Genomic DNA, 57,671 nt, shown 5'->3' with positions numbered 1-57,671 from the left:
TATGACTTTACAAACCAGTTTACTTCCAACATCAAAGAGACCGGAGTTTGGTTATCCGGCTTCTATGGCTCAGGTAAGTCATACTTTGGCAAAATGCTTGGTTACATCATCGACAATCAAATAATCAATGGCACTCCTGCACGTGAGCGTTTCATCCCGCGTTTAAAGGGTGTTAGCGATGCGGGTCTTATTGAAAATGCTATTCGTAACCTAGCCGCAATAAACAGTCGCGTAGTATTTCTTGATGTCGCTAAGCAAAACACCGAGCGAGGATTAGCATTCACTTTATTTGCCAACCTACTTAAGAACCTTGGTTTTCGTGATGATATATACGGCTATATGGAGTTCGATCTTCTTCTCGATGGCAAGTATGAAGAATTTAAAGCGATAGCGCAGAAGCTTGAGTCTAAAGATTGGGACGAACTCAAAAAAAGTAATCGCCACGTTGCCAGAGTCATGCGAAAAGCGTTTGCAGAAATGGGCTATAGCGAATCTGACTATGAAGACACCAAAAATGTATACAGTGCGGCTATAGATGATTTCTCAGCCAGTAAATTTAAAGTCGAATTAGAAAAATACCTTACGTTTAACAATGACGAAACCCTAGTTTTTGTTTTTGATGAAGCCAGTGAAGCTATTAGCCAAAAGAAGTTTACATTATTAGACCTTGAAGGCATCAGTGAATCACTGTCTAGCATAAGCAATAAAGTTTGGACCATTGCGATTGCGCAAGAAAAGCTCGACGACGTTATTAATAACGCCAACGTAAGCCGTAGTAGTTTAACTAAAGTTACCGATCGATTTAAAACCAAAATCCACCTTGAGTCTACGGAAGTAGATGTCATCATTCGTAGCCGCTTACTTCAGAAAACAGAGCAAGCAAAACAGGACTTGTTAGACTACTACCAAAAAAACGAAGGGCTTATCAGTGATGCGACCAATCTGAAGTCATCGTTCCCAACCAAAACCGAGTCAGCAGAAGACTTTGCTATTTACTACCCGTTCCATAAATACCAATTCGATATATTGCAGAAGTTTTTGTTTAGCTCAAATGCGCTAGTAGCAACTCAAATCGCAGCTCGCGGAATGATCATTACCACGTTTGATATACTGCGCAAGCAAATGCGAGACAAGGAACTTTATAGTTTCACACCTGGTTTTGCGATCTGTAATGAAGCTCAAACTGCCCCACCAGTTGGGTTGGTCAACAAGTACGATACCAGCCGAAAAATATTAAAAGAACATAACAGCAGCATAGACGGCGAGAAGCTTTTAAAGACAATGCACCTCTTGTCAGATTCTGAAGTTGTAGCGCCAACGGTAGAAAACATCACCAAGAGTTACATTTCAGATATCACCAACTATTACACGGTAAAACCTGTTATTGAGGAGGCACTAAAACTGCTGTTAGAAGCTAAAGTGCTATTACTTTCAAACAACAACTACAAAATCACATCTGATCTTGAAGGCAAAATGCTCGAAGAGATGAAAGATTTTGATGTTGAATTATTCAGCAAAAAGCGTGAGTTAATTAAGCACCTAAAGGATTACAAAACTTTTAGTGCAGTTGCTTCCTATAATGATGGCAGTGACGCGTTCAAATTTAGCGTGTTATCTGATCAAGATGATGAGTTGGCACCAGCGGGTAGCAAAAACTTAAAAATAACAGCGTATAGCTTATTTAATATAAGCGATGACCGTCAGGATTTCATCGAACAGCTTAAACTAGATACACAGTACCAAAAAAATGAAGTCACCTTAGTACCAGATACCTCAAGCTTTGTCGAAATTGATAAATTGATCGGTGAAGTTATGCGTTATGGCTATATGGAAGGAAAGTATGAAAGTGACAAAGACCAGTTAAAGCGCCAGATCATTAGAGAATTTGAAGTAATAAGAGAAGAGAAACAACGCACTTTGAGAGAGCTAATTCAAGACGCATATCACAATGCATCCCTGATCTACATGTTCGACGAGCATCTGTTGAACGTTGATACATTTAAGGGAACCATTGCCGACAACCAGCGAAAAATGGTGAAAAACATCTACACCAAGCGGTTATCAAGTCAACTTTCTGATAGCCTGGTCTCGAAGATTTTTAGCACACATAAAGAAAGTCTGAATAAGTTATTTACCGCTAATGATTTTGCATTCTTCGACGGACACGGCAATTTTACCGGCGATCACCTTAAAATAGTTGAAGAGATAAACGCTAAGATAAAGTCGCGCTATATGGATGGTAAATCTCTAGAAACAGACTTATCAGGCGCGCCATGGGGCTATAGCTACGGAACATTAGTAACGACTCTTGCAGTACTGTTCCGTGCCGGTCGACTATCGGTTAAGTTTAACGGCGACACCTATTTTTCTCATGAGCAAAAAGCGGTTCACGATGCCTTTACGAATACCACCAAGTTTAAATCTGCGTCGTTCAAATCGATTACTGCAACGCTAACCGCTGTGCAGAAGAACCAGGCAGTACAACTACTGATGGAACTCGAAACACAGGACCATATCGGCAAAAAGGTAGATTGGAATACAAACGATTTTGACTTGGCTGACAGTATTCGTTTGATGGCTGAACATTTTATCAGTGCTATTACCAACCTGAGTGATACTGATCAAGATTTTGAAGAACTATTCCCCAAAGTGGCAGGTTTAAAACAAGACTTGCAAGGTTTCGCGGGTAAAGTTACCGAGAGTAACTATATCGAAAAGGTTGAGTATCTACTTAATAACAGCGATACGTTCAGCGATGCGGTTCAAGCCATATTAAAAGCTCAGAAATTCATTAAAAAGAACTTTCCAAAAGTTAAAGAATTTAAGCGCTTTATTGACGATGTTCGAAGCGAGCTGATAAAAGCTGATCGCAGTGACAATAACATTGATGAAGCCTATGAAGAATTCGAGCGCTTATTCAAACAGGATATGGTGAAAAACTTTGCCAATCTCGAGCACCAAGTACAAGTTGTAAAAGATGCCTATTACAAGTTAGTTAAGACAGCATCTATAGGTATGAGTCACGAATACAAGATCCTGAACGGCAAAATCGAGGCTTCTTTACGTGAACTGAAGAACTACCCCGTCGCGCCGAACCGATTAAATCAGCAAAAGCTTGATGCCTTAAAAGCCTACGCAGAAAAACGAGTAGTTGGTGAACCAGTACTTGCGTTCAGCATTAGTTGCTCAAATAGTGGTTTTTCTCTCTCCGATATTTTGAATTACACAGCTCAAGCACCGCTAAAAGATAGCGAGCTGCTTATCGTGCAAAGTAGTTTTATCACAGAAGAGCCACAGCCCGAGCCTGTACCCACACCGCAGCCTACACCTAATCGTGGTCCCGCTGGAGGCGAGCCTGCACCGGACCAGACTCCAGTTCCAACACCAGCACCGAAACAACCCCGCAAAGTTGCTTTTAAAGTTTCTAGTAAGGTGATGACAGTGCAAGAGTATAAAACCTTGCTGACTACGCAGCTAACGGCGCTTGCTGCGGCCAAGCCCGATGAAGAAATCGAACTAACTATAGATATTAATAGCGAAGGACTGTAAGCCCATGAAATTAGCTGACCACGTAGACCATTTAAGAGAGCTGATTGAAGCCGCCTTCGATAAGCAATTTGCTAGACTGGGTTTTAGTAAGACCAAGCAAATGGACGCCATCCAGGTAGAAAAACTACCAGAGGAAGTTAAAGCTAAGCGTGAGCGCTTCGCCGTGATGCTGGAGAACCATATCGGTGAAACCGGTGGTTATGAAAGTGCCCGAGAAAAGCTACTGGATGAATTAACCTTTACGTTATTCAACCGCCTTGCCGCCATAAAGGTGATGGAGGCAGCCAGCTTATTTCCGCCCATCTTAACAAAGCAAAAGGAGCATGGTGATCGTTCATTTGGCCATAAAGCCTGGTTAGAAATGAATCCGCACATGCGTGATGAAGAGCTGGAAGGTATTCGCGATTATTTAAAATCAGCGTTTGACGAACTTGGTCAAACGTTGCCGCTATATAGCAAAGCCTACCCTTATGCGCTTTTACCTGATGCCATAAGTTTAAACGATATTATTGACGCCTTTAATGTGGTTGATACTGACGCGCAAGCTAACGAATCATCAGAAGAGACCATCTGGCAAAGTGATGATGTTCTAGGTTGGATGTACGAAAGCTACAACAACAAGAAAAAGGCAAAGTTCAAAGACGAGCAAAAAAATAACAAAGCAAAAACCGAATACAACAAGGTATCACTGCAATCACAGGTGTATACGCCGCGCTGGGTGGTACAATTCTTGGTCGAAAACTCTCTGGGTAAAATATACCTCGAGATGTACCCGCACTCTGAGATAAAACAGCGCTTTAAAATTGCCAATGCACCAACAACACAAATACGATCACCTAAGCCTTTACATGAAGTGCGCACTATTGATCCAGCTTGCGGATCGGGTAACTTTTTGTTGTATGCCTTTGACTTCTATTACAAGCTTTATCTCGACCAAATTGAAAACTATGGTGCAGACTATGATGAAAAAGACATCCCTAAACTCATCATTGAAAATAACCTGCATGGCATAGACTTAGACGATCGTGCTATCCAGTTAGCACAGCTTGGCTTATTTATCAAAGCCAAGAAAAAGCGCCGTACAGTCGGCGAGCTGCATTTCAAGGTGGTATCGTCCGATTTCTATCTGCCTGAGTATGCAGAAGTGAAGCATATCTTCGAAAAAGGCAATTTGGTTTCGGCTCACCAGCAAGAGTTTATTGAGAAAGTATGGTCTGATCTAATGCAAGCCTATAAGTTTGGCTCGCTGATTCATATTGATAAAGAGTTAAAAGAACAGCTATCTCAAGTAAAAGAACGTGCGCTTGGTGAAACGTTTGATTCGACACAAAAGTTAAAAAGGAAAATTGTTGAAGGGGATCTCTTTGCAGCGGCAGATTATGCCGAGCACCAAGAATTCGCAGAAAACTTCTTTGCAAACTTGTTTGCAGCGGTGGAGCAGTATGCTCGAACAGAACGCAATACTTTCTTAAGCGGAAAAACGCGAGATGCGATTACATTCTTAGAGCTGTTAACCACTGAATATGATCTGGCGACTGCTAATCCGCCGTACACTGATAGTGCGGACTTTGGGCCAGACCTAAAAGAATTCATCGAAGACAACTATAAAAAACCATACAAATTCAACACCAACTTGTACGCCACATTTATCAAGCGTTGTTACGAACTTACAGGAAAGGATGGCAAGGTAGCCATGGTTCATCCGCCAACATTTATGTATATCAAGACATTCGAAGATGTCCGAAAATATATGATTGAGAAAACGAGCATCGATCTATTCGTGGAGTGGGGCTATTTGGGAATGTTTCATCAGTCAGCTCGAGTTGATGCCGCGATGTATGTCCTTGATAAAAATAAACAAGAGAAAGACTCAACCTTTATCAAGTTGAACCACATTTATGAAGGCAAACGTTATAACGCTTTTGTTGAGGCATATGATAATTTGATCGATGGTGTAGCTTACCAAAATAATTACACCATCCCGCAATCTAAACTAAAAATTATCAAATCATGGCCGTTTATCTATTGGATTTCTGATGAGTTTAGGGGAAAGTTTGAGCATAGTAGCTTCGATGATACAGCGATGGTTGTTTCAGGGGTAAAAACTGGTGATAACGATAGATTGTTAAGATTCTGGTGGGAAGTTGACCCGTCTGATATTTCAGTTGCCTATTTGGAAGACAAGAAAACATGGGTACCATACTCAAAAGGTGGCGACTTCAATAAATGGTTTGGTAATATTTGGTTGTGTGTTAATTATAAAAATGACGGACAGGAAATAAAGAAGAGCAAAAACTATAATCTTTTACTGCCAAGTAAATCTTTTAAAAAAGGAATTACATATTCTGCTACATCAACCAAAGGGGTTTCTTTCAGGCTTTTAGAAGAGCATTGTCTCTTTGATATGAAAGGTTCTTCAATTATTTTCTCCGACTCAACTAAAACAGAATATGCTCTTGCTTTATTAAATTCGAAACTTAGCTCATACATTGCTAACTGTTTAAATGGGACAGTAGAAACGCAAGTTGGCGATATAAAGCGCATACCTTATGCGGAAAAAAATAAAAATAAGATAGAGAAGCTGTCAACTGACAGCATCAATATTAAGAAGCATCTACAAAAATATTCGCTGGTTGAGTATTTATTTAAAGCTAGTCCATTCGATATTTACGCAAGAGACTTAGATTATAAAAAATCAATATTTTCCTATCTAATCTATGAAAATCACTTGTTAGCACAGGTTCTAATCAACGAAGCTATCATGAATGAGTTGATCTTTCAGGTTTATAATCTAACAGAGCACGACAAACTTATGGTGCTGGCAAAAGAAGGTCAAAGTATAGGAGGTCTTCCTGTTTCGAACGAAGCGAGAGATGCCTATCTGGCGGAAGAGGCTACCATAGAGTTTCCTATGGATGCGATTCGAGATTTTGTATGGTCACTTCAAACCAGAGAGTTTTCTGACGAAGAGCGAGAGTTGGTTGAAAGCGAATTCTTAAACCTTTACCAGGACAATAACGATCTGGAAGCGTTTTGTATTCGACATCAGATCAACCCAATAAATGTTTGTTATTGGTTTAAGCAGAGCAATAAAATTCCTCTTCAGCGGATGCGTAAGCTGGCTATGGAGTTTCTTGCAAACATGATACGCGAAATTCTAACTGAAGATGAAGATGGAATCATTCCGCTGGTGCCTAATGCTGGAGAGAAAGTCCTGCTTGATCGCATCGAAGAAAAATTTTTAGAAAAAGGCTTTAGTTCTGCTCAATATTCGAGCTTTGACACGGTAATTGGTCGTCCCATACATGAATACCTGAACAGAAGTTTTTTTGCGGAACTATCCAATCACTTGAATATGTTCCCGAACCTACCAAAAACCCCATTTATCTGGCATTTAACCAGTGGCCCAGAGCAAGGCTTCGATTGCTATATCATCATCTACAAATGGAGTCGCGATAACTTGCTGCGATTGCGTTCTGTTTATATCGAAAACCGTGAACGCGCTTTGCAAAACCGCCAGAGTGATATTGCTGGCAATGAAAGCGCGGAAGCGCAAAACGAGAAAGATCGTATCTTTAAGCAATTGAAAGAAATCGACGCCTTTAAAAAGAAAATCGACGAACTATTGGCTGAAGGTTACAACCCGATTCTTGATGATGGTGTAGGCAAAAATATTGCGCCTTTACAGAAAAAGAAAATGCTGGCTTATGACGTATTGAATGCAGGCCAGCTAAAAAAATACTTGAACGCGGATTGGTAAGGATGCCCGACTATGATTGATACTTGGTTTAAAGAGGATTTAGCGCGCATCTTGGAACAGCACCCTGTAGCCGTGTTTATTGATGAAAGCGGCGAGGCGGAGTTTCTAATAAAGGGCCTGAAAGGACACTGTGAGGTGTACCTCACCAATGGCGAACTCGACGAGCTGGAAGCGAAATATCGCATTGAAAAAGCCCTGCAAGAGCATCCTAAATCTGAGCACAAGTACGTTATCTATACGCAAATCAGCAAAGAAGACCTAACCTTTGCACGTGAGTACTGTGAGACCAATGGTTGCATCGAAATTCGTTATTTGCAGAACTACATCAAAGATAAAGTTCACCGGACCTTAAACTTAAATATTAACTTGCCGAAAGACGAGTTGATCGCTGCTGCAAAAGTGAGTGTGGGTAAAGACCGTACCTACTGGATGGACTTAAGCCACAAAGGGGCCTCTGAAATCTTTGATTTAGACAAGGAACTGCTGCCCTTTGTTCATGACCCCGAAAACTATGTCACTGAAAAATACGATTCACAGCTGCGTGAAACCTTTTACCGCAAGGTTAATGAGCTGCTAGGCCAAGAATATATCGATAAACCTGCATCTACCCTGGCGTCTGAAGTTGTATCTGCGATGTTAAAGGGCTTGGCGGATAATGACTGTGATAAAACGTTGTTATCGGTTTACAACAGTTGGCTTGATTCGGTGAGTTATCGCAATTCATTTGGCTCATACCTCGCCAAACATAAGTTGGATTCAGCGTTTATTAACAGCAGTGCTATCTGGCAGATCAATCCCGACCACCCATTTAGGCCGGTGGATGAAGCTTGGTTAAAGGAATTAGGCAATAAACTGGCTAATAAATCTTTGGCTAAAGTAGAGTCAGCACAACTAGTTGCTAGGCTGAAACAACGCCATCAAAGCAAACAGGCACAAGCGCTGGGCATTGTGTTTTGGAACGACATTATTACTTTGCTCGACTTTGATCCGAAGGATATGTCCTATTTAAGCAGCTTTGCTGAATGTGTTGAGTTTTACAAAAAGCACTTCTGCCCGCTCGATACCGCCATACGCAATCTGTATACCGAATTTATGCAGCAGCGTGATGCCTTAGAGCCATTCCAAGAACTGTATAAAGAATACGTTGCGCTGTTTTTAGATAAGTGGTTTCAGTATTTTGATCAGTATCAAGAAGATCAGACAGGTATCTTACAATCTATCATTGACCGTGATATCAAAAATGCCAATAGCAAAATAGCCGTGATTGTAGGCGATGGCGTAGCCTATGAGATTGCAGAGCAAGTAGCCATCAAGGTGAAACAACTAGGCAGTCATAGCGAATTGACACGCAAACACATTCTCGCCGATTGCCCCTCTGAAACTGAAAACAACATGAGCCATATTTACATGGCTAATGGTGTGGTTGAGGCAGTTCAAAACAAACGAGAAAGGTATTTCACTTCACAAAACCCAGGCACCATTATCGATTACATTCGCTTAGATGAAGTAAGTGATGAAGCCCTTACTGGACAAGTGCTTATTTGTACCTATAAAGATATCGATGACATGGGCGACAAGCTCAATCATAAGGCACTTAAATACTTCCCTGAGTCGATTGATTTTTTTGCTGAAAAGATTAATCAATTGCTCAAAATCGGTTATGCAAAAGTGTATCTAATCACCGATCATGGCTTCGTATTAACAGGCTTGTTAAGTGAGGCTGATAAAATTACAGACAAGCCCTCTGGCGTGAACTATATAGACGAACGCTTTATTTGGACTGCCGATAAGCAAGAAAACTTTACTCCTAAGTTTATAGAGGTTGCAAAGGCTTATAAAGACTATAACTACCTGTACTTTGCTAGAAACATGAACCCGTTTAAAACACCTGGCACCTATGGTTTTGCCCATGGCGGTTTAGCACCACAGGAACTGGTTACGCCTTATTTTTGCTGGGAACAAAAAAGTGATGTTATGGGGGAGTTACCAGTATCCATTGCCAACAAACATTGCTTAGCTAGCGTAACTGGCGAGCTGTATCAGCTAAAACTCCAAGCTGAATCCGGTGAAGGAAATATGTTTACGCTGGACCGCAAAGTGATGCTGCTGTTTTTTGCTAACAAAGCTCAAATAAACAAGAGTGATGTAATTGCAGTGCAGAGTAATAGTGAAGTCATTAAAGAGTACACATTCGACGGCCATGATGAAATCGAAGTGCAGCTAGTGGATGCAATAACCAAACAGCAACTCGACAGAGTAAAGATTAAAAAGAACAATGACCGAGATCTTGGCGGACTATTTTAAAGCTCGGTTATTTTAAAGAATTCTTGAGAGGAACAGGCAATGGCCGAATTGAATGAGTTGGATAATAAGCTGCTGGAGCATTTCAGAGGCTACGTTGTAAGAAAGGATCTTGTGCGGTCTGTAAAAGTTGGTGCCAACGTTCCCGTTTTTGTATTGGAATATTTAATCGCTAATTCTTGTTCTACCGATGACGAAGAAAAGATTCGCAAAGGGATGGAAAACGTTAAGAAGATTCTTAGCGAACACTATGTAAACCCTGAAGAGAGCTCACTGATTCACTCGAAAATTCGTGAAAAAGGCCGTTATAAAATCATTGATAAGATTTCAGTAGAGCTGGATTCTAAGAAGGATATTTACTGGGCCAAGCTGCAAAATAGCAATATCATTAACGGCAATATCCGTGATGGCTTAGTGAAAGAGCATGAGAAAATGCTGATGGGGGGTATTTGGGCTATTATTGATGTGGAGTATGACCCCGACATCAAAATTGGTCAGCACATTTACCCTTTTGTGGTAACCAACATTAAACCTATTCAGCTTTCATCGTTTGATAACAGCAAAATAATCAACAAGCGTAAAGAATTCAGCAAGAGTGAGTGGCTGGATATTTTGCTTAGAAGTTGTGGTTATGAACCCAGTGCTGAAGGCGTAAGCGACCGTATCAAGATGTTGTTATTAGCGCGCTTGTTACCAATGGTCGAAAGTAATTTCAACTTTATCGAACTCGGACCGCGCTCTACCGGCAAGTCATTTGTTTACAAAGAGTTAACTCCCTACGCCGTGTTAATCTCTGGAGGGCAAGGTACAGTTGCCAAGCTCTTCGTTCACGGTTCAACGGGCAAAGTCGGTGCAGTTGGTCAATGGGATGCTATCTGCTTTGATGAAGCGACAGATAAGATCTTTAAGGATCGTGAAGCTGTACCGTTAATGAAAGATTATATGGAATCGGGTTCGTTTTCTCGCGCAGGCGCTGGAGGGGAAATTACCGGTGTCGCATCGATCATCCTCAACGGGAATATCAACCAACCAGTAGAAACTGTGTTGCAGACCTCTCACTTGTTCAGCCCTTTATCAGATGAAGTGAATAACGATACTGCTTTTCTAGACCGTATTCATTTTTACCTACCTGGTTGGGAGATGATTAAGTTTGCCCCACAGCATTTCACCTCAAGCTTTGGTTTCAGTACCGATTACTTCTCAGAAACATTAAAGTCATTTCGACGAGTGACTTATACTGACGCTTTAGAGAACTTTTTCTCTTTGGGGTCACATTTAAAACAGCGTGATACCAAACCGGTTAAAAAAACTGTTTCAGGCCTTATTAAGCTACTTCACCCTGACGGCGAATATACCAAAGAAGATATACGTGAATACTTAGAGATTGCTCTTGAAATGAGACGCCGTGTTAAAGAGCAGCTCAAGCGCATTGGTGGTATGGAATTCTGGGATACCAATTTCTCTTACATTGATAAAGATACTCAGGAAGAACATTTTGTTGGATTACCAGAGGAGAAAGGCTCTCACCTGATAGAAAACACACCTTTACCACCAGGTGTTTGTTATACCAGCACTAGCGACGGGGATAATGTCGCGCTAGTACGTATTGAAGCGGTGATTACCTCTGGTTCAGGTAAGCTCAATATTTCTGGTGTAAGTAATACTAGTGTGAAGGAAAATATCAAGAATACTTTCCAGTATATTAAGGCCAATGAGAAAACAATTCTCAGTGAACAGCATTCACTTAAGAATTTCGATATCACGATTCAAGTGAGCAACATGCTTGGCGCTTCGATATCAACAGGAATTGGCTCAGCGGTTTATATCGCCATCGTGTCTGCACTTTACAAGAAGAACCTTAAGGCAGGCCTTGCAGTGTTGGGCAATATATCCGTTGGCGGTGCAATTGAAAGGTCCATTAACTTTGCAGACAAGATAACAATGCTGTCTGAAAACGGAGCCAAGTCAGTTGTAGTGCCTATGGATAACTTAACCGAATTGGCGAATATTCCAGCAACGGTATTGGGTAATACAGATGTGCCATTTTATCAGAACAATCAAATGCTGATGCAAAAGGCTATTCTACTTGACTGATTATAAGCATGGCTGGGGGGGTAATTGTCAATTGTGAATAGTAAAGGGTTATACGTGAGGTGAAGCAATCACCTCAAAACCTTTACATTATTCAATATTTTTTGTCAGAACTTGAATAATGGATATGGTATATACTTACTTTAATTCATTTAAGCTTAGCGAAATAGCTTCTTGTTTAAAACGCCCAAAAATATTAACGATTTGTTCGTAAGAGCGGGTTAAAAAATGTGGTTCATTTTGGTCTGTAAGATATGGGCTAACAAGTACTCCATCATGAGTTTCTGGGTCGGTTATGTGAATTTCAGGTTTTAGATGTTTAGCTTTTTTTTCACCTAAAATAACTGCATCTGAAGTAATTACTGTTACATCATTTTCAACAGGTGGTTTCATCTTATCAAACTTAACAACATCCGCCTCAAAAGGGATATCTTGCTTAACGCGATAAGCGTATTCTAAGAGCTTCGGCTGTGCAGGCATATACATAATAGCATTTTGACTTTTAGAGGGAGTAATTCTAAGAATTCGACCTAAAATTTGTCTAAAGTGCATTTCTGTTTTTATATTTGTTAAATGGCAGCATACTTGAAGTCTTGGAATGTTTGTACCTTCGCTGATCATACCTACCGAAACAATCCATTTGCAGGAGCTGTGTCTGAATCGTTGAATAATTTCAGTGGGTTCACTTTCCCGATAAGTAACAACAGCAAATTCATCGTTAAGGTGCGTTTTGAGTATGTTTGCGATGTTTTTTGCATGTTCAACTGAGCTGGCAACAATTAAACCGGCAGCGCTAGGAGAGGATAAACGAATATTGTTTAATTTTTTTTGTGCCGATGAAAGTATGTATTTAATAACCGCTTCATTTTCTATGACGCTTTGGTAGGGCACTGCAGATTCAGATAATAAGCTTTTGAAGCTATTAAATGTTTTAGTTTCCTCACCTTCAACAATAGAAATGTTGTTATTATCAACGGCGACAATTTGAGGTAATCTGCAAACACCGTCTTTAATCGCCTCAGTAAGGCCGTAGATATAATCACAAGAAATTTTATTGCTAGGATATAAGTAGTTTGAAAGAACAATTGGCGCAGTGTCAGACCGCCAAGGAGTTCCTGTTAGCGCCAATGTATAAGTAGCTTTGTCTTTAATGTTTCGTATTATTTTTTCACCCCAAGCGTTAGCATTTTCGATGTTTGAGCCTGCACAATGATGAATTTCATCAAAAATAACAAACACACGAAAGCGAGTAAATAATTGCCAAAAGGTTTTATCTAAGTGTTGCAAGCTTTGATAAGTAAGTGAGCGCCCTTTAGCGCCCAAAAGCCCGTCAAAACGCTCTTTGGTTATTAATTGTAGGCTGTCACAAAAATCATTTGCGACGATAGATGCTGGAGAAAAACATATAACTAAATCAATATGTTTGCTCACTAACATCTGGTTTGCTAACTCAGAGGCCATAATGGTTTTCCCCGCTCCTGGGGTAGCCAAAGCTAAAAAATGTTTTTGCCCATCTAGGTACTTATTGAGTGCCAGGTTTATACATTCAGATTGCCAAACTCTTAACTTCATGTGCTTTGCTGTTTCTCTTGGTTAATTAAGCTTTCTATGGCTTTAATTTTTCCTAAAGTTTTAGTGTTATTATCTCTAGCTTCGTTGTACTTATATTGAATTTCAGTGACTAATTCTGGGAATTCATCATAGAGTTCCTTATAAGCTTCCGTTTCTCCGAGGTTTAACAATAACTCGGCTTTATAATGATTTAATTTAGTCGTTAAAGATTGTTTAATGTCATTACAAAGAGTTACTTGCTGAGAGCTATCAGCGATGTACTCTATTAGTTTTTGAACATCAAATAGCTCAGTTTTAACAAAGCGGGTGCCTTTTTTATTACTAGATGATCTCTTCCTTAACCACCCTTTATTAACAAGCTTTAGAAGCTCAGCGTACAACTTCCGTCGAATTATTACAGGGTCTAAAAAAGGATCTTTACTGATAGCGATATAAGCAGATCTTACATCACTTGTTGTAAAGTTATTAAAGTTGGGAGCTTTAATTATTTGAACTACCAAATTGTCTATTTTCAAAAGAAATTCCAAGCTACGTTAATCAAAGAACCAATTGCTCCGAAAGCGGAGCAATTCTAGGCCTTTTATTTGTGACAATCAAGCTCCGCTATCGGAGCAGGCTAGTTCATGAATATTATTGGTAAGAACGTGAGAGTAATACGGGAGAAGCTTGGCTGGACCCAAGAACAACTAGTGGCTAAGTGTAATCTTAATGATTGGCAAATTAGCCGAAGCACTTTAGCTAAAGTTGAGGCTAATGTTAGAAGGGTGACTGATATTGAAGTTCTTAAATTGTCGATAGCACTTAATGTTCCTATTAGTGATTTATTTGATACATCGCATGATTGTGATCAACGAAGTGGGTTATGAAATTGAGTTCAGTGATTACTTTACTTTGAGTAAATTAGTCAGTAAGTTTCAATCTTTATTGTCTTCAATTTATAGATTTCAGTTTAAATAGTTCAATAAGTTTCAATCTTTAATGTCATAATTTACGTTAATCCAAACTGCTTAATAAGAGTTTTGAATGAGAAAAGTTTTAAACTTTATTGTCTTGCGACAATAAAAAAGACGCGAAAGCGTCTTTTTTTTGCCAGTAACTAAATGCGATTTAAATCACTAACCCCTACTTAATAAGCGTTAAATACGCTAAAATTGCAGGCTAATTTTTAGTAATGAGCCCACACCTTTATGACCTCAGCCACAAGCCCTAGCACTTTTAACGAACTTGGCCTTATTCCAGAGCTATTAGCTCGTTTAACCGACTTGGAATATACCCAACCTACTCCAATTCAAGCTAAGGCTATACCTAGTGTGCTTGCAGGCAGTGACTTAATTGCTGGGGCAAATACAGGCTCAGGTAAAACAGCAACGTTTGCGCTGCCAATGCTACAAAAAATGTTCCTTGAACAAGGTAGTAAAAGCGCAGCCAGCAAAGGTAACTTTGTAACGGGGCTTATTTTAGTACCTACTCGTGAGCTTGCTACTCAAGTAGCCGATAGCGTTAAATCGTATTCTGCTAACTTTAATGGCGCAATTAAAACGATTGCTGTGTTTGGTGGTGTATCGGTTAATACACAAATGCAGGCACTTCGTGGTGGCGCTGATATTATAGTGGCAACACCAGGGCGCTTACTCGATTTAATCTCAAGCAATGCTATTAAGCTCGATAAACTAAATACACTCGTGCTTGATGAAGCCGACCGTATGCTAAGCCTTGGCTTTACCGAAGAGCTTGCTGAGTTATTAGCGTTAATGCCTGCTAAAAAACAAACTATGTTATTTTCAGCAACTTTCCCAGAGCAAGTTAAGCTATTAACACAAGATTTATTAAACGACCCTGTTGAAATACAAGTTCAAAGCAAAGACGAAAGCACTTTAGTACAGCGTGTATTTAGCGTTAATAAAGGCGAGAAAACCACTGTTTTAGCGCATTTAATTAAAACCCATAAATGGCGCCAAGCACTGATTTTTGTTAATGCTAAAAAAGATTGTGAACACTTAGCGCAAAAGCTTGAAAAGCGCGGTGTTAATGCACAAGTTTTTCATGGCGATAAAGGCCAAAGTGAACGTACCCGCGTAATAGAAAAGTTTAAAGCAGGCGAAATTGAAGTGCTAATAGCAACTGATATTGCAGCACGTGGTTTAGATATTGAAAAGCTGCCAGTGGTTATTAACTTTAATCTACCACGCAGCCCTGCTGATTATATGCACCGTATTGGCCGCAGCGGCCGTGCAGGTGAAGTGGGTTTAGCGCTTTCATTAGTTGATTATGAAGATTTACATCACTTTAAAATAATTGAGAAGAAAAACAAACTACGTCTTGAGCGCGAGCAAGTGGCAGGCTTTGCAGTGAACCAAGCGAATGTTGATGCCGCACAGGCGCTTAAAAACGAAAAGCCAATGGCAAAACCCGAAGGCACGGGCAAGAAAAAGAACAAAAAAGCAGATCTTGAAGACGATGTTTGGGCTGGTTGGCGAGGTAAATCTAAGTAACCGGAGTTCAAGTTAAGTAATTAGAGTAAACATTGATCTAAAAAGCCGACGTTACGTCGGCTTCTTTGTGCTGCATCAGTATTTTATTTATAAAATACGTCTACAGTACCTTTTACTTTTATAAGTAATGGTTGGCCACGACGATCTAGCGCTTTAGGTGCGGCAACTTTGATCCAGCTTTCGCTGATGCAGTATTCTTCAACGTCAAAACGCTCTTTGCCGTTCAGAGTTACACCAATTTCATGTTCGAATACTTCTTCTACATAAAACTTGCTGCGTGGATTAATCGAAAGTTGGTCTGGTAACTCTGGTTTATTTGTATCAGTCATAATTGTGATCTGCATTGAATAGATAGTGCGCTATTGTAGGCAATACAGGTGTTATGCTCAAGCACGACAACAATAAATGCTAATAAAGTTAGCTATTAAATTTCACAGTTAAGCGCGGCGGTTTAAATTAATAACTAACAGTGCAGCTTGACTGCAATTAATGAAACGTTAAACTAGCCAGTGAAAAGCTCATTTTACGTTGGCGTAAGTCAATACTTTTTAAGGTCACATTCACACGCTCACCAATAGTAAATTTTTGTTTGCTGTTGCTCCACTGTTGTTTGGCAGCATTAAATACAAACTCACCTTGGCTGAAGCTACTCACCGCTACTAAACCCTCAACGCCTGTGCAGTCTAGCTCAACAAAAAAGCCAGCGCTTGATACACCACTAATAGTGGCGGTAAATGTATCGCCAAGGTATTTTTCCATATAGCTACATTTTAAGGCGCTTTCTACTTCACGGCTAATATCGTTGGCTTTGCGCGATTGTGCTGAGCAATGCAAGCTTAATGTTTCTATACTTTCAAGGTTATAAGGGTATGCCTTTTTAGCTAACTTGCTAACGCTAGACGCTTTATTAGCAAACACATTTAAGAAGCTTATCGCCCGCTGTAAACCATTTTGCTGCTTAGCCTGAATTTTGGCGCGAATTGCACGATGGGTTACTAAATCTGCATAGCGACGAATTGGCGAGGTAAAGTGAGCGTAAGCATTGTATGCTAGGCCAAAGTGACCTTGGTTATTAGCCGAGTATTCGGCTTGCGATTGTGAGCGCAGTAATAAAGTACGGATCACGCTGGCATCGCTGCGCTGACTAATGTTATTTAGTAGTTTATTGTAATCGGCTGGCGTTGGCTTATCACCGCCGCCAAGCTGCAGTCTTTTTTCGGCCAGTAGCGCCCGTAGCGTTTGTAGCTTTTTCTGTTGTGGCCCTGCATGTACTCTAAATAATCCGGGGATTTGGTGTTTATCTAAAAACTGTGCGGTACACACGTTAGCGCACAGCATAAATTCTTCAATCATGCGGTGTGCGTCATTGCGCTCTATTGGCTCAATACTGGTAATTTTTTGATTTTTATTCAGATTAAGCTTGAGCTCTTGCGTATCAAAGTCAATAGCGCCGCGAAGTTTGCGCGCTGCGCTTAAATCTAAATAAAGATAATGCAAATTTTTAATCAGTGGCGACACATCAGCATTCAATTCGGCTAATTGTTTAGCTGAGCTAGAATGGGGTTTAGCAATGACAGCATGTGCTTGTGTGTAGGTTAGCCTTGCATGTGAGTGGATCAGCCCCTCTGTAAAATTAGCTTGAGTCACTTGACCATCTTGGCTAATGGTCATATCACACACTAATACCAGGCGATCTTCATGTGGGTTTAACGAGCACAGGCCATTTGATAATGCTTCTGGCAGCATAGGAACAACTTGTCCCGGGCAATAAATAGAGGTGGCGCGTTGTTGCGCTTCTATATCTAACACATCATTGGGTTTTACATAATGCGACACATCGGCAATAGCGACCAGTAAACGCCAGTTTCCTTGCTCTGTTCTTTCGCAGTATACGGCGTCGTCAAAATCTTTTGCGTCTTCGCCATCAATAGTAACAAACGGAAACAAGCGGTAATCTACACGCGCTAATTTATCTTGCTCGGTTACTTCATTACCAAGTGAACTTGCTTGTGCTAGTAAATCCTTGCTCCAGCTATCTGCAACACCATGACGACGCAGCGCAAGCTTTGTTTCCATACCTGCAGAGTGAGGCAGACCAAGTACTTCGGTTATTTGCACTTGAGTTGCATGGCGAAAAGTAGGGTACTGGGTAATTTTAGTGTTTACATACTGGCCCACACTGGTGTTTGCTAATTGGCACTGCGCTACTTGCACTTTTTGTGGGCATTTTGTGTTATCGGCTACTAGCACGTAGTCTGTGCCTTGGCGCTTTAATATACCGGCTAAATGGGTGGTTTTATGCTCAATAATTTTTATTAATTTATTGTTTGAGCGTTTATGACTAGCGGCTTCTTGTAGTATTTGTACTATATCGCCTTCAAATACGTGAGCTAACTGGTTCTTAGCGATAAATAAATCTTTTTCGCTGGCGCTATAATTAACGAAACCAAAGCCATCTGCATGTAGGGTAATTACACCACTCACAAGTAAGGCTTGATCAATAACTTGGTAACCTTTGTGTTGGCTAAACATAAGTTGGCCATCGCGTTCCATGGCGCGTAAACGCCTTCTGAGGGCTTCTTTTTGCTCAGCATTTTTTAGCTCTAAGGCATGCGCGATTTGTTCACGGTTAAGGTTTTTTTTCATTTTGCCAAAAAGGCTTAAAATAAATTCACGACCCGGGATCGGGTTGTCATAAATTGGTGATGATAATGGTGCGGTTGGGTTCAAATTCATAAAACTCTCTTAAATTCGCCCAGCGCTTTTACTGTGTATCTACAAACTAGGAATATAAAAGACTTAAGATTGATAAAGATAAGGTGGAATAAAGCATAAGGCGAGACTGACTCGAACAGTGAGTCGAAAATAAATTAAGCTGCATAGTACATACTCAATTTTAAATGTTTAGTAATACCAATTACTTAATGTAAGTGGTAAAAAATTAGCTCACAGACAAATTAATTATATGTGAGCTGTTAATACACTAAAGCGTATTATTTAACAGTGTTTATATACAAACAATGTTTTCGGCTTGTGGGCCTTTTTGACCTTGAGTAACAGTAAACTGTACACGTTGGCCTTCAGCTAAAGTTTTGAAACCGTCGCCAGAGATTGCACTGAAATGTGCAAACACGTCTGCGCCAGATTCTTGCTCGATAAAGCCAAAACCTTTTGCTTCGTTAAACCATTTTACTGAACCAGTAGTTGTAGTAGACATAATATGTATCCTAAAAAATTAATATAAGTGTGCCTGAAAAGAGGCGATTGAGCCGGAAAAAATAGTTAACTTGAGGATAACGCGTAGGATTATTACTAAAACAACTCGGTACTAACAAATAAAACAGAACTTCTTTCAAACTAGTATTCTAAATGGGTTATTGCTAACCCATTAAATTGTTATGCAATTAGATGCAAACAATGTTTTCGGCTTGTGGGCCTTTTTGACCTTGAGTAACAGTAAACTGTACACGTTGGCCTTCAGCTAAAGTTTTGAAACCGTCGCTAACAATAGCACTGAAATGTGCAAACACGTCTGCGCCAGATTCTTGCTCGATAAAGCCAAAACCTTTTGCTTCGTTAAACCATTTTACTGAACCAGTAGTTGTATTAGACATAATATGTATCCTAAAAAATTAATATAAGTGTGCCTGAAAAGAGGCGATTGAGCCGGAAAAAATAGTTAACTTGAGGATAACGCGTAGGATTATTACTAAAACAACTCGGTACTAACAAATAAAACAGAACTTCTTTCAAACTAGTATTCTAAATGGGTTATTGCTAACCCATTAAATTGTTATGCAATTAGATGCAAACAATGTTTTCGGCTTGTGGGCCTTTTTGACCTTGAGTAACAGTAAACTGTACACGTTGGCCTTCAGCTAAAGTTTTGAAACCGTCGCCTGAAATTGCACTGAAATGTGCAAACACGTCTGCGCCAGATTCTTGCTCGATAAAGCCAAAACCTTTTGCTTCGTTAAAAAATTTTACTGTACCAGTTGTAGTATTAGACATAATAGTATCCTAAGAATTAATAAAAGTGTGCCTTAAAATAGGCAATTTAACAGGGAGAAAACAAGCATATAACTGAGGATAACGCGCAGGATTATTACTAATAACAACGTGGTACTTACAAATAAGCTGGGTTTTCAATCAACCCGATGCAGGCATGTTAGAGTAAGTTAAAACATGTAGCAAGCTTTATATAATTAAAAGTTATATAAAACGGCATGATTATTTTATATCCTTTTGTAAATTAAGGGTTTTATTTTTTAACTTTGTTTTGCATTTTTGATGTGTTTTGATTTTATAGTAGTTACATTCATAAATTTAGTCATTTAACTTTCATAAAAATTACCTTTATTAGTCATATCTATTTTTTATAGTGCAGCGGTTGATCTTTTTGTGGTCACACATTTTTTAAAAAATAATCACTAAATAATGGGAATTATGGATGAAAATTAAAAAAGTTGCTGCGGCAATAGCGCTAACATTTGCGTTTAACGCAGCTAGTTATGCCAATGTATTACCGCAAAGCCAAAAAGACAGCAGTTGGTATAGTGCTGCGCAAACAAAATTAACAACAAAAACTACCCAAGCGCAGAGTGTTAAAGCCACCAAAGCTAAAAACGTAATTTTATTTGTTGGTGATGGTATGGGGGTATCAACGCTAACCGCCGCACGTATTTTACAAGGACAACGCAATAACCAATCGGGGGAAGAGGGTTACTTAAGCTTTGAGACATTTCCGTATTCCGCACAAGTTAAAACCTATAACGTAGATGCACAAACTCCCGATTCTGCGGGCACTATGACCGCGATGATCTCGGGTGTAAAAACCGATGTTGGCGTAATAGGTGTTGACGAAAATATAGAGCGTGGGGTGTGTTCAACAGTTGCGGGCAACGAGTTACTAACAGCAACAGAGCTGGCAGAAATTAAAGGCCTAGCAACTGGGGTTATTTCAACAGCGCGAATTACCCATGCAACGCCTGCAGCAACGTATGCTAAATCGGCCGATCGTAACTGGGAAGACATTTCAGACATGCCAGAGGATGCAATTGCAGCTGGCTGTGAAGATATTGCCTCGCAACTAATTAACTTTGAAAAAAACCTAGAGGCGCGTTTTGTTGGTACTGATATAGATGGCCTTGATGTTGTTATGGGCGGCGGACGTCGGCACTTTTTACCCAAAAACGTAGCAGCTAATTCAACAGACGCAGTAAGCGCAATAGAAGGGGATCGTACCGATAATCGTAATTTGATTAGTGAATGGCAAGCGCAATACCCTACTGCAACGTATGTTATGGACCAAACCGGCTTTGATAATATTGCCGATGACGCTACTAAAGTATTTGGCTTATTTAACGAATCCCACATGCAATACGAAGCAGACCGCGCAAACGATATTGCTGGCGAGCCTTCACTTACCGATATGACTACTAAAGCAATTGAAGTGCTGGGCAAAAACGACAAAGGCTTTTTCTTAACCGTTGAATCGGGTCGTATTGATCACGCGCACCATGCGGGCAATGCCTATAATGCACTTAACGACACAATAGAGTTGGCCAAAGCGGTACAAGCTGCGGTTGATAACACCAATCCAGAAGAAACCCTCATTTTAGTCACTGCCGATCACAGTCATGTATTTACTATTGCGGGCTATCCCAAACGCGGCAACCCTATTTTAGGTCAAGTTGTGGCCGTGGGCGAAACAGCCCCCAGCCTAGCTGCCGATAACAAGCCCTATACCACAGTTGGTTACGCCAATGGTTTAGGGTTTAGAAACTTAGGTGATGAAACAGATGCCGATGCAAGCTATGCAAGTGCTGCTGTGGCAGGGCGCGTTGAGTTACAAGGGATTGATACAACAACCCCTGGTTTTCATCAAGAAACAACAGTGCCATTGGCCTCGGAAACACACGCAGGTGAAGACATTTCATTGCATGCAACAGGCCCCGGTGCTCAGCTTGCACAAGGCGTAATTGAGCAAAATGTAGTGTTTCATATAATTAATCAAGCTCTTGAACTAACTCAGCAATAATGGCGGCTAACATGAAAAAATTAACGGTACTTTCTTTAGCAGTAACTCTTGCACTAACGGGTTGCTCAAGTGACAGCGATAAAAACCAAAATAGTATATTAACTGTCAATAACGTAATTGCTGTCGGGTCTGAGCAATGTGTTAACGGCGGAGTAACAACACAAACAGGCGAAGATACCAACGGTAATGGAATATTAGAAAGCAGTGAGGCTACATCAAGTAACTTAGTATGTAATGCACCAGCTACGTCGCTTAGCAGCGAGCAGTTAGCATCGCTTACTAGTAATGCTTGGTTTAGCGATGCACAAACCAAGTTAGCAACCACAAAAACAGCAAATGCGAGCATAGTGACTGAGTCAGGCAAGGCTAAAAATATTATTTTATTTGTTGGCGATGGTATGGGAATTTCGACAATAACTGCAGCGCGTATTTTAGCCGGGCAGTTAGAAGGTGAAATGGGTGAGGAGCATCAATTAAGCTTTGAAACTATGCCGTATTCAGGTTTTGTAAAAACCTATAACGTAGATGCACAAACGCCCGATTCGGCCGGCACTATGACCGCAATGGCCTCAGGGGTTAAAACCGATGTGGGTGTTATTGGTATTGATGAAGCGGTTGAGCGTGGTAATTGTGTGTCGGGCAAAGGACATGAGCTAGTTACCTCACTAGAGCTTGCTGAAATTGCGGGTAAAGCGACCGGTATTATTTCAACTGCCCGCATTACTCATGCAACACCTGCGGCTATGTACGCAAAATCGGCCGATCGTAACTGGGAAGATATTTCTGATATGCCCGCGAGCGAGTCAGCTAATTGTGAAGATATTGCATCGCAACTGGTTAACTTTGAAGCCAACCTAAAAGCGCGCTTTAATGGTGTTGATGTAGATGGCATTGATGTTGTTATGGGTGGCGGGCGTCGTCATTTTTTACCAAAAGATGCTGCGTTTAATTCAGCCGATGCAGTAAGTGCAGTTGAAGGGGATCGTACTGATAATCGTAATTTAATTAGTGAATGGCAAGGGCAATATCCAAATGGTACTTACGTAATGGATCAAACCGGTTTTGATGCAATTAGCGATGATGCTACTAAAGTATTTGGGCTGTTTAACGAATCTCACATGCAGTACGAAGCAGACCGCGCAAATGATATTGCTGGCGAGCCTTCGCTTTCACAAATGACCGAAAAAGCCATAAATGTACTGGGCAAAAACGACAAAGGGTTTTTCTTAACCGTTGAGTCGGGTCGTATTGATCACGCGCACCATGCGGGTAATGCATATAACGCTTTAAACGACACCATTGAATTGGCAAAAGCAGTACAAGTTGCCATGAATAACACCAATCCAGAGGAAACGCTTATTGTTGTAACAGCCGATCACAGCCATGTATTTACCATTGCGGGTTACCCTAAACGCGGTAATCCTATTTTAGGTAAAGTGGTGGGCGTAGGCGAAACAACGCCAAGCCTAGCGGCCGATGATATGCCATATACAACGCTAGGTTATACCAATGGTGGTGGTTTTAGAAACCTCGGTAGCGAAACAGATGCTGACGTAGGTTATAACTTTGCACCAGTAACAGGGCGGGTTGATTTAACCAATGTTGATACTACTACCCCTGGTTTTCATCAAGAAGCGCTGGTACCAATGAGCTCAGAAACACACGCAGGTGAAGATGTTGGCGTATATGCTATAGGCCCTGGTGCGCACTTAGTGACAGGCACTAATGAGCAAAGCTTTTTATTTCATGTAATGGACTTTGCCGCAGATTTAGTTAAAACAGCAAACGACAAAGTGGCGCAGTAGTAAGTTTATAAATTGTGTGTGCAAAACAACTCGTACTCTGTGCGGGTTGTTTTTATATTATATTTTGCCATAAAACAGCCATTATTTTTAGCTATGTTAAAAGCATAAATTAGAGCCATTTAAAAAGAGTACCCAATGAAAAAAGCATTATTAATGATGACCGTATTATTCAGTAGCAGCGCTTTTTCCCAGCAATGCAATGTTAACCCAGCGCTATTAAAAGCAACTTACACTGTAACCAACAATAAAAATAACGAGCCAACAACTCAAGCGCTAACCCTGTGGCGAAACCAGCAACAAGTAGCGCATCAAAACGAAATAACGACCGAACTGTGGCAGCATTTAACTAATAAGCAAATACGGCCAATTCGTTACTTTAATGCTCAGCAGCGGGGTATTGAATACCAACCGTCAGAAGTACGTGGAGTACAAAACTGGAGTGCAAAAAACCAGCTGGTGGATGCGCATTTAATAGCAAAAATGACGTTAGTAAATACTCAGGGTACAGGTTGTGATGAAGTAAAAAACTATGTGTTAAACGAAGCTGAAACTGAGTATAAGCTGGCTTTATTTACACAGTCAAAGTTGGTTAAAACATTTAGTGTCAGCAGTAAAAAAAGCCAAGTAAGCACCTTACTCAGCCTTAATAATGTAAGCAGTAACGAGCAAGCGATAGTTGCTCAGTTTGCTAAATGGGATAACTTTCAAACTACTGACTATGCCGATATAGGCGACAACGAAAACGATCCCTTTTTAGCTAAAATGATTAACCTTGGTTTTATTGAGCATAGCGCCACTGGCTTTTATAACCAGCAGGGGCAAGCTATCCAAGGTGAGCATTATCATTAGATTTTTTTGGCTTGGCAGCGTCCTCTGTTAAGCCCGCAATATAGTCGTTGTCGTCGCAGGTATTTAAATCTTCTTGTGCTTGTTTGTCTTGTTGTAGTACTTGTTTTAAATCTTCCATACGCTGGCGTACAGCTACACCGTAGCTAATATCGTCGCCCCATAATTTTGCTAACTGTAATACACTGGCGCGGTCGTGATCTCTAAATAGCTTACCAGCTCGCTCGGCATCGGGTTTATTGTTACCTAATAACTCGAGCGCTTTAACTGCAAGGCTGATGGCAGAATCAACAGTTTCACGATTAAAGGCATCTACTTTTAAACTAAGTAATTGATAAGCGTGACGACGGTCGATAGCACGTGCAACAATTTTTAACTGCGGGTAGTTTTTTTGCGCAAGCTTAATAATTTCTAATGTTTTATCGGGGTTATCTATAGCCACTACCAGCATTTGCGCTGTTTTTGCGCCTGCGGCTTCAAGTAACTCCTGACGCCCAGCATCACCATAAAATACCGTTTTACCAAAGCGGCGTAATAATTCAATTTGCGTAGGGCTATGATCAAGTACTGTTATTTCGTAACCCTGGGCATGCAGTAAACGCCCCATTACTTGGCCAAAGCGACCGTAGCCCGCAATAATGACATGTTTAGCGCTGCTAATATGCTCGGGTTTATCAAATTCAGGCTTTACGCTGCTATCGCGTTTTTGCAGTTGCTCGTAAAACATTAATAATAAAGGGGCTATTAACATAGAAATAGCCACCACTAAGGTTGTTAATGCGGTTTGTTCGGGCGTTAAAATGCTTAGCGTACTAGTTACACTTAATAATACAAAAGCAAATTCGCCTCCTTGTGCCAAAGCCAGTGTAAATAATAGTTGCTGCTTTTTATTTATTTTAAAGGTAAAAGCCAGCGCAAATAAAATACAGGCTTTAATTACTATCAATAAAACAACTAAGCTAATCACAGTGCTAAATTGATTAAAAAACAGTTCAAAGTTAATCGACGCGCCCACAGTAATAAAAAATAGCCCTAATAGCAGACCTTTAAAAGGCTCTATGTCGGCCTCTAACTCGTGCCTAAATTCACTTTCGGCAAGTACTACGCCAGCTAAAAAGGTACCCAGCGCAGGTGATAAGCCAATACTTTGCATAACCAATGCAATGGCAACCACTAAAAAAAGCGCAAAAATGGTAAATATTTCACGTATATGTGTTTGCGCTATATATCTAAAAATGGGGGCCGATATATATTTACCGCAAGCAATAATGGCGGCAATAACAGCAATCGATGCACCTACTTGTTGCCAAACCGGCCAGTTGGCAATAATTGAATCACTAACCTCGGCGTTGCCACTCAGTGGTGCAAATGCGAGTAAGGGTAATAACGCTAAAATAGGAATAATAGCGATATCTTGAAATAGCAGTACAGAAAAAGCATTTTGCCCAGCTTCTTGTTTTAGCCAGCCTTTTTCTTCTAGGCTTTGCAGTACAATAGCGGTAGAGGAAAGCGCCAGCATTAAACCAATGGCAAGGGCTGTTTGCCAATGCATGGCAAACAGCCAATAACAAGATGCAAAAATAACGGCTGCGGTTAACACTACTTGTAAACCACCTAACCCTAAAATTGAGTGGCGTAATGTCCATAAACGTGAAGGTTGCAGCTCTAAACCAACTAAAAATAGCATCATTACTACGCCAAATTCGGCAAAGTGCATTACATCGGTTTGATCGCCAACCATAGCTAAGGCATAAGGGCCAATAAGTATGCCTGCGATTAAATAACCCAGCACCGATCCGAGTCCTACTCGTTTGGCAATAGGCACAGCTACAATTGCTGCCGCTAAGTAAATTAAAGCTATTTCTAACACGTGTTTTTCCTAGGTGAGTTTTTAAACCCAAGTGGTTTGCGTATAAATAGAATGACTGACACGCTTATAAAATACAATAATTTAAGTGGCTAAAAATGCTGTTTTTTTTAAAATTTTACAGCCTTCAAAGTATTATTAACGCTGACATACCCTAGCTCTGCTTTAATCATAATGAGATTTTTTTCAGGATTAACGCGAATGTTACTTAGATCAATCGTTAAGCAGCAAAAAAAGGATGCGTAATGCATCCTTTATAACTTTCAACTTTTAGCTAGCACTTTTATTAAAAGCGGTAAGTAATATTACCGTATAAAAAGCGGCCATCTAAACTGTATGGCACGTAGGGGGTGTACGGGAATATTTGACCAAAGTTAGAGTAACCAATGTTATCTACAGTTGCTTGTGGGTACTGATCAAAAAGGTTGTTAGCGCCTACGGCAAATTTCCATTCATCGTTAGGGCTATAAGCCACTTCAAGATCGGTTATCCATTTTGCATCTAGGTATTCATCTCGGTCGCTGCTTGTAGAAATATCAGCAACTTCGCCATAACGCGTGGCACGCAGTGTAGTTTGCCATTCGTTAAAGCTCCAAACAGCCGATAAGTTTAGTTTGCTATCTGGTGTGCCTTCTTCAAAACGGCCCACTTCACGCCGAGCAAATACAACATAGTCATCACCTAACGAATTGAGTTCTTCAGGGTTGTCGTCTATATGGGTGACTTTAGTGTCGTTAAAGTTAACCGCTGCGTTTAAGCGTACGTCGCCTAGGTTATCTAGTTCCAGTAAATAAGTTGCAACTATGTCTACACCTTGCGTACGTGAGTCTATTGCATTGGTAAAGTAGCGTACGCTTTCGGTGTTTAGCTCACCAGCGTTTGCTAAAATTTGCGCAACTGCTGCACCGGCTAGGTTTTCAGAGAGTACAATCCGGTCATCAATATCAATACGATATGCATCAACCGTTAGGCTAAAATTACCTTGAGTGTAGACAAAGCCAGCGGTTAAGTTTACAGAGTCTTCAGCGTCTAGTTTTTTAGCGCCTAATGCTTGTGCTGCTGGAGAGTCACTTGGAAATAAACCTACTTCAAACGCTTGGTTGTTTTCAAGTATGGTTGATATTTGACGATACGAGCTTTGTGCTAGCGATGGCGCGCGAAAGCCGGTACTTGCTGCACCACGTAACGATAAGTTATCAGTAATACTGTAACGCGTTGCTATTTTTGAAGTGAATGTGTCGCCAAAGTCGCTGTAATCTTCATAACGGCTGGCTAAAACCACATTCCACTTTTCTGTTAAGTAGGTATCAAATTCAACAAAAAGTGCTACGTTGTGGCGGCTTTCGTCGGTAACACTTTGCGGACCAAAACCAGATAGTACCTGTGCACCACCTGCTGCAATTGGGTTGCCGTTACTATCAAGCGCGGTAATATAAGAAGCTTCTTCGCCTTGTTCTATTTTGTAGCTTTCGTGGCGGTATTCAGCACCTATAGTAAAAAATACGTCATCTGGTAAACCTAAATCAAATGCTGTGCTGGCATCTCCATTAACAATAAATTGGTCATAAACCAATGCGCCGTTATCAAATTCGGTTTGGCTGGTGGCACCTAAAGATGTATTTAAGCTATTTACTACGCCTAATGCAAAGTCGTTGCGGCCGTAGTTGGTACTTACATCCCATGTCCAGTCGCCTGTTTCACCTTGTAAACCAAGAGCGAGAGAGTAATCTTCTACGTCGGTTTCAATTTGTGGCAAAAAGCCATTAGGGTAAACGTCTAAAATGTTATTTTTATCTACAGCTCGGCGATAAAATCCGCCTGAGTTGCCTTCACGCTTAGAGTAGCTACCAAAAGAGTATAAGTTTAAGCCGTTATCAAAGTCGTAGCCCATGTTGTAAAACAGTGCATAGTCTTCAAGCTCTGCTTTACCAAAGCGGTGATTGTAACGATCGATAGTGAACTCGCGTGGATCTAGGCTACCATCATCAAGGCGGCTATATTGCTCCCGAGGGTCAAAACCAGAGCGCTGGGTAGAGTCGTTATCACGATATTCAATAGACACGTTTACAAAACCGTTATCAGCTAACGAAAAACCAGAATTAGCACTAATAGTACGCGTTGCGCCATCGCTCATTTTACGATCGTCGCCAGTATTAAATGCTAAGTTGCCGTTTGCATCTGCGTACACGCTTTCAAGCTGAGGTACTCCGGCCATTTGAGTATCATATTGTCCGTAAGTTACGCTTACACTGCCGCCCTGCGCTGCATCTTTAAGAATTATATTAATAACCCCTGCAATAGCATCTGAGCCGTATTGCGCTGCGGCACCGTCGCGTAATACTTCTACGCGCTTAATTGCCGATGTTGGGATCATATTTAAATCAACAGCTGTTGAACCACGCCCAACTACGCCAGCTAAGTTTAATAGCGCACCTGAATGACGACGCTTACCATTAATAAGCACTAGGGTGTGATCGGGGGCTAAACCACGCAAAACTGCAGGTTTAGCATGGTCTGTACCATCGCCCATTGTTGCGCTTGGGTAGTTAAAGCTTGGCACTTGGTTTGCAAGTACTTGGCTGATTTCAAGCTGGCCTGTACTGGCCATATCGCGACTGGTAATAATATCAACAGGTACTGAACTTTCAGCAATACTGCGTAAGCTGCGACGAGTACCCGTTACCGAAATTACTTCGATATTTTCTTGTGCTTGACTATCTGGCTCTGCGGCTACAGCTACTGAATAAGGCGTGCTCAATGCAGTAGTAACGGCCAAGCTAAGTGCTAATTTTTTCGCTGAAAAGCGCTGTATGGTCATGTGATCCCCCAAGGGCTGCTATTGTTGAGTCTAAAAGCGCCGCATCTTAAAGAAGCTAATAGGATAGTGCAAAGATCAAAACAAACTAAGTTATGCAAATAGCTAAGGCTGGTGTTTACTTTGCGCTGAACGTACTAATTTAAATAGGTGTGCTTGTGTTGAGTAGTTGCAACCACAGGGTGAATTGAGGTGTTTTTTAATACAATTAATTTAGTAAATGTAAATAAAAAAGGCCAAGTAAATTACTTGGCCTCTTTATTGTTTTTAATGTTTTAATTCAAGAGTTAAGTATTACTCTGGCGCAACGTCTAATGTAGTAAATAACGAGTAACGCACGTTATCTATGCCTTTTTCAGACGACTCTTCGCTCACGCTTGCTTCAATTAAGTATAAACCCGGGTGCTGCCACGTTGTGCTAAAAAAGCCGTTTTTGTCAGTGGTTACTTTAACTTCGCCACGTTCGTTACGGTAGCGTGTATCACCTTTTAATATTGCCAGCTCAACGTTTGCTGCCGGCTTACCAGCTTTGAGCAACTGAAAACGCGCTTGTTCACCAACAAATAAATCGTTAGGGTGAGTTGGGCCGCTAATCTCTAAACCTTTACCAAGTAGTGCAGGCTTAGATGTGCCGTTACGACTTACAAACGTATCAACGGTAGAAAATGCTTTGGTTGTTTTAATATCTGTAGCGTCTGCTGGAATATCTTTACTGTTTTTGCCACCAAAAACACGACGACGCTCACCTTTTGCATCTTTATAAAAGGTCATTAAACGTGGTTCACGTTTCATTGCAATATGGTAAGTCCCTTCGTTGGTTAATTTAACTGCCGCAGAGTTTTTACGCTGTAAAAAGTAAGCGCGAATATTATCGCTAATAGGTTTGCCGTCAGGGCCGATAGCCATCAGTAAATTGTCGTCGTATTGTGCGTCTTTCTCAGTTGGGCGGTATGCTTTGTCGGGAGCAAAAATTTCATTAGAAATACTCGCGTCAATCATTACATAATGCGCTTTATCGCCAGATAAAGAAGTATGCGATGGCACTAACCATTGTGCATGGGCGTTAGCATAGCTTGATGCAAGTGCAGTGACTGTAAGTGCGCCAATTAATGCACTTTTAAGTAAATTGATTTTCATAATCGTTCCTTTTTAAATGGTTTTAGCGGATGCTTTATTTGCTGCTATGTATTACTTGGCAATAATAGTGACGAAGCTTTGTGAAAATTCATTGGTACCATCAATCGTGATTTTACCCTCTTGTGTTAGGTCTATTTCGACACGGCTGTAATCTCGGCCGCCTTCTTCGCGTACCACTTCAATATTAAGTAAGTATTTACCCGGTTTTACTGGGTTACCGTCTAAATCATTGCCCTGCCAATTAATGGTGTAAGATCCAGCTCGTTTGGTTGCGCCGCTTATGCCGTCGAAGTTAAGGTTACTCTTACCGGCTTTACGCCACCATTGGCGTAAGTCTTTAAACCATTCGGCTTTTTGTACCCAAAGTGCCAGCGTAGTAACGTGTTTGCGCTCGCTTGTTTCTAGCCAAACTGCAACATAAGGGCGGTGATACGGTTGTACGTCTAATTCGGGTAGGTTTAATTCAATTTCTAATTGTGCAGTTTGTGCATGCGCAGTCGCTTGAAAAAACGTCGCAACTAGCAGTAATGCTGCGCTTATAAACACTTTAAATTTAATCATTAATACACTCCTTTTAATTGTGGAACCCAACATAAATAAATAACGACAGGCGTTGCTATGCCTAACACCGTTATCCATATTCCTGCTAAGCGTTTTTTTCTGTTTTGAAATAAAATAATCATGCCGGTAATGGCAAATAAGATCATTAATACAGCTGAGATATCTATTACCCAACTCCATGCTTCGCCACTATGTCGGCCTTTATGTAGATCGCCAATTAGGCTTAAAAAACCACCTGTTTGGTAATCAAGGTTTAGTGTGCCACTTATAAAGTCGAGCTCGGCGTAGGCAAACCCCGCGGGTAATGGGTAGTCGAGCATTACCAGTGCGTCCTCTTTTTCCCATTCAATGCTTTTTACGTTAGTGAGCGCATATTGCTTGGCTAAGTAAGCTTCTATTTCGGGGTAGAGTGTAGGTAAGGTACTTAACTGCGCATTTGCTTTGGCAGCCAATGCACTTGGAATTGGAGTTGATATTTGGCCATTATTTTTATCATTTTTAAGCCAGTCAACATGGTTAAGTACTATGCCGCTAACACAAAATAAAATAAGCAAAAAAAATAGCGCTGTAGAAATATAAATGTGTAAAGCCCGGCTGGTGCTATATAAAGCTCGTTTGTTAATAAACGCCATAATAACTGTAAACTAATTAATATTTACCACATGATAATGATTTGTATTAGCTATTACAAATATACTTACTAAACTTTACATTAAGTTTTTATAAACAGCGGGTATTTACGTTGTTAAAGCGGGATGTTCAACTTTTTGGTATGGAAGAGGGTCTTAAAATTAAATAAATCATTACAGCCACTTCAATTATGGCAACTAAAAAAATAACCCAAACAGCAGGAGATGAAGCCAGTAAAAATATAAAACCAACCAGCATGCCCAAAGCGGCGCAATATTTGGCTTTAACAGGCACTACTTTATGTGCTTGCCACTGGTGCAGGGTAGTGCCGTATCGTGGATGATTTAAAAGCCAATGCTCAAGTGCAGGCGATGAGCGAGTAAAGCAGGCCAGAGCTAAAATAAAAAAGATGGTGGTGGGCATAACCGGTAGTACTATACCTATAATTCCAAGTACAACTAGCATTAAGCCAAGTACTTTAAACCATACCTTTTTGTAATATATATAGGTTGTTTTTATATTCACTTAGGTTAGTTTTATTAAATTATAGTTAGTTTGATTATAGAGTAATTAATGCCGAAATTTAAGCGCAATTGCAGTTACTTAATACGTGGACATAAAGGAATAAATAAAATTAGCGCAGCAAAAAGGGCAAACAAAGTTGCCCTTTATAACTAACCTGAGCTGCGGATAATAAACTTATCTCAAGCAGCTATTTTCAGCGCTAACTGCGTTGAATTTACTTGCAATAGGCCAGCTATTGACGCGTAAATTCGCCTTGTTTTCACTGAAAACCTCTGGCTAGAGAAAATAAAATCAAATATAACTATGATTCAATACGTTAGTAAATATCTTAACCAGAGTTCAGGTTAACTAGCTAATTAACCTTGCTTGGCTTAAAAGTAATAACCAAGGTTAATATTAAAGCGACGTTCTGTATCGCCTTCACCAATAATTGTTCCGCCAATAAATGGTTGATTACGTGCTTGGATAAAGTCGAAGTAACTAAAGAAACCACCTGCAGCAACACTCATACCCGTTACATTCATCCAAGTATTTGCGCTGTTATCAGACTTGTCGTAAATAATACCGTAATCGTTGTAAAACTGAATGTCGGTCACTGGGCCCCACTCAAGTGAGTAGTTATAAGCTACGTTGAAGTTAGTCATTGTTGCTTTGCTCGAAACAGTATCGTAATAAGCGTAAGCACCTACAGCAAAACGGTTGCTATTATCGTCTAGGTCGTAGTCGTACTCGCCATGTTGAAATTGTACGTTCCAGTTATTAATTTTGCTATCAAGATGCACAGCCCATGCACCGTAGCTTCCAGCACGGTCATTACCGTCATGTAGGCCGCCACTTAATAGCGATACACCCAGATCGGTAATTACGTTTTTACTATGCTCTACTTGATACGTTGCGCGACCTGCAAAGGTATTGTATTCACCAATTTTATTTACAGGTTCTGCGTATGTACCTTCATTTGGTGCACGACTACCTACAATATCGTACGAGTAACGCTTGCTTTTATCGGAACCACCGTCTACTCCGCCTAGTTCATCATTTTTGAAAAAACCAAGGTCTAGCTTCCAGTTGTCTTTAAGTTTACGTTTTACTACCACACCTAAATCAAAATCGTCTTCTAACCCTACGTAATAGTTAGTGCTAAAAAAATAACTGTGTGAGTTGTACGGGCCGTTACCAAAAGGAACAGATGTTATACCTGCTTGGCCTTCCCAACCATCCACAAACTCATAACCAAGGTAAGCGTATTTAATTACAGTCATGTAATCGTAAAAGCGAATTTCACCATTTAGAGAAATATCATTAATTTCACCAGATACATTTAAACGGAAAATATCAAAATCAAAGTCGCCGCCGCGATCTTTATTGTCATCATCGTATGAATTAATGCTGTAATTAGCGCGAATAGCACCGCCAATTTTAATGCCTTCGTCTTTTTTATCTGATTCAGACTCTGCAACAGCAACAATTTTTGTATCCGCTTTTTTACTTATTTGAGCAACTTGTTGTTCGTGTTGCTCATTAATTTGTTGTTGTTTGGTTTTTTCAGCTGCTAATTGCTGCTCTAGCATCTGCATTTGCTGTTTAAGTTGTTTAAGCTGAGTTTGAAGCGTGTCTAGATCTGCGGCGAATACATTGCTCGACGCACCAGCTAGCATGAGGGCAAGTGTTAATTTCGAAAGTTTAGTCATAAATTGCTGCTCAGATTTTGATTGAAAATTTAAGATGTAAAAGCACATCCTGTGTAAATTTATTATTTAGGAGCTTGAGTAAGCGCACCCACTTCTAACAGAGGCGATGCATCAAGTTTATCTGCATCCATCATTGCGGCAATGCGCTGCATTGACGACAGTAATAGGCTCTGCTCCCACTCTGCAAGTGCCGAAAACTTAGCAATAAAATGCTCTTGTAGTGGTTGCGGTGCTTTATCAAGTAACTCCTTTCCTTTATCGGTGAGGTATAAACTCACTCGACGCTTATCCATTTGGCTACGTACCCGAGTTACTAAGTCTCTACCTTCTATCCTATCAAGAATATTAGTAACGGTTGCCGGGCTTAAATTTACATTTTGAGCTATACGGCTTGCTGTTATCCCATCTGTATGGGAAACCTCTTGCATTATAAGCAGTTGTGGCCCAGTTAAGCCTGAAGTTTTATTCAGTTGCTTAGAGTGTAAATCGATCGCACGAATCACTTTACGTAAAGAAACCAATAACTCGTTATGTTTTTGCATTTAGCTAATCTCGTTAAAAGGGCGCAATGGTTTGCCATAATCGCGAAATGTTACACATCAAGTAAATTGAATTCAAATGATATATTGCATTTTAGCCTGCTTTTTGTGGTTTTTATTAGTTTGAGCAGTAATTAAAATTTGTGTTTTTTAATTTTTAATCTATGTCTGTAGTGTTTTATTCGCTAATGGCTGTAGTATACCTTTAAGCCTATAGAGTATAGATAATGAGTTTTTTTTATCAATTTATAAGTATTGCTAATTTACTGAGGGTGACATTTATAAATAAGTATTAGTACAAAGTAATTATTTATAAATACCTCGCAGGTATTACCGAGTGAAAATAAAGCGATCGATATTTAAATTATTTCGCTTATCATGTAGATGATTTATAAGCTTACTTGACTATTTAGGTGCACATTTAACACTACGTGCCAGCATTATAGGAAATAATATGAAGTTATCACCTTCCGTTAGTATTTGTCATACTGACACCGGTTTAGAATTTATTAATATAAATAGCAGCCATTGCGATGCAAAAATATTTTTGCAAGGCGGGCAAATTACCGAGTTTACCCCAAAAGGTAAGCAGCCATTGTTATGGGTATCTCAAGAAGAAACATTCCAAGAAAATGCCAGTATTCGCGGCGGTATCCCAATTTGTTGGCCTTGGTTTGGAGCACACGATAACAGCGATTTTCCGGCGCATGGTTTTGCTCGAACGAGTTTGTGGCAGGCCGATGAAGTGCATGAAACCGAATACGAAGTTATTGTTAGCCTTAAATTACCCATGAAACTAGTTAATCTTGATTATTGGCCGCATCAATCAAGCTTACGAGTTGAGTTTGTACTAAACGAGCAGTTACAAGTGCGCTTAACAACCACAAATTTAAGCAATACACCGTTTAGCTTTTCGCAAGCGCTGCATACTTATTTTCCAACATCAGATATTAACAATACCAGCGTTGATGGTTTGCAAGGTGCGCAATATACTGAATTTGGCGAAGCTCCAGTAATGCAAAGTGATGTGGTTAGTTTTGCCCGCGAAACCGACATGGTTTATACCCAAGCAGCGCCAGTGCAAACCATTAATACTCCCGAGGGTATAATTAGTGTGGGCCGAGAAAATTCCAGCTCTTGCGTATTGTGGAATCCATGGATAGAAAAATCAAAGCGTTTATCTAACTTTGCTAATACTGAATATAACAACATGCTTTGCCTTGAAGCAGCCAACGTATTAAATGATGCCGTTACGCTCGCGCCAAAACAAAGCCATACCTTAATTACCATCATTAAATGGCTGAGTTGAGCCTTGTATTTATATAAGTAATAGTGAGTTTAAACAATAATATGGTGTTTAATAATCAACAAATAACCAACTTACCACAACATAGTAATATTGAGTTTAAGCCATTGGCGGCTAACGCTTTGCTGCATGTGCAACTTAATTGGCTGGCGTTTTATATTCCTTTAATAACCGGCTTAGTGGTGGCGTGTTACTTAAATGCTGCTTTTGCTAATCTAGCGCAAACGTATTTGTTGATTGGCATGCCAATAATTATCATATTATCAATGTTTTATAATGTAGTGAGTATAAAGCTGCAAGGGGTAGCAATGCGCACCCACGATATCGCGTTTAAAAAGGGAATTATTTGGCAGCAAATAGTTATTTTGCCGCTAGCGCGAGTACAGCATATTGAGGTGCACCGCGGACCAATTGAGCGCAAACTCGGCTTAGCGAGTTTAAAGCTATACAGCGCTGGTGGCATGAGCGCCGACCTGCAAATTAGCGGCTTAACTCACGACGATTGTAAAAATATGCGCCAGTTTGTACAAAACTACCGCAACGACGATAACATCGCACAAGCAACCCCTGCAGATGAGTAACGCTGGTAGCGCAAGTAGTTTACATTGGCAAGCTGTATCGCCTTGGGCGTTAGTGTATTTTGTTGTCCATTTTATGGTGCGAGTTATAAGAGATGGCATATTTAATTTGCTACCTATTACGATTGTGTTTGTAACTCAAGTTGAAAACAAACTATTTTGGGGACAAATTGCCGGAGCCGTCGCGCTTGTTGCTTTGCTTATTTACTCTTTTTTATATTATAAAAGCTTTCGTTTTTGTATTTCTGAAGAACACGAAATTTTACTCAAAAAAGGCGTATTTAAAAAAGAGCGTTTAACCCTTAAATTTGCTCGCGTACAAAACGTAAATATTGCTGAGCCGTTTTATTTTACCCCTATTAACTTAGTAAATTGTATTTTTGATGCCGCAGGTAGCGTAGCGCAAGAAGTGGTACTGCCGGGAATAACCAAAGAACACGCACAACAAATGCGTAAACAAATTTTTGCTTACAAAGCCCAGCAGCAAGATACTGTAACTGACAATGTAGATCACCAAGTAACAGCACAAAGCAGTCTATTTATTAGCAATAAAGAAATTGCTAAGTTTGGTTTAATATCAAATATGGCTATTTTAGCCTTTGCAGCTATTGCGCCATTTATAAATGTTGTTATCGATTTTTTAGAGCAAAAGCTGATTGCTAAAATGGAGGGCTTTTACCAGCAAGAGCTAGGTATAGTGGCCAATGCTGCCATGTTTGCGGTGATCACCTTAATTGTTTTGTTGGTTATTATTGCGGTGTTGTTGTCGGTTGGCATGTCGTTGATTCGGTTTTATAACTACGAGCTGTATTTTAAAGGACAAAAGTTTAAACGCATTGCTGGCTTATTAGAGCGCCATCAGTTATCTATGAGCTTAGATAAGGTGCAATCAATTGTTATAAAACAAAACTTAGTTGCCCGACTATTAAAACGCTTTACCGTTGAATGCTTGCAAGCGAGCAGTGGTGGTATGGTAGCAGGCGTTGCTGCTAAAAATAATAAACAAACCTTGCTCTTACCGGTATTAAACGCGGCACAAGTAAACAGTGTTTGCCAATGGATTTATCCTTGGTTTAATAGCAAAAACCTCGCATTTACAGGCGCAGAGCGCGCACTACTATATAAAAACTTAGTTTTTTATGCGCTTTTACCGAGCATATTAGTATTTGTTTTTTGCTTAGTAGCTGAGTTTAATATGTGGCTTAGTTTAGGTGTATTTGTTGCATTTTCTGGTTTAGTTACCTTGTCGTATCAGCGTTATGGCTATTACTTACATGAAGATAATGGCCGATATTATATGGTGGTGCGCAAAGGCTTGATTGGCGTACATTATCGGGTGTTTGAACTGTATAAAACACAAAGTGCCCGAAGTATAAGTACCTACTTAATGCGTCGCTCAGGGTTAAAAAGTGTGTATATACAACTCGCCTCAGGTTACGCTTTTATGCCCTATATAAAGCAGCAAGATGCTGACTTTATAATTGATTTTACACTTATGCAGGTTGAATCTGATCCCCGTAGCTGGATGTAGCTCTACTAAAAGCATGTGTAGTTTATAGTTGCACATGTTTTATTACACTTTATTACTGCCAACTAAAAGTAATTAGTAATAACCTAGGTGCAGTTAAGGGATCATCTAAGGGACTATAATGAAAAAAACACTTATCGCAGCGGCTTTATTACTTACCGCGCCGAGCTATGGCAACGACTGGCAAACCATTCATACCGAGCACTTTAATGTGCATTACAGTATTGAGCATACCGACTTTGCCAAATCGACTGCTGTAGAGCTCGAAATAGTACGTACCAAAGTGCTTGAGCAACAAAACCGCGCACTCGATAAAACTGTAGATGTAGTGGTGTTTGATCCCTTAAATGCAGCGAATGGTTTTGCGCTACCTACCTCAAATAACCCGATAATGGCACTTTTTACCACGCCGCCACAATCAGATACTGTTATATCAAATACCTCAGGTTGGCAGCAGTTATTGGTATTGCACGAGTACATTCACTTAGTGCATTTAGCACAGCCAACACGTAATAACTGGCAGCAAAAAATACGCAGTCTATGGGATCTATACGATCTAACTTACAGCAATACCCCTCGTTGGGTTGCCGAAGGTTATGCCACGTTAATTGAATCTAAAATGACCGGTCGTGGGCGCTTATTTGATAACTACTCAGAAGCAATATTAGTAGAGTTTGCCCAGCAAGGAGCGTTGCCCAGCTACTCACAGTTAAATAGTACCGAAGGTGGCTTTATGGCCAGCTCCATGGCGTATTTAATTGGTAGCCGTTTTTTAAATTGGTTAGAGCAAAACTATTCAGAGCAAACGCTCGATAGCGTTTGGACACGCATGCAAGGCGTAAAAGTGCGTGATTTTGATCAAGCATTTAGCGGCGTGTTTGGGCAAAGTGCCGCTAAGCTGTACCGCCGTTTTGTAGCTGAATACACTTACAAAGCTATGGCCAAAGAGCAATTAGAACCTAAGCTTAATAGTGAGCTGTGGCTACAGCTTAGTTTATATGCAAGTAACCCTGCGCTTGCAAAAGATGGCAGTAAGCTGGCAATTGTAGAGCGTGATAAAAACGATAACACTAAGCTCATTGTGTACAGCACAGAGCAAAATACTAAAGCCGAAAATAGCTTTAATAAAGCACAAAAAAAGCTATTAGAAAATGATCCCCTAGATATTGCTGACACTGCACCTGGTGTATTTAAGCGTGAGCAAAAACAAGTGCTTAACCAAATTAACCGAGCAGGCATAGCTAACCCACAATGGATTAATAATACCACGCTTTACTTTAGTGCTTTTAGTACTGAGGAATCGGGGAGTTATAATCGTGTTTCTGATGTTTTTAGCTACAACACTGAAACCGGCAATATAGAGCAGCTTACCGAGCTTGCAGGTATTCGCCGTTTTAGCGTAACCAGCGATGGTGAAACCTTATATGCTGAGCAAGTAAGAGGTGGTTACTCAGAATTAGTGAAAGTAAATTTAACCACTAAAGTCGTCACTGAGTTATTTAGTAAAAGTTTAAAAACGGCGTATGACTACCCAATATTAAACCCTGATGAAACTAAATTAGCTTACTTATCAGCATCTTTAAACGAAAATTGGCAATTATATATACAAAATACGGATGGTGAGCACCGTCAATCAGTGGCTATGCCAAACGGGTATCAATATTTAAGCCAACCAAGTTTTAGCCAAAATGGAGAGTCGCTTTACTTTATTGCTGGCTTAAATAGCGCTACCGATATTTATAGTTATCATATTGCAAGCAAAACACTCACTAAACTAACTCAAGGGCAAGAAGCGGTTGCACATCCCGTTGAAATGGCTGATGGCTCATTACTTTATTTCTCGATTAGCGCAGATGGCCCCAATATAAAACAACTAGCGAAAACACACCAAGGGAATATGGTTAGTGATATTGCAACCACTAAACATGCGCCACTGCTTATGGTTAATCAACACACACTTCCAAAAGCTAACATTTACACTAACCAAGTAGGCACACAAAGTAGCTACAATGCACTTGAGCAACAAGCCACTTTTGCACTAGGCGCGCAGTATTATTCGGCTGCAACCAGTTTGTTGAATTTAGGGGTTAAAAGTAGCGATTTATTAAAACAGCTCGACTTACAGGCAGGGTATAGCGCCGACTTGCACAATGGTGCTTTGCATGGTGGTTTTGTGCAGGCAAAATACAGTGCATTACCAGTAAAATTCAAACTTAGCGTGTTTGATTATAATTTAAATACAGCACGCCAATATAAATCCTTAAATCAAACAAGCTTAAGCGCCGATATTACTGCGCGCGGTGGTTTTGCTGCAATAAGTTACCCTCTTAAATTTGGGCAGTTAAACTTAACGCCAGAGCTTGCTTATAATTACACTGACTACAAACAAAACCATAAAAACTGGACGCGCTTAGGCGTTACTCAAAGCTGGCAATATGACCGCCAAGACTTTGTTATAGGCCAAAGTACTTATGCGAGCTGGTACGATGGCAGCAGCAAAAGTAATAATTGGCAAGGTTACGATTTAGCCGCCCAAATTTTTGGTAAAGCATTTGGTATTCCTCTTTATGCAAGCCTTGAGCAAAAGCAACGTGATGATGGCAGCCTTGCATTAGGTGGCTTTGGCTCAAACCTGATTAATCAGCAACAAAGTAGCGAATTTGTACTTTCATCTGAGCTGCCTTTTTACAGTGCAACTGCAAAGCGTTATCAAGGTTATGGTGCTGGGTTTAGCTTTAAAGAGGGGTTACCTTGGCTTTATTACAAGCAACACCAACTTGATAGCATGGTATATGCACAAAGTTACGGCTTAAAATATCAAGGTGATCTTAGCTTTGGGATGGGGCCTGCAGGTATAAATGATTTAACGTTTAATTTGGGCTTATCGCGCGTAGAAGGCGATAGCTTTGCAGATGAGATGCGCGCATGGTTAAGTTTTTATTATTCGCTTTAGCGTTCTTAAAAGCAAAGGTAAAAATAATTAATAACGGGGTTTGAGCGGCGATTTAAGTGCCGTAAAACCCACATTTACTTTGTCATACTTAACGACAGTAACTTAGCTTGATACACATTAAGCTTTTGTTTGTCGCGTTCAAGTTCGATGGCTTTTTCGAGTAAGCTTTGTGTTTGTTGAGTTTTACCTTGCTGAAAGCGTATTTTCGCCAGCTCTAAATACAGATCGGCTATATACGGTGCTTTTACTATTGCTTGCTCAACATGTTTGTTAGCGCTATAAATATTTCCTGTTTGTAACTCATTTTTAGCCAGTACTAATAACTCATAAGGATCTTTTTCTATATTTATTAGTTGTAAAGATAACTGCTGCGCAAGCTGAGTATCACCAAGCTTTTGAGCTAATAATTGATAGTTACTAATTAAATTTATGCTCGCATAATTGTTATTTAATGCTGCTTGATAAATATTTTTCGCGCTTTGTAAGTCGCCAGCATGGCGGTGTAATATGCCTGCTAAGTTAAATAGCTCAGGATCTTTAGGGGTGTAGTTATTAGCTTGCAAAATAAGAGAATATGCCATGTTTAATTGTTTGTTTGCTAATGCGCTAGCGGCTAAATTGCTATAAAACTTAGCGAGTAAGTCATTATGGTTAGCACTACCTGAGTAAACACTGTCTCGAGTTGGGAAGTAGTCGATTAACGTACCTGCGCGGGTTGTTATTGTGCTTATTGGATTTATATTTTTAGCGGTACCTATTTCTTTAGGGGCATAAACCATAGTTCTAAAATGGTTAGCTACATACACTAAGTTACTTTCTTTTGCGTAAACAGGCTCGCTGGTCATTTCTTGAAAACTCGTATCTAAACCAAGAATGCGAGCATAGCTTTGGGTAAGCACCGCTAGGCTAATACAGTTTCCTTGCGCTCGATTAACTGTTTGTGTAGAAGTGAGTGTATCGCCGTGATATGTAAAGTTAGTTAGTTGGTTTTCAAGGTAATTATAAACAACTCTATCGGTACGAATCCCAGATAATAGCTGTTTTTTGGCATACGCTAAAAACTGCTCTGTCTCGACCTCAGACAGCTCAAAAATAGCTTGTTCAGATAAAGTGGGTTGCTGGCTAAATAAAGCATGATTAATTACTTGTGTAAGCGGTATAGTTTGCAGTATTTGCTTTTGATTGTTAGTACTGCTGCAGCCGGTTATTAATGAAAAAATAGTAATTATCACAAGCGTATAAAATTTCATAAACTCACTCCATTGATACAAAAGTAAGTAGCTTAAATAGAGTTAATTACTACTTTACCTAACATTATAATGAGTTTGTTTTTTAATCAAGGGTTTGCTGTGCGGCGTTTATTTAAACGGTTTTGTCGTGACTGCTTTTTGCGTGCACGTCGGGTAAGCCATAAATAAAAGCCAGTACCTGCAAGCCATACAGGGCTTAAGCCAATAACAGCCCACAGCACCTTACTTACAAGCCCTGCAAAGTAGCCAAAGTGGAGCTTTCTAAAGCTATCAATTACTTGCCAGCCAATTCCTACTTCGCGAATATCCCAGTTAGCCATGTGCTCGCCAGTTAGCTTACTGTAAGTAATTGTATTGGCGTATTCACTAGCCAGCGGATTGGTTGTGCTTACTTCACCAAATAAGGTAATGTTTTCGTCTGGCTCTAATGGCAAAACTAAAAAAGTACCGTTAAAAGTAGAGATTTGTTTTTTGCTGTCATCGAGTATTTGCTGCAACGAAATGTCGTGACTGTATAAGGGGTTGGTTAGTACATAATGCTCTTCTTGTGCGTGTTCTATCACTTCGTGATACCACACAGCCCAGTTAAAGTAGCCGCCAGTAATGGCTAAAATAATAATAATGGGTGAGCCTAACACGCCGGTCATTTTATGAATGTCGCTAAGCACTATTTGTAGTGTTGCACGCCAGCGTACGCTAAATAAGCGTCGCCAAAATTTGCGATAAATAATCAGGCCGCTAATACCCAATACGAGTAAAAACACCGCAAAAAAGAACCCTAATACAGTGCCCGTTTGCCCTGGTAAATTTTTAAAATCGTTAAGTAAAAAGGTGTAATGCAGCTCTAAAAACCAATCGGTGAAATAATGGCTGGTACCCACAGGCTCTGACAAAATATCACCTGTGTATTGGTTTAAATGTAACTTAGCCCATTGCTCTGTACCGCGCTTTATTAAGTAAACCCGATCAGCAGTATCATCGTTAAATATTTCCCAACTAACTACTATATAATTAGGGTAAGTACGCTCTGTTTTAGCGATTAACTTATCAATAGGTAGTCGCTCAGGTAATGCTTTTACCACAAAGTGGCTATTTGGCATTAGCAGGCCATCTATTTCGCTTTTAAATACTAAAACACTCCCTGTAATGCTAATAACAATAAGGGGGATGATAGCAATAAGGGCAACCCAGCTATGAATTTTAAACAGTGTTTTTCGCATATATAAAGCAAGAAAAGATGACAAGTATTGCGCATGATAACAATTATCAATTGCAATTCAAGTTTTGCAGATGGTTATGCTAAAAACAGCAAAAGCGTGAACTTAAGCTAACGATTTTTGTATAGCTAAGTTGCCAGCTGCTAAAAAAATATTTTCAATTTAGTTGAGTAAAATCTAGTCGCCACTACAATGCCGCTATAATATAAAATCCTTTAAAAACATATGTTTATTATATGTTTCCATTTTAATTCCTATTAACACTTACGTAACGAGCGAGGTTGCTTTGGCACATTTTCTGCCTGTATTGTCTTCATTTATTTTAGTCTTTAGTTTTTTACCACTGCTAAATAAAATTCGTAAAAATCGCAGCGTGTCGGGTTTATCGCTGTTGATGATGACCTTTGGTGTTGCACAAAGTACGTACTTTATTGCCTTTAATCTGTATTTTGAGCGCTTTTATATGGCGCTGCCATTTATAGTAACAGGTATATTAAGTGGTTCTATTTTATACTATTTTGCGCGTTATAATGCTGAGCGAAAAGAGCGTGTTCAGTTACTGTGTATGTTGGCTTTTTCGCTTATTCCATTTACGTTATTAGCTAACCCAGTGCTTGATACAGCTAAGGTACTAACGTGGTTAACCTTTGTTGGTTTGGTAATGAGCTCGGTGCGTGTAATGCCACAAACGTATAAAACTATTCGCAGTGGTGATATTAGTAATTTAAGTGCACGTTATTTTAGCTTGCAGTTTGTGGCGGGTATTTGTGGTTTATTTGCCGAGTTTGCTATGGCTACGCAAAGTATTGCGCATATTTTAACGTTTGTGATGATTTTACTCACCAACGCTGCGCAGCTTGGTTGCATTCAATATTATAAAATGCGCCCTAATACGGTATAACGTTTAAAATAGTAGTGATAATTTAATTTAACTGTGGCAGGTTTAAGCTATTCGTAATTATAAAGTTTAAACCATGCAATTAACTATTCATCAAATAGATGCGTTTACTAATGAATTATTTAAAGGCAATTATGCCGCAGTGATCCCCCTAGATACATGGTTAAGCGACGATTTAATGCTAAAAATTGGCGCAGAAAACAACGTGTCTGAAACCGCTTTTACTTGCCAGCAAAGCGATGGCAGCTTTGCTATTCGCTGGTTCTCACCTTTGATGGAAATTGACTTTTGTGGCCATGCCACACTGGCAGCTGCTTATGTGCTTTGTGAGCAGCATAATTTAGCGCAAGTGCGTTTTTATGCTGCTGCCGTGGGCGAGTTAGTCGTTAATAAAAATAGCGATGGTAGCTTTGCCATGACCTTTCCAAAACAAGCACCGGTTGTTGTATTAAATGCCCCTTCTGCACTGCTAAATGGTTTATCAAAAGCACCCACAAAAGTGCTAAAAAACCGCCAAGCTTATTTTGCTATTTACGATAATGAGCAAGATGTAACTCAGCTTAAAACCGATTCGCAGTTACTAAAAACATTATTTCCGCTCGATGTGGTTGCCAGCGCACCTGGAGATGAATACGACTTTGTGTCTCGCTACTTTTGGCCTGCAAGCGGTGGCGATGAAGATTATGTAACAGGCTCTATTCATACCGGCCTTGCCCCTTATTGGGCTCAGCAATTGGGTAAAACTACGTTAAGCGCTTATCAGGCTTCGAGCCGCGGCGGGCAGTTACTATGCGATGTTGGTGATACATATGTAACGATCACAGGGCATGCGGTAAGGTATTTAACCGGCACTATTTTTATTTAGCAAAGCGCTACATACTTTCTAAATTGTGTATAAATAAACCATGCTATTACTCTTGCGCTGCGAATAAAACGCTTTTATTTAAAAATATAATTTTTGAAAGTTAGCACAGGCGACGCAGCCGCCACTATATACTTATTACTCCAAACCGCGCCTCTATTATTTATTCTTGTTTAAAGTTATTGATTTATAAACTTAAAAATTACAGCTTTAATTTCTCTATAGTATTACTTGTTATTCTTTTTATTAATTGAGAGTTATTTTAGAAATAGTTACTTACAAATGCGTCGTTAATATTTGGTTAAGCTCTGTTATTATGTTGTTAGTGAGTTTTTGAGGTAATTAAGTTATGCAAACAAGAATACTTAAATGGGTTTTTCCTTTTGTTGCACTTGCCATTGGCATAGTGAGCTTTATGGGAATTAACGCTATTGCAGAAGAATCAGCAGAAAAAAAACCAGTAGATACACGCCCTACCGTTAAAGTGGAAAGTGCTTTGGCAAATAATCATCAGGTTATTATTAATAGTTACGGTGAAGTAAAGCCGCTTGAAAATACCCAATTGTCGGCGCAGGTGTCGGGTGAGGTATTAAGTTGGCACCCTAACTTTATTGCCGGTGGTGTAGTTGGCCGTGGCGAAACTCTATTTACTATTGAAAAAGATAATTACCAAGCAGCCGTTTTAATGGCTGAAGCTGAGCTTGCACGCGCACAAGCAGGCTTAATTGAAGAACAAGCACAAGCGCAAGTAGCAGCAGACGAAGCAACACGCTTTCCTGGTAAGGCCCGTACAGATTTATTTTTACGTAAACCACAAGTTTTGAGTGCACAAGCGTCGGTTAAATCGGCGCAAGCTGCCTTAAAACGTGCGCAACGTGACTTAGAAAATTGCGAAATAACTGCGCCATACGATGCGCTCGTTATTAGTCGTAATATTGGTGTGGGTCAGTTTGTATCTATGGGTTCGCAAGTGGCCGAACTTAATAACATAGAAACCGCAGAGGTGATCATTCCTATTGCCGGCTTTGATAGTATTTTTTTACCAGAGCGAATTAAAGGTATTACTGCAACAGTGATTCAAAAAGGACTAAATAGCTTTACTCGTGAAGCAGTAATAGACCGCGATTTAGGTATTGTAGATAGTGCTACCCGCATGAGTAGTTTAGTAGTGCGAATTGACGACCCTTACGGTTTAAAAAGCAAACAACCAGCAATTAAATTTGGCAGCTACGTACAGGTAAGATTTGCAGGCGCTATGCTCAGTAACATTTACCGTTTACCGCAAGCATTAGTGAATAATCAAACGGTATGGATAGTAAATGAGCAGCAGCAACTTGAGCCGCGCAAAGTAACGGTTATTAGAGAAGAAGGTGAGTTTTTTTATATTAACAGCGGTTTAAATGCAGACGATAAACTCGTTGTTACCTTGCCAGAGTATCCGCAAAAGGGCATGGAAGTAAAAGTGGCTGGTACTAGTACTAACAGCGCAACTGAAAGCTCAGAGACAAGCAACTCTAATACTCAGCAGTTGTAAGGCAGCAAAATATGAATGAACCAATAGAGCAAAAACAAACGGGTATTATTGCCTACTTTGCAAAGAATTCGGTAGCTGCCAATTTAATGATGTTTTTTATCATTGTAATGGGGATTATTAGTTACTTTACTATTCAGCGCCAAATGTTTCCTAATGTAGAAATTAACTACATTAATATTGAAGCTAACTATCCAGGTGCATCGCCACAAGAAATAGAAGAAAGCATTCTCATAAAAATAGAAGAGTCGCTTAAGGATGTAACCGAAATTAAAAAAGGCGTGTATCGTGCGTTTCGTAATGGTGGCCGTGCGAGCTTAGAAATAAATACTGACGTTAAACTTACCGACGTGCTCGATAAAGTAAAACTTCGCGTAGATGGTATAGCCACGTTTCCTGGCGGTATGGAGCCGGTAACAATTAGCCAAGTAGAGTTTAGACAAGACGTAATAGGCATGACCTTAGTAGCCGACCTGCCACTGAGCGAGCTTAAGCCAATTGCAAACCAAATAGAGAGTGAGTTATTGCAGCTTTCTAATGTATCGCTAGTTGTTAACGATGTGCCACTTGATGAAATAGCCATTGAAATTGAACCCGATACGCTGCGCCAATATAACTTAACCTTAAGCGATGTAATGAATGCAGTACGCAGATATTCAGCTAACTTTTCGGCAGGGCAGCTAAAAACTGACTCGGGGGTTATTTCGGTACGCGTAGAAAATCAATTTTATAGCGGCGAAGAGTTTCGAAAAATACCGGTAAAAATTGGCGAGTACGGCGCAAAAGTATTATTGCAAGATATTGCCATAATTAAAGACCAATTTACTGAAGGTGAGCGCTACTTTAAGTTTAATGGGCAAAATGCGGTGTACCTTTCGGTTAAAGCAACCCAAGAGCAAAACATGATCCCGGTTGCCGAGTCGGTTAAAGCATTTATAGAGCAAAAAAATAATCAGCTGCCGCCCAGTATACGGTTAGAGCCATTAATGGATATGACTTACTATCTAAATGCTCGCCTTGATATGATGAAAGCTAACTTGTTTCAGGGCGCTATTTTAGTGGCAATTATGTTGTCGTTATTTTTGCGTTTTAAACTGGCGTTGTGGGTAATGCTAGGGCTGCCAGTGTGCTTTTTAGGTGCAATGATGATGATGCCGGTATTTGGTATTAGCATTAATATTATTTCGTTGTTTGCGTTTATTATGGTGCTGGGAATAGTGGTGGACGACGCCATAGTCATAGGAGAGAGCGCCTACACCGAAATAGAAAGAAGTGGTGGTGGTGTTGAAAGCGTAGTGCGCGGCGCTAATCGTGTTGCAACGCCTGCGACCTTTGGCGTATTAACCACAATTGCAGTGTTTGCACCATTTACCTTATCGAGCGGCCCAGAAAGCGCGTTTTTTTACGGTATAGCGGTAGTGGTAATGCTGTGCTTAGTATTTAGTTTGGTTGAATCAAAACTAATTTTACCGGCGCATATTGCTCATACGCACTTTGCACCTATTAAAAAAGGCAGTTGGCGCGATCGCTTTAATACCCGTTTTTTTGGCTTTGTAAATGGCCCGTATAAACGTTTTATAGTGCGCTGCGTAGAATGGCGCTGGACGGTGATGTTTGCATTTATAGCAATGCTTATTCTTAGCGTTGGGTTAATTACCTCAAACAAAGTACGTACTGTACCCACCCCTAAAGTACCGCACGACTTTCCACAAATACGCGTAGAAATGAATGACAATGTTTCAGACATACAAACCATTGCAGCTATTCGCGACATTGAAGCTATGGTGCTGCAAGTTGATGAAGCAACCGAGCGTGAATTTGGTAAAAAAATGATCCGCGATATCTTGGTATTTAACCAAGGTAGAACAGAGTCACAGTTATTAGCGCCATTAGTTGATGAAGACTTGCGTCCGTATAACGCCTTTGAGTTATCGCGTCGTTGGCGTGAGGCTATGCCAACCATAGCTGGCGTTAAGTCGTTAACTATTCAAGATGATGCTGGCGGCGGCGGTGCCAACGGTAATGGTGAGTTTGGCTATTTATTGTATGGCTCAGACATAGACACGCTAAATAATGCAGGGCGTCGTTTTATTCAATTACTGCAGCAACAAAAAGGTTTGTTTGATATTAGCTCGACCATTGATCCTGCTAGTAAAGAAGTGCAAATGAGCTTAAAACCGGTTGCTTACGACTTAGGTTTAGATCTTTCGAGTGTTGCCACCCAAGTAGGTGCTAGCTTTTATGGTGGTGAAGCGCAGCGCGTGATCAGAAACGGCGAAGAAGTACGTGTAATGGTTCGTTACCCTAAGCTTACTCGCGAAGCATTTTCATCACTTAAACATGCAGTGATCACCACACCACAAGGGCGTGAGGTATTACTCGGTGATGTAGTTGAGCTAACCGAAACACCAGGCATTAGTTATATTCGCCGTGAAGGAGGCTATCGTACAGTTTATGTATATGGCAGTATCGACGAAGAACAAATAGAGCCAGGTGAAGTAGTTAAACAAGTTAAAGAGAACTTATTACCGCAGCTTAAAGATGAGTTCCCTACAGTTAAATCTGAGCTTGGTGGCGCAATAGAGGAACAACAAGCGCAAGCAAGTGAGCAAATGATGTTTTTTATTGGCGGCATGATCCTCGTTTATATTTTACTGGCTGTGCCATTAAAAAGTTACTCGCAACCGCTTATTGTTATGTCGGTTATTCCGTTTAGCTTAACGGGGGCTATTTGGGGGCATTATTGGTTTGGTTTAGATATTAGTTTAATGTCGGGCTTTGGTTTAATAGCCGCCGCAGGGGTAGTAATAAACGACTCCCTAGTTATGACCGATTATGTAAACCAAGTGCGCCGTAACGGCGTAAGTATTAAAGATGCCGTTATTGAGGCAGGCTGTGCGCGTTTTAGAGCTATATTACTCACCTCAATTACTACCTTTGCAGGGGTATTACCTATTATGTTTGAAACCAGCCTACAAGCTAAATTTGTTACCCCAATGGCAGTAGCGCTGGGCTTTGCTGTCATGTTTGCTACTTTAATAACACTGATTTTAGTACCGTGTTTATATATTATTTTAACGGATATAGGCGCGTTATTTAAACGCCCGTTTAGTAAAAAAACCACTAAAGCTACAATTTAAAATAGCATTGTTAGTAAGCAGCAAAGTAAAAAGCCAACCGAATTAGGTTGGCTTTTTTGTTTTATATAGAGCTTAAGTATTAGATTTAAATTCTGGTTACATTCTTTTGTTTGATTGTTGCAAGCTTGCGAATTATAATCTTCATCTTATTAATAAACTGAGCTAATATTTAGTTTACATTTGTTTGTTTATTACTCTAAATGTCTTGGCTGTGTATTTGTGTATTACCAATACAAGGTTTGGATTTTAAGGTGTTGCTGTGTTTATGCATACGTCATTGGTCTGTGGAAAATGGACACCAATAGGTTGCTTAAATCAGGATGTCCAATTATCTATTGGCGATTCTGTAGTAGTAACCTTTTATGACATGCAAGGAGAGCTAGTCGATTTATCATTTAGTTATGAAGTGACGGTATCTGAGCAGGGAGGGCCTAATGCGTGGCCGCGCCTAATAGCAGAATATATTAATGTGCATGTTCCCTTAGTTAGCGCAGGGCGCATGACCGATACAGGGCTAGTAGTTGCTTATCGTTATAATCAAATATTTGCACTAGAATCAAGCGGTATTTGTAAAGCGGATGTTAGTTTTAATTGTTTGACTAAACGCAATGTGTCGGTAATAGAAAATAGCGCAGAATACGATAGCGTTTATCCCGCTGGTGGCGATAACTATAATGCGGGCATAAAAGTATTGCAGCCCAAAACAGGGCATATTTATCAGTGTAAAGCATGGCCATTTAGTGAATATTGCCGTGTTAATGGTGAGCAAAGTGCCATGTTTGAACCCGGTGTGGGTAAAAGCTGGGCTATGGCTTGGCAGCAAGTAAAATAAATAGCTTGTATACAGTTTTGAATTGGAATTATTTCTCAAGGTGTTTTTCTTAAGATATTCTTCTTGAGGTACTTTCTTCCCAAGGTGCTCTCTTCCCAAGGTATAAAGACAACAATAAAAATTGCAGAAATTTTAGTAATTGTACTTATACCGTTTAGCCCGCTCAGCAATGAGTGGGCTTTTTTATTTTTATGGTAAACTGGCAAATATTGTTATTTTTTAATCGGTTTATTTGTGTCTACTTCTGATTTTTCTTTGGCCTTGCTGCCAAGCTCCCCTATTGCTGAAAAGCAAGCCTATACCCTTAACACACACGATAAAACACGTATCGATAATTACTATTGGATGCGTGATGACGAACGTCAAAATAAAGATGTATTAGCACATTTACATGCTGAAAACAGCTATTGTGAAGCGCAATTAGCGCCAATGCAGCCATTGCAAAACACTCTTTTTGAAGAGCTAAAGGGCCGTATTGTAAAAGACGACAATACAGTACCGGTTAAAGATGGCAAATACTGGTATCACTCTGAAGTGCGTGGCGATGACGAATATTCTCGTCATTATCGCAGTAGTGATATGAGTACTAGCGATAAGCAAATTTTATTAGATGTAAATAAGCTAGCGGCCGGATTTGAATTTTTTGAGCTAGGCGAAGTAGCACTGAGCCCGTGTGAGCAATTAATGGCGTACTCAGAAGATACTGAAGGGCGTCGTATTTATACCGTGCACTTTAAAAATATAACCACTGACGAAATGCTCACCGATAAGTTAGAAAACACCGAAGGCCAAGTGGTTTGGGCTAACGACAATAAAACGGTTTTTTACGTTAAAAAAGATCTAAAAACATTATTAGGTTACCAAGTATTTAGGCACGTGCTGGGTACAGAGCAAAGCCAAGATGTAATGGTGTACGAAGAGCAAGACAGCAGCTTTTTTATGGGGCTGGGCAAAAGTCGCGACGAAAGCCTTATTATTATTGATTTAGCCAGCACCGAAACTAACGACACTTGGGTACTTGATGCTGACCAGCCAAACGGCGAGTTCAACGCATTAATACCACGCGAAGAAGGCCATGAATTTGACGTTGATAAGCTTGGCGATACTTTTTACATAGTGACGAATTGGCAAGCAAAAAACTTTCGCTTAATGACCGCAACCAGTCAAACTATTGCCGATAAAACCCAGTGGCAGCAGCACACAGCTCATCGCGATGATGTACTGCTTGAAGGTGTTGAATTATTTAACGACTTTTTAGTATTAAGTGAGCGCGAGCAAGGGCAAGCCCGTTTTGTGGTTGTTAATAAACAAGGTGAACGCATGACATTAGCGTTTGAAGATCCTTGCTACTACGCCGCCATAGCAATGAATCCAGAGCCAGAATCACGCAGTGCCCGTATTTACTACTCAAGCTTAACTACGCCTGGCTCGCTATACGATGTTGATTTAACTACAGGCGAAAAAACCTTACTAAAACAACAGCAAATATTAGGAGACTTTAACGCCGATAATTATCAGTCAGAACGCCTAATGATAACTGCACGCGATGGCGTAAAAGTACCTGTATCTGTTGTTTACCGTAAAGAGAGCTTTAAAAAGGACGGTACTAATCCGTTGTTTCAATATGGCTATGGTGCTTATGGCTATACTATTGATCCTAGTTTTTCGAGTACATCATTAAGCTTACTCGATCGCGGCTTTGTGTACGTTATTGCGCATGTGCGTGGCTCAGAAATGTTAGGCAGGCAGTGGTACGAGCAAGGTAAAAAACAACATAAACAAAACAGCTTTAACGACTTTATAGACGTTACTAAAGCGCTGGTTGAGCAAGGTTACGGCGATAAAAATAAAGTATTTGCATCGGGTGGCAGTGCGGGTGGTTTATTAATGGGAGCCGTGGTAAACCAAGCACCTGAGCTTTATTGTGGCGTTGGTTGTCATGTGCCATTTTTAGATGTGCTAACCACTATGTTAGATGAAAGTATTCCGCTAACCACCAACGAATACGACGAGTGGGGTAACCCTAACGATGCGCAATTTTATGATGTAATTGCAGCCTATTCGCCGTACGATAATATTTGCGCGCAAGAGTATCCGCATATGCTAATAACCACAGGGCTGCACGACTCACAGGTACAATATTGGGAGCCGATGAAGTGGGTAGCTAAAATGCGCGAGCTAAAAACCGATAATAATATTTTAGTATTTAAAACCGATATGGATGCCGGACACGGTGGCGCATCTGGGCGTTTTAAAAGCTTAGAAGAAAGAGCGCTCGAAATGGCCTTTTTTATCGCCTTACTAAATAATTAGGCAGCAATTAAAAAGTGCACAAATAAAAACATCGCCACTGTAAAGTAGGCGATGTTTTTATTTTATAGCTGCTTAAATACAGCGGTTAATGCATTTAACTTTTATTAATCTAAGTAAGCTTTTAACATCCAAACAAGTTTTTCTTGCTCTGAAATATAATCACTCATTAGCGCGGCTGTACCTTCGTCGTTTGCATCGGCTGCTTGGCTTAAAATTTCGCGCTGCATTTTAATCAACACACTGTAACCTGCAAGTAAGTTCTCTACTGCAGCTACACCGTCGCTAATACCTTTAGCTTCTTTAATTTTACTTACTTCTAGGTAATCTGAAAACGCATGCAGTGGCGCACCATCTAGCGTTAAAATACGCTCAGCAACTTCATCTACTTTTAAAAGCAATAAGTTATAAATTTCTTCAAACTTAATGTGTAGTTCAAAAAAGTTACGGCCTTTAATATTCCAATGAAACCCACGTGCGTTCATGTACTGAATTTGATAGCTGCTCAGTAGCGAGTTTAATGACTTAATAATGTCTTCACTTTTTGCACTGTTTAAACCAATAGCATTTACCTGTGACATAGCTTGTTCCTTAAATAACCGTTAATAACGTTAACTGCTAATGAGTATTGCCTATCATCAGCCGTTAGTAAAATAATTTAAATAGATGGGATTAATAGCTTAAATAAATCGTGTACTTACATTACTTATAAAAATAATAAATAGATCATTAATAGTAATGGGTCGGATTAATTAAAATACCACCCCTGAAGGGAAAATATATCTTCAACACTACAAATCATGATCCAAAACAAGCTTTAAACAAGTTAAGTGCGCCGCTGTCGCATTAATTGATTTAGGTCAAAAATCATTCGACTTGATAACGCATAATAAGGAGGTAGCAATCATTAGGAGAAATAAAGTGAGCACAAAAACAGCTAAACAACATAAAGCTGAATTGATCGTAACGGGTATCGCCGTGGTAGTGTTTTTAATTGGCGTAATAGCGCATTTAGCCAGTGCCAGCTTTGCTAACTTTGATACTTTTGGTTATATAGCCGCACCTATACCACTAGTATTAGGTATTATATTTTTAATTAGTTATAAAATTGCAGCAGCGGCAGAAGATTAATCGTCTTCGTTTAAGCGCTCTAAAATATAATCGAGTACTTGGCGAGAGTAAATCATACTGGTATGGCTTAAATGAAACACTTTATGTTCGGCCATACCTTTGAGCTTGGTTTCATCAAGTAATACAGTGCCATCAGAGCAACTGCCTTTAACAATAAGCGGCATAAGCCCTATGGGTAAATCACCAGCAATACTGTAAAGTTTGGCTTTAAAAGGCCAATTACCGTTTTTAGAAAGTAAAAACTCTACGCTATTTTTTAAAAAAGATTCAAACCCTTTTTGCTGCATTTTTTGCGCAATATGGCTGCCTTTATGTGGGGTGCCTAAAGTAATTACTTTTTCAACATGTTGGCTTGCAGGCGAGTTCGCCTCAAGATACGCACGAGCAACAAGCCCGCCCATAGAATGGCAAACAAAAGCCGAAGGCTGATCGCCTATAAACTCATCTATTTGCGCAAAAATAGTATCGCGATTAGGAGTGAGCGTATTGTAAGTTAGGTTTAACACTTTTACGCCAGAACTTTTTAAGCGAGAGCACAACGGGCGCATCACAAAGCCAGACATATATAAGCCGTGTAAAACAATAACCTGCTTAACCTTCATACGCCCCTCACCTTGGTGTTATCACATTAACTGCTGTGGTTTTATTTCAATATTGGTCGTGTCGGTATTAACCCACATCTCGCCATCTTGAATAGTAATAGCAAGCTTTATATTACGATCAACCAAATTGGCCAAAGCTTGGGTAACACCATAATCTAAACTAAAGATACTAAGGTTTTTAAAATCACGTAATTTAGGCTGCTGTTTTTGCCACCAAATAGCTTGGTTGTTTTCGCCATAAGTGTAAAGCACCACTTTTTTAGCTTTATTACAGGCTTTTTTAAGGCGCTTTTCGTCAGGTAAACCCAGCTCTATCCACAGCTCTATTTCTTCACTGTAGTTTTTATGCCACAGCTCGGGCTCATCGTCAGAACTTAATCCTTTGGTAAATTCTAAACCATCACAGCTATTGAGTGCAAAAGCGAGTAAGCGGATCATCAAACGTTGTTCGGTTTCTGAAGGATGCTGGGCCAAGGTTAAATTAAAATCTTGGTAAACGTGACGGTCCATATCGCTAAGCGACAACTGCACTTTCATAATGGTGGATTTAAGAGCCATAACTACTTATTTGAAAAAATTTGCGCCAGTATAGCGCAATTAAATGAATTGCCTGTGAAAATAGCAAGAAATTTACAATAGTGTTTAACTGCTGCCATATCAATTTACTGAGTAAGATTAATAATTGTTAGTTATGTTTTATAGCGGTTGATTGGGTTTTATTCATGGGATTGAATTTTTTGTTTTTAGTTTGTATTGGGCATGAGGTTATTTTATTAGTTGTATACCTTATAGGCTGAAAAATAAAGAAAATTTGCTCAATGTAGCCACATACTTTTTATCCGAGCGTAAATAAGATATTTTTCTATCAAAGCTTAAGCGCGATAGCATGATTAAAATTTCAACGGCTAGTTTATTTTAAGAAGAATTAAATCCTCTTTGTGTAGTAAACTGACACTATTAGCCAAGTACAAAAAGTGTAATTGTACTCTTTAGTACCCCACACAGTACCCCATGGCGTTATGGGTTAGAATAAAAGGTTTGCAAATCAAATGAGTAGAGCAGGAATACAGTGGTTCCCTGGGCACATGAATAAAGCCCGCAACGAAATTAAAGAAATAATGCCGCAAATGGATGTGATTATTGAGGTGCTTGATGCGCGCATTCCTTATAGTAGCGAAAACCCTATGGTGGCGACGCTGCGTGAAGGTAAACCGGTAATTAAAATTTTGAATAAAGCCGATTTAGCTGATCCCAAAATGACTCAAATATGGAAAGATTACTTTGAGCAAGAAAACGGCGTAAAAGCAATTGCTTTTGGTAATGATAAAGCGGCTGAAGTACACCGTATTAATGAGCTGTGTAAAAAGTTAGTGCCTCACAAGGTGGGTGCCGATAAGCAAATTAAAGCCATGATTATGGGTATTCCTAACGTGGGTAAATCTACGTTAATTAATGTGTTAGCTGGGCGTATAGTTGCTAAAACAGGTAACGAGCCTGCGGTAACTAAAGCGCAGCAACGTATTAAGCTTGAAGACGGCATTATGCTTTACGATACGCCGGGTATGCTATGGCCAAAAGTTGAAAATGAAAACTCGGGTTACCGCTTAGGCGCAACTGGCGCAATACGCGATACAGCACTTGAGTATGAAGAAGTGGCGAGCTACACAGCTGAGTATTTAATAAAGGCGTACCCTGAGCTACTAAAAACACGCTACAAAATAGATGAACTACCAGAGAGTGACTGGGAGTTTGTTGAATTAGCGGGTAAAAAGCGAGGTTGTATTCGTGGTGGTAACCAAATAGACACTTACAAAATGTCGGAAATTTTAATTAACGAACTACGCGATGGCATTATTGGCCGCATTACTATGGAAACCCCACAAATGCGTGAGGAAGAAGAGATAATGGTTGCTGGTTTACGTGCGGCTGCGGCGGCTAAAAAGCAAGCCAAAGAAGACGAAAAGTTACAACGCCGAGCGCGAGCGCGTAAAAATCGTCGTTAATAATTAATCTGAATTCAGGATAATAAATCTATCTCGAGCAGCTATTTTCAGCGCTAACTGCGTTGAATTTACTTGCAATAGGCCAGCTATTGACGCGTAAATTCGCCTTGTTTTCACTGAGAATCTCTGGCTAGAGAAAATAAATTTAAATATCACCATGATTCAATACGTTAGTAAATCTCTTAACCAGAGTTCAGGTTATTTAGCGTTATAAGTAATTAAAGTTTGTTAAATTACAGACATAAAAAAAGCCCGTAAGGGCTTTTTTAGTTTCATATCTACCGTCACCGATATGAGCAATGTAGCAAGTAAAATAGTAGGGCGGTTACTCGTTATCAACATCAAGGGGCGTTGTGTTGAATTTACAAGTAACCATAGCAGTTAACGTGCGCTACACGTTGTTCCAGGGTCGAGAAACAAATCAGTTTATTTCGTAACAAGTTAGGATGTACTCCCCTCTTGTTGATAGTGATTATCAATTAGATTTAGGTGTGTGTCAACACCCAAATGCAAATAATTCTTATTTATTTTGTCGTGCATGTTTTGAATTGTTAGCACTAAAGTGGGTGCTGCTTTTTTCTGCAAAAACACATATGCTAGATAAATAATTATAAAAATAATTAAAAGAATAAAACTATGTTTTCTATTTGGTCGATTAGCTTAATTGCCGTGGTGTATTTAGGCATATTGTTTGCTGTTGCAGGGTGGGCCGATAAGCGTAAGGTTTTACCTTTTAAAGGCTTAACTTATGGTTTGTCGTTAGGGGTTTATTGTACCTCGTGGGCTTTTTTTGGCACTACCGCACAGGCTGCAAGTAATGGCTGGTGGCTCGCCCCTACTTATGCGGGCACTATTATATTATTTATTTTTGGTTGGCAGCTATATTGCCGCATTGCGCATATTTGTCGGCAACAAAAACTTACCTCAATGGCCGACTTTATAGCCACTCGGTATGGACAATCATCGAGTTTGTCGGGTTTGGTGTCGCTTATTTCGGTGATTGCAATTGTGCCGTATATTTCTTTGCAGCTTAGTGCTACGGCGCAAAGTATTAACTTGCTTACCGACCGAGCACCCACGCAAAGTAATGCAGTGTGGGCCGACAGTACTTTTTATATCACCTTGCTTTTAGCTTTATTTGCTATTTTATTTGGTGCTAGGCGGTTACGCCCAAGTGAGCATAACCCAGGGCTTATCGCCAGTATTGCGTTTGAGTCGGTGGTAAAGTTACTGGCATTTATTACAGTGGGTTTATATGTTTGCTTTGCACTATTTGATAACCCAGTCGCCTTATACGAAAAAGCCTATG

At 40.0% G+C, this 57,671-nt stretch carries 42 protein-coding genes (2 of these 42 only partly in view); 22 read left to right on the top strand and 20 right to left on the bottom strand.

Annotation, left to right across the window (positions count from 1 at the left end; translation table 11 throughout):
- The 4 genes in view from brxC to brxL are tightly spaced (at most 39 nt apart) and all read left to right on the top strand, a layout consistent with a single transcriptional unit that may run on beyond the window.
- Positions 1-3,549: the 3' portion of a BREX system P-loop protein BrxC gene (brxC, locus tag RB215_RS14700; RefSeq protein ID WP_309216631.1), read on the top strand. It extends 141 nt beyond the left edge of the window; the window shows 3,549 of its 3,690 coding nt (coding positions 142-3,690); its start codon lies beyond the left edge, outside the window; the stop codon is at positions 3,547-3,549.
- 4 nt (positions 3,550-3,553) lie between these two features.
- Positions 3,554-7,309, top strand: a complete 3,756-nt coding sequence (pglX, locus tag RB215_RS14695) for a BREX-1 system adenine-specific DNA-methyltransferase PglX (protein ID WP_309216630.1) — start codon at positions 3,554-3,556, stop codon at positions 7,307-7,309.
- 12 nt (positions 7,310-7,321) lie between these two features.
- Positions 7,322-9,613, top strand: a complete 2,292-nt coding sequence (locus RB215_RS14690) for a PglZ domain-containing protein (protein WP_309216628.1) — start codon at positions 7,322-7,324, stop codon at positions 9,611-9,613.
- Between the two features lie 39 nt (positions 9,614-9,652).
- A complete protein-coding gene (brxL, locus tag RB215_RS14685) occupies positions 9,653-11,704 on the top strand; it encodes a protease Lon-related BREX system protein BrxL (protein WP_309216627.1) in 2,052 nt (683 codons plus the stop codon).
- Positions 11,705-11,839: 135 nt separating this feature from the next.
- On the opposite strand, the gene RB215_RS14680 is transcribed toward brxL, so the two are convergent.
- Entirely contained in the window at positions 11,840-13,273 is a 1,434-nt protein-coding gene (locus tag RB215_RS14680) for a DEAD/DEAH box helicase family protein (RefSeq protein ID WP_309216626.1), read from the bottom strand.
- Positions 13,270-13,788, bottom strand: a complete 519-nt coding sequence (locus RB215_RS14675) for a hypothetical protein (protein WP_219240524.1) — start codon at positions 13,786-13,788, stop codon at positions 13,270-13,272. The genes RB215_RS14680 and RB215_RS14675 overlap by 4 nt, the downstream gene beginning before the upstream one ends.
- Positions 13,789-13,896: 108 nt before the next feature.
- On the opposite strand from RB215_RS14675, the gene RB215_RS14670 reads away from it, so the two are divergent.
- Positions 13,897-14,139, top strand: coding sequence for a helix-turn-helix transcriptional regulator (locus RB215_RS14670; protein ID WP_257474721.1), 243 nt, complete (start codon positions 13,897-13,899; stop codon positions 14,137-14,139).
- 321 nt (positions 14,140-14,460) lie between these two features.
- A complete protein-coding gene (locus RB215_RS14665; RefSeq protein WP_089368909.1) occupies positions 14,461-15,765 on the top strand; it encodes a DEAD/DEAH box helicase in 1,305 nt (434 codons plus the stop codon).
- 83 nt (positions 15,766-15,848) lie between these two features.
- On the opposite strand, the gene RB215_RS14660 is transcribed toward RB215_RS14665, so the two are convergent.
- The 5 genes from RB215_RS14660 to RB215_RS14640 form a co-directional block, all read right to left on the bottom strand.
- A complete protein-coding gene (locus RB215_RS14660) occupies positions 15,849-16,094 on the bottom strand; it encodes a DUF3297 family protein (RefSeq protein ID WP_172459242.1) in 246 nt (81 codons plus the stop codon).
- 157 nt (positions 16,095-16,251) lie between these two features.
- Positions 16,252-18,501: a ribonuclease R gene (rnr, locus tag RB215_RS14655; RefSeq protein WP_089368908.1), complete on the bottom strand. Its 2,250-nt coding sequence runs from the start codon at positions 18,499-18,501 to the stop codon at positions 16,252-16,254.
- 271 nt (positions 18,502-18,772) lie between these two features.
- Positions 18,773-18,982, bottom strand: coding sequence for a cold-shock protein (locus RB215_RS14650; RefSeq protein ID WP_064664818.1), 210 nt, complete (start codon positions 18,980-18,982; stop codon positions 18,773-18,775).
- Between the two features lie 187 nt (positions 18,983-19,169).
- Positions 19,170-19,379, bottom strand: a complete 210-nt coding sequence (locus RB215_RS14645; protein WP_011329604.1) for a cold-shock protein — start codon at positions 19,377-19,379, stop codon at positions 19,170-19,172.
- A gap of 187 nt (positions 19,380-19,566) precedes the next feature.
- Positions 19,567-19,776 carry a cold-shock protein gene (locus RB215_RS14640; RefSeq protein ID WP_011329603.1) on the bottom strand — a complete coding sequence of 70 codons (210 nt, stop codon included), beginning with the start codon at positions 19,774-19,776 and terminating at the stop codon, positions 19,567-19,569.
- Between the two features lie 439 nt (positions 19,777-20,215).
- On the opposite strand from RB215_RS14640, the gene RB215_RS14635 reads away from it, so the two are divergent.
- From RB215_RS14635 to RB215_RS14625, 3 genes are all read left to right on the top strand, one after another.
- A complete protein-coding gene (locus RB215_RS14635; RefSeq protein WP_197108497.1) occupies positions 20,216-21,805 on the top strand; it encodes an alkaline phosphatase in 1,590 nt (529 codons plus the stop codon).
- An 11-nt stretch (positions 21,806-21,816) separates the two neighbouring features.
- Entirely contained in the window at positions 21,817-23,610 is a 1,794-nt protein-coding gene (locus RB215_RS14630) for an alkaline phosphatase (RefSeq protein WP_309216625.1), read from the top strand.
- Positions 23,611-23,745: 135 nt separating this feature from the next.
- Positions 23,746-24,459, top strand: coding sequence for a hypothetical protein (locus tag RB215_RS14625; protein WP_086993152.1), 714 nt, complete (start codon positions 23,746-23,748; stop codon positions 24,457-24,459).
- On the opposite strand, the gene RB215_RS14620 is transcribed toward RB215_RS14625, so the two are convergent.
- From RB215_RS14620 to RB215_RS14585, 8 genes are all read right to left on the bottom strand, one after another.
- Entirely contained in the window at positions 24,434-26,326 is a 1,893-nt protein-coding gene (locus RB215_RS14620; protein ID WP_011329599.1) for a monovalent cation:proton antiporter-2 (CPA2) family protein, read from the bottom strand. The genes RB215_RS14625 and RB215_RS14620 overlap by 26 nt on opposite strands.
- Positions 26,327-26,609: 283 nt before the next feature.
- Positions 26,610-29,141, bottom strand: coding sequence for a TonB-dependent siderophore receptor (locus tag RB215_RS14615; protein WP_182684138.1), 2,532 nt, complete (start codon positions 29,139-29,141; stop codon positions 26,610-26,612).
- A gap of 291 nt (positions 29,142-29,432) precedes the next feature.
- Positions 29,433-30,275 carry a DUF4198 domain-containing protein gene (locus RB215_RS14610; RefSeq protein ID WP_011329597.1) on the bottom strand — a complete coding sequence of 281 codons (843 nt, stop codon included), beginning with the start codon at positions 30,273-30,275 and terminating at the stop codon, positions 29,433-29,435.
- A 51-nt stretch (positions 30,276-30,326) separates the two neighbouring features.
- Positions 30,327-30,836: a DUF2271 domain-containing protein gene (locus tag RB215_RS14605; RefSeq protein ID WP_089368903.1), complete on the bottom strand. Its 510-nt coding sequence runs from the start codon at positions 30,834-30,836 to the stop codon at positions 30,327-30,329.
- A complete protein-coding gene (locus RB215_RS14600) occupies positions 30,836-31,468 on the bottom strand; it encodes a PepSY-associated TM helix domain-containing protein (RefSeq protein ID WP_011329595.1) in 633 nt (210 codons plus the stop codon). Before RB215_RS14600 ends, RB215_RS14605 begins: the two co-directional genes overlap by 1 nt.
- A gap of 127 nt (positions 31,469-31,595) precedes the next feature.
- Positions 31,596-31,991, bottom strand: coding sequence for a YbaN family protein (locus tag RB215_RS14595; protein ID WP_041454623.1), 396 nt, complete (start codon positions 31,989-31,991; stop codon positions 31,596-31,598).
- Positions 31,992-32,362: 371 nt separating this feature from the next.
- Positions 32,363-33,682, bottom strand: coding sequence for a porin (locus tag RB215_RS14590; RefSeq protein WP_011329593.1), 1,320 nt, complete (start codon positions 33,680-33,682; stop codon positions 32,363-32,365).
- A gap of 62 nt (positions 33,683-33,744) precedes the next feature.
- Positions 33,745-34,224, bottom strand: a complete 480-nt coding sequence (locus RB215_RS14585; protein ID WP_011329592.1) for a MarR family winged helix-turn-helix transcriptional regulator — start codon at positions 34,222-34,224, stop codon at positions 33,745-33,747.
- 451 nt (positions 34,225-34,675) lie between these two features.
- Here RB215_RS14585 and RB215_RS14580 point away from each other — a divergent pair, with 451 nt between their 5' ends.
- The 4 genes from RB215_RS14580 to RB215_RS14565 all read left to right on the top strand — a co-directional run bounded on the left by RB215_RS14580 (position 34,676) and on the right by RB215_RS14565 (position 40,586).
- Complete coding sequence (locus RB215_RS14580) at positions 34,676-35,530, top strand: D-hexose-6-phosphate mutarotase (protein ID WP_011329591.1); 855 nt, start codon at positions 34,676-34,678, stop codon at positions 35,528-35,530.
- 44 nt (positions 35,531-35,574) lie between these two features.
- Positions 35,575-36,108, top strand: a complete 534-nt coding sequence (locus tag RB215_RS14575; protein ID WP_080516832.1) for a PH domain-containing protein — start codon at positions 35,575-35,577, stop codon at positions 36,106-36,108.
- Complete coding sequence (locus RB215_RS14570; RefSeq protein WP_182678583.1) at positions 36,101-37,636, top strand: PH domain-containing protein; 1,536 nt, start codon at positions 36,101-36,103, stop codon at positions 37,634-37,636. Before RB215_RS14575 ends, RB215_RS14570 begins: the two co-directional genes overlap by 8 nt.
- Before the next feature lie 118 nt (positions 37,637-37,754).
- On the top strand, positions 37,755-40,586 hold the full coding sequence (locus RB215_RS14565; protein WP_309216624.1) for a hypothetical protein: 2,832 nt from the start codon (positions 37,755-37,757) through the stop codon (positions 40,584-40,586).
- A gap of 74 nt (positions 40,587-40,660) precedes the next feature.
- On the opposite strand, the gene RB215_RS14560 is transcribed toward RB215_RS14565, so the two are convergent.
- The gene (locus RB215_RS14560) at positions 40,661-41,836 is read right to left on the bottom strand and encodes a hypothetical protein (RefSeq protein ID WP_309216623.1); all 1,176 of its coding nucleotides are present in this window, start codon (positions 41,834-41,836) and stop codon (positions 40,661-40,663) included.
- A gap of 86 nt (positions 41,837-41,922) precedes the next feature.
- Complete coding sequence (locus RB215_RS14555) at positions 41,923-43,056, bottom strand: PepSY domain-containing protein (RefSeq protein ID WP_089368899.1); 1,134 nt, start codon at positions 43,054-43,056, stop codon at positions 41,923-41,925.
- A gap of 283 nt (positions 43,057-43,339) precedes the next feature.
- On the opposite strand from RB215_RS14555, the gene RB215_RS14550 reads away from it, so the two are divergent.
- The 6 genes from RB215_RS14550 to RB215_RS14525 all read left to right on the top strand — a co-directional run bounded on the left by RB215_RS14550 (position 43,340) and on the right by RB215_RS14525 (position 52,629).
- Positions 43,340-43,954, top strand: coding sequence for a PQ-loop domain-containing transporter (locus RB215_RS14550; RefSeq protein WP_011329585.1), 615 nt, complete (start codon positions 43,340-43,342; stop codon positions 43,952-43,954).
- Between the two features lie 73 nt (positions 43,955-44,027).
- Positions 44,028-44,816 (top strand): PhzF family phenazine biosynthesis protein, encoded by a 789-nt coding sequence (locus RB215_RS14545; RefSeq protein WP_089368898.1) that lies wholly within the window; start codon positions 44,028-44,030, stop codon positions 44,814-44,816.
- Between the two features lie 346 nt (positions 44,817-45,162).
- Positions 45,163-46,347, top strand: coding sequence for an efflux RND transporter periplasmic adaptor subunit (locus tag RB215_RS14540; protein WP_192531610.1), 1,185 nt, complete (start codon positions 45,163-45,165; stop codon positions 46,345-46,347).
- Between the two features lie 11 nt (positions 46,348-46,358).
- Positions 46,359-49,484 (top strand): efflux RND transporter permease subunit, encoded by a 3,126-nt coding sequence (locus RB215_RS14535; protein WP_011329582.1) that lies wholly within the window; start codon positions 46,359-46,361, stop codon positions 49,482-49,484.
- Between the two features lie 265 nt (positions 49,485-49,749).
- Complete coding sequence (locus RB215_RS14530; protein WP_193038791.1) at positions 49,750-50,316, top strand: chitin-binding protein; 567 nt, start codon at positions 49,750-49,752, stop codon at positions 50,314-50,316.
- A gap of 234 nt (positions 50,317-50,550) precedes the next feature.
- Positions 50,551-52,629 carry a S9 family peptidase gene (locus RB215_RS14525; protein ID WP_309216622.1) on the top strand — a complete coding sequence of 693 codons (2,079 nt, stop codon included), beginning with the start codon at positions 50,551-50,553 and terminating at the stop codon, positions 52,627-52,629.
- 104 nt (positions 52,630-52,733) lie between these two features.
- Here RB215_RS14525 and RB215_RS14520 read toward each other — a convergent pair whose 3' ends face one another.
- Complete coding sequence (locus RB215_RS14520; protein WP_011329579.1) at positions 52,734-53,207, bottom strand: Dps family protein; 474 nt, start codon at positions 53,205-53,207, stop codon at positions 52,734-52,736.
- Positions 53,208-53,547: 340 nt separating this feature from the next.
- Between RB215_RS14520 and RB215_RS14515 the strand changes: the two genes are divergently transcribed.
- Entirely contained in the window at positions 53,548-53,757 is a 210-nt protein-coding gene (locus RB215_RS14515; protein WP_011329578.1) for a hypothetical protein, read from the top strand.
- On the opposite strand, the gene RB215_RS14510 is transcribed toward RB215_RS14515, so the two are convergent.
- Positions 53,754-54,359 carry an alpha/beta hydrolase gene (locus tag RB215_RS14510; RefSeq protein ID WP_197182242.1) on the bottom strand — a complete coding sequence of 202 codons (606 nt, stop codon included), beginning with the start codon at positions 54,357-54,359 and terminating at the stop codon, positions 53,754-53,756. The genes RB215_RS14515 and RB215_RS14510 overlap by 4 nt on opposite strands.
- A 21-nt stretch (positions 54,360-54,380) precedes the next feature.
- Positions 54,381-54,917, bottom strand: a complete 537-nt coding sequence (locus RB215_RS14505; protein WP_058374423.1) for a YaeQ family protein — start codon at positions 54,915-54,917, stop codon at positions 54,381-54,383.
- 491 nt (positions 54,918-55,408) lie between these two features.
- Here RB215_RS14505 and ylqF point away from each other — a divergent pair, with 491 nt between their 5' ends.
- Positions 55,409-56,362, top strand: coding sequence for a ribosome biogenesis GTPase YlqF (gene ylqF / locus RB215_RS14500; protein ID WP_011329575.1), 954 nt, complete (start codon positions 55,409-55,411; stop codon positions 56,360-56,362).
- 636 nt (positions 56,363-56,998) lie between these two features.
- Positions 56,999-57,671 carry the 5' portion of a PAS-domain containing protein gene (locus tag RB215_RS14495; protein ID WP_309216621.1) on the top strand. The gene runs 2,783 nt beyond the window's last position, so 673 of the gene's 3,456 nt are visible here — the first part of the coding sequence; it begins with the start codon at positions 56,999-57,001; its stop codon lies beyond the right edge, outside the window.

The sequence above is a fragment of the Pseudoalteromonas sp. HL-AS2 genome (assembly GCF_031198805.1).
Classification (GTDB): Bacteria; Pseudomonadota; Gammaproteobacteria; order Enterobacterales; family Alteromonadaceae; genus Pseudoalteromonas; species Pseudoalteromonas nigrifaciens.
The sequence above is the reverse complement of the archived record's forward strand: the minus strand, read 5'-3'. Positions and strand labels throughout refer to the sequence as shown.

What these genes read in the sequence shown, in the direction of transcription:
- RB215_RS14670 (WP_257474721.1), top strand. Translation starts at nt 13,897, where the DNA reads ATGAATATTATTGGTAAGAACGTGAGAGTAATACGGGAGAAGCTTGGC.
- RB215_RS14665 (WP_089368909.1), top strand. Translation starts at nt 14,461, where the DNA reads ATGACCTCAGCCACAAGCCCTAGCACTTTTAACGAACTTGGCCTTATT.
- RB215_RS14590 (WP_011329593.1), bottom strand. Translation starts at nt 33,682, where the DNA reads ATGACTAAACTTTCGAAATTAACACTTGCCCTCATGCTAGCTGGTGCG.
- RB215_RS14505 (WP_058374423.1), bottom strand. Translation starts at nt 54,917, where the DNA reads ATGGCTCTTAAATCCACCATTATGAAAGTGCAGTTGTCGCTTAGCGAT.
- ylqF (WP_011329575.1), top strand. Translation starts at nt 55,409, where the DNA reads ATGAGTAGAGCAGGAATACAGTGGTTCCCTGGGCACATGAATAAAGCC.
- RB215_RS14560 (WP_309216623.1), bottom strand. Translation starts at nt 41,836, where the DNA reads ATGAAATTTTATACGCTTGTGATAATTACTATTTTTTCATTAATAACC.
- RB215_RS14615 (WP_182684138.1), bottom strand. Translation starts at nt 29,141, where the DNA reads ATGACCATACAGCGCTTTTCAGCGAAAAAATTAGCACTTAGCTTGGCC.
- RB215_RS14585 (WP_011329592.1), bottom strand. Translation starts at nt 34,224, where the DNA reads ATGCAAAAACATAACGAGTTATTGGTTTCTTTACGTAAAGTGATTCGT.
- RB215_RS14605 (WP_089368903.1), bottom strand. Translation starts at nt 30,836, where the DNA reads ATGATTAAATTTAAAGTGTTTATAAGCGCAGCATTACTGCTAGTTGCG.
- RB215_RS14690 (WP_309216628.1), top strand. Translation starts at nt 7,322, where the DNA reads ATGATTGATACTTGGTTTAAAGAGGATTTAGCGCGCATCTTGGAACAG.
- brxL (WP_309216627.1), top strand. Translation starts at nt 9,653, where the DNA reads ATGGCCGAATTGAATGAGTTGGATAATAAGCTGCTGGAGCATTTCAGA.
- RB215_RS14630 (WP_309216625.1), top strand. Translation starts at nt 21,817, where the DNA reads ATGAAAAAATTAACGGTACTTTCTTTAGCAGTAACTCTTGCACTAACG.
- RB215_RS14520 (WP_011329579.1), bottom strand. Translation starts at nt 53,207, where the DNA reads ATGTCACAGGTAAATGCTATTGGTTTAAACAGTGCAAAAAGTGAAGAC.
- rnr (WP_089368908.1), bottom strand. Translation starts at nt 18,501, where the DNA reads ATGAATTTGAACCCAACCGCACCATTATCATCACCAATTTATGACAAC.
- RB215_RS14600 (WP_011329595.1), bottom strand. Translation starts at nt 31,468, where the DNA reads ATGGCGTTTATTAACAAACGAGCTTTATATAGCACCAGCCGGGCTTTA.
- RB215_RS14645 (WP_011329604.1), bottom strand. Translation starts at nt 19,379, where the DNA reads ATGTCTAATACAACTACTGGTTCAGTAAAATGGTTTAACGAAGCAAAA.
- RB215_RS14570 (WP_182678583.1), top strand. Translation starts at nt 36,101, where the DNA reads ATGAGTAACGCTGGTAGCGCAAGTAGTTTACATTGGCAAGCTGTATCG.
- RB215_RS14510 (WP_197182242.1), bottom strand. Translation starts at nt 54,359, where the DNA reads ATGAAGGTTAAGCAGGTTATTGTTTTACACGGCTTATATATGTCTGGC.
- RB215_RS14640 (WP_011329603.1), bottom strand. Translation starts at nt 19,776, where the DNA reads ATGTCTAATACTACAACTGGTACAGTAAAATTTTTTAACGAAGCAAAA.
- RB215_RS14610 (WP_011329597.1), bottom strand. Translation starts at nt 30,275, where the DNA reads ATGAAAATCAATTTACTTAAAAGTGCATTAATTGGCGCACTTACAGTC.
- pglX (WP_309216630.1), top strand. Translation starts at nt 3,554, where the DNA reads ATGAAATTAGCTGACCACGTAGACCATTTAAGAGAGCTGATTGAAGCC.
- RB215_RS14660 (WP_172459242.1), bottom strand. Translation starts at nt 16,094, where the DNA reads ATGACTGATACAAATAAACCAGAGTTACCAGACCAACTTTCGATTAAT.
- RB215_RS14650 (WP_064664818.1), bottom strand. Translation starts at nt 18,982, where the DNA reads ATGTCTACTACAACTACTGGTTCAGTAAAATGGTTTAACGAAGCAAAA.
- RB215_RS14635 (WP_197108497.1), top strand. Translation starts at nt 20,216, where the DNA reads ATGAAAATTAAAAAAGTTGCTGCGGCAATAGCGCTAACATTTGCGTTT.
- RB215_RS14680 (WP_309216626.1), bottom strand. Translation starts at nt 13,273, where the DNA reads ATGAAGTTAAGAGTTTGGCAATCTGAATGTATAAACCTGGCACTCAAT.
- RB215_RS14555 (WP_089368899.1), bottom strand. Translation starts at nt 43,056, where the DNA reads ATGCGAAAAACACTGTTTAAAATTCATAGCTGGGTTGCCCTTATTGCT.
- RB215_RS14565 (WP_309216624.1), top strand. Translation starts at nt 37,755, where the DNA reads ATGAAAAAAACACTTATCGCAGCGGCTTTATTACTTACCGCGCCGAGC.
- RB215_RS14535 (WP_011329582.1), top strand. Translation starts at nt 46,359, where the DNA reads ATGAATGAACCAATAGAGCAAAAACAAACGGGTATTATTGCCTACTTT.
- RB215_RS14530 (WP_193038791.1), top strand. Translation starts at nt 49,750, where the DNA reads ATGCATACGTCATTGGTCTGTGGAAAATGGACACCAATAGGTTGCTTA.
- RB215_RS14580 (WP_011329591.1), top strand. Translation starts at nt 34,676, where the DNA reads ATGAAGTTATCACCTTCCGTTAGTATTTGTCATACTGACACCGGTTTA.
- RB215_RS14625 (WP_086993152.1), top strand. Translation starts at nt 23,746, where the DNA reads ATGAAAAAAGCATTATTAATGATGACCGTATTATTCAGTAGCAGCGCT.
- RB215_RS14545 (WP_089368898.1), top strand. Translation starts at nt 44,028, where the DNA reads ATGCAATTAACTATTCATCAAATAGATGCGTTTACTAATGAATTATTT.
- RB215_RS14540 (WP_192531610.1), top strand. Translation starts at nt 45,163, where the DNA reads ATGCAAACAAGAATACTTAAATGGGTTTTTCCTTTTGTTGCACTTGCC.